This is a genomic window from Paenibacillus sp. P4_A7, assembly GCF_056402455.1.
This window is the reverse complement of the sequence record NZ_JBFUHJ010000019.1, coordinates 1-46,287: the sequence shown is the minus strand read 5'-3', so window position 1 is coordinate 46,287 and position 46,287 is coordinate 1. Positions and strand designations below refer to the sequence as shown.

Below are 46,287 nucleotides of genomic sequence, written 5' to 3'. Positions count from 1 at the left end.
CTTATATATTCAACGCCTGAAGCGAGCTTGTCCGCTGTGAAATCGGATTTCTTATGTCCTAGCAGGATGGAAAGCAATGATCGCTGCAGCTTAGTACGTGTGTAACGTTTTGTTTTTAGCGCATCAAGCAAGTCTTCAAATTGTGTGGAGGCGAGTTTGGGCAGAGAATTGCGAATGCGGTGCTCTAACCCTTCTGTAATTTCATGCAGACTAGCTAGGTCGTCTGTAGAACGAGTAATAATGGCATGCAGCAAAGGGCTTGTGTATTGATTCCAGCTTATTGGACTTCGATTAGCAGACCATTCCGCTTCTAGCGTACGATAGGTAGAATTTGGCATATAGGGACGAGCGGACTCGAGTGTATGCTGCTCTAGCAGCAGCTTGCGTATAGCAGTTGCGCTTGCAATTTGACTGTCTGAAATGGTGTCTTGATTGTATTGTGATTTTTCGCGTACAATTGTAAAAGGCTCCATGACACTGCCGATACGCTTCATCGCAAGTAAGTAGTGAAGAGCAAGCGTATGATTGGGTAAAGCAAACGGGAAACTTGATGCAGAAGAATGTCCTTGTTCCGCTAAATAGATGGATATGGCGCTGCTGTATGCGCTGGGGTAGCTCATTCCTGTCTGTAGAAGCTGCTTCAGATGGGCTTTGAAGGCAGGAGGCTCGTGAGCGACTAACTCTGCGGCATAGAGCAATGGATCAAGCTCGCCGCTTTCTGTGCCGAAGCATAATGAGTCTACAACACCTGTTGCCTCAAGTAAGGAGACAGCACCGAATGCAAACCATTCGGCAGCTTGAGTTGCATAGGCAACAGGCAGTTCAATTACAAGATCACAGCCGCCTTCAAGTGCGGTCTTCGCTCTCGACCATTTGTCGAGCAGAGCAGGCTCACCTCTCTGTAAGAAATGACCGCTCATTACAGCGACAACTGTGTCAGATTCCGTTATTTTACGCGATTGTTGTAAATGATAAAGATGACCGTTATGAAACGGGTTGTATTCGACGATGAGTCCAACGGTGCGCATTTTCCTTGTCCTCTCTTTGTTATAAGTTGGTTGTTTCACTATAGCACAGAGATGCGGTTCAATCACGAGCTGTGACAGACTACGGAATAACAGCGCGAAAATGTTGACAAAACAGTAGTCTGATAGATATAATAAACTTTGTTTGTTTGGGGTGATATAATGGAGTTTCATATTCAGGAAACGATGTCCAAAGGGTTAAAAACTACAGTTGACGAAGAGTTAGATGTTAGTTACCTTTTTAAAGGACGCCAAGATGTTTATCGTACAGGACCGCTCCAAGTATCGCTTCAGGTAACTGGACATGAAGGATTCATTGAGGTTGACGGCAAACTCACCGCTGATCTAGAATTAGCTTGTGTGCGTTGTCTGGACCCGGTTAAGGAGCATACGGTCATTCGCTTCTCAGAAGTATTCAAGCGTGCTTCGTCTGACGAGGTTCGTGATGAGGACTTAGAAGAAGAGGAAGACAGTGACTTCATTGAAGTAAATGCGGACAGATTGGATTTGAAGCCTTATGTGGAAGAAGCGCTTCAGTTATTTATTCCTTTTGCCCCGCTTTGCAGCCATGATTGTAAAGGTCTTTGTCAAACATGTGGAGAAAACTTAAATGAGCACAAATGCAGCTGCCCAACGGAGAAGACTGATTACCGTTTTGAAGCGCTAAAGGATCTATTTAAGGAATAAGCGATTTACCGATTGATTTTGTGAAGGAGGTGGGAAATATGGCAGTACCTCAACGTAGAACATCCAAGACTCGCCGTGATAAACGTCGTACACATTTCAAACTTGCAGTACCAGGCATGGTGAAATGTGAGCAATGCGGAGAGCTGAAATTGGCTCACCACGTATGCAAAGTTTGTGGATATTACAAGACAAAAGAAATCATTGCACAATAGTGGATTGATTTCAGTAATAGCACTTCATCATGTGGTGAGGTGCTATTTTTTTATGGTTTATTGCGCGATGGCGTATTTTTTTATATACTAAATTAGTACCAGGTGATAATATCTACTAACATACACATACTAATCATACTGATGGTTTCGAATAACGCAGGATGATTTATAAAATACATTAGTCACTATATATAGAAGGTGGTGCCGAACATCGAACGAATGCCCAAACGGCAGCGACATCAGCAGCTCGCGAGATTCATTGACGAAAATCCCTTTATTACCGATCGGGAGCTCACTCGTCTGCTAAAGGTAAGCATCCAGACGATTCGGCTAGACCGGATGGAGCTTGGCATCCCTGAGCTTAGAGAGYGATTGAAGTTGATGGCTGAACGGTCCTATGATTCTGTCCGATCACTGCCTCTACATGAAGTGATAGGTGATATTATTGATTTAGAATTAGATAAAAGCGGTATCTCAGTGTTTGAAATTCGTGAAGAACATGTCTTCTCGAGGACTGGGATTGCTCGCGGACACCATGTGTTCGCACAAGCGAATTCACTTGCAGTTGCTGTTATAGATGATGAAATTGCTCTTACCGTTACAGCAGATATAAGGTTTATTCGCCCGGTGAAGCTGGGTGAGAAATGTATTGCTAAAGCTTATGTTCGCTCCATTTCGGGAGAACGCAACAAAGCAAAGGTAGAGCTGTTTACGTATGTAGGCGATGAAATGGTGTTTCAGGGCAATTTTGTTATTTACCGTTCCGCAAGAGACACAGATGCTGGAGGAGGAGAAGAACATGCGGATCGCTATTGATGCAATGGGCGGTGACCATGCTCCGAACTTAATTGTGCAAGGTACAATAGATGCTGCGCTGCAGTGGCCGGATACAGAACTGCTGCTTGTTGGTGACACATCCACTATTGAGGCGCATATGAAGGGGCAAAAACCGGCTAATGTAACCATTTGTCATGCAGATGAGGTTATTGGTCCTGATGATGAACCTGTTAAGGCAGTACGTCGTAAAAAAAGCGCATCCATGGTTGTTGCGGGGCAATTGGTTCGCGAAAAACAAGCGGATGCGATGCTTTCCGCAGGTAATACAGGCGCTTTGATGGCCACTGGTTTACTAATTGTTGGACGGATGGACGGTATTGAAAGACCGGCGCTTGCGCCAATGATGCCAACGATTGATGATATCGGAATTCTTGCGCTCGATTTGGGTGCCAACATGGATGCAAAGCCGGAGCATTTGCTGCAATATGCGATTATGGGCAGTATTTATCGTGCAAAGGTGCATGGAATGAAAAACCCCCGCGTCGGATTGCTCAATGTTGGCACCGAAGTGAAAAAGGGAAATGAAATGACGAAAGCGGCTTATGAATTACTTCAGCAAGCTCCAATTAATTTTGTAGGCAATGTTGAAGCTAGGGACGTTTTGTCGCGTAATTGCGATGTCCTCATCTGTGACGGCTTTGCTGGTAATATTATGTTGAAGTCATTCGAAGGCGCTGCGGGAACTATTTTCTCCTCGCTTAAGGAATCCTTTAGTTCATCAATGATGACGAAGCTAGCTGCAGCAATTATGATGCCGAAGTTACGAATGCTAAAGAAAAAAATGGATTACAAGGAGCATGGCGGAGCGCCCCTGCTCGGACTAAACGGCCTCGTCGTGAAGTGTCACGGCTCTTCCGATGCACTCGCCGTTAAAAATGYGGTGCGTCAAGCACGTATTGCGATTCAGAGTCAATTAATTGAATCCATTGCAGCTGAAATCAACGGGAAGTGAGTGAGTAAAATGAGTTTACGTCCTGTAGGAATTATTGGAACAGGGAAATATGTTCCTGAACATATACTAACGAATTTAGAATTAGAAAAAATGGTGGAAACGAACGATGAATGGATCGTTACGCGTACTGGCATTAAGGAACGCCGGATTGCATCTTCATCTGAAGCGACATCTGATCTTGCGTATGAAGCATCAAGGAAAGCGATTGAGGCAGCGGGCCTGACAGCTGATGATATTGATCTCATTATTGTTGCTACGGTTACTCCAGACATGTATTTCCCATCGACTGCTTGCTTGTTACAGGATAAGCTTGGGGCAAAGAAGGCAGCGGCATTTGATTTATCGGCTGCTTGCTCAGGTTTTATTTATGGGTTGGCTACTGGTTCAAGCATGATCGCATCCGGCATGTATAAACATGTGCTTGTCGTTGGAGCAGAGACATTATCGCGTATTACAGATTATACCGACCGCAACACGTGCATTTTATTCGGAGACGGCGCTGGCGCTGTTGTACTTGGTCAAGTCGAAGAGGGCAGAGGATTCCGCTCGTTCGTGCTAGGTGCAGATGGCAGCGGCGGGGAACTCCTTAAAGTATCTGGAGGCGGGTCACGCGTTCCAGCAACAGCAGAAAGTATCTCAACGAAGCAGCACTTCATTCATATGGCAGGCAACGATGTATTCAAATTCGCGGTCCGTATTATGGGCGGTGCAGCTGAGGAAGCACTTGCGAAGGCGGGAATGACGAAGGAAGACATTGATTTGCTCGTACCACATCAAGCCAATATTCGCATTATTCAATCAGCTCTGAATAGATTGAATTTATCGGAAGATAAAGCAATGATTAACTTGGATAAGTACGGGAATATGTCAGCGGCGTCTATTCCAGTAGCGCTGGCTGAAGCGGTTGAGCAAGGACGTTTGAACAAAGGCGACACTCTAATGCTTGTTGGCTTTGGCGGCGGTCTAACATGGGGAGCATCAGCGATCGTATGGTAAGCATACTTCTGAAGTGAGTTTGCGTAAGCGAACTAGGATTATGCTTACGTAGTAAAATTTGCATTCGCAATTATGCTTACGAAGAAAAGTTTGCATTCGCAAACTAGGATTATGCTTACGAAGTAAAGTTTGCATTCGTAAATATGCTTACGAAGTGAGTTTGCATTCGCAAATATGCTTACGAAGTGAGTTTGCATTCGCAAACTCTTTGGAGAGGGGAATATCGTTGAGCAAAACGGCTTTTGTTTTTCCAGGGCAAGGCGCTCAGGTCGTAGGCATGGGCAAAGATATATATGAAGCATTTGAGAGTTCACACGCCATTTTTGATCAGGCGGATGAAGCCTTGCAATTTTCATTGAGCAGCCTCATATTTGAAGGCCCGGATGATAGCCTGAAACAAACGGCAAACACGCAGCCTGCGCTACTTACGGTTAGCGTTGCGATGCTTCAGGCGCTTGAGGGGCGAGGTCTGAAGCCTGATTATGTAGCAGGTCACAGTCTCGGTGAATATAGTGCTCTAGTTGCAGCAGGAGTAATCTCTTTCAAAGATGCGGTTCAAACCGTTCGCGCGCGCGGACAATTTATGGAGCATGCTGTTCCGAGCGGACAAGGTGCTATGGCAGCTGTACTTGGCGCAGAGCGCGATACGTTAGCTGCGCTATGTGCAGTAATTACAGCTGAAGGTTCAGTTGTTGAGCTTGCAAACGTGAACTGCCCTGGGCAAATTGTTGTTTCAGGTTCAGCTGCGGGTGTTCAAGCCGTTGTTGAACGCGGGAAAGAAGAGTCAGGTGCTAAACGTGTTATCCCACTTGAGGTTAGCGGACCTTTCCACTCATCACTTATGAAGTCTGCTGCTCAAAATCTTGAAGCAACACTTGCTGGAGTTACGATGCAAGATGCGGCTATACCGGTAGTTGCAAACGTAACAGCTCGTCCAGTAATAGCAGCAGGCGACATTCGCAGCTTACTTGTAGAGCAAGTGTATTCACCTGTATTATGGGAAGATAGCGTTCGCTATTTAATCGAGCAAGGTGTTGATACCTTTGTGGAAATTGGTTCAGGAACAGTACTCGCAGGGTTGATTAAGAAAATCGACAAAAGCGTTCGAGTGATTTCCATAAACAGTATTTCTGCGCTGGAATCGTTGCAGGTGAATTAGCCTATTTTGGAGGGGATATCATGTTCGCCAGCTTGGAAGGAAAGAAAGCGCTCGTAACCGGAGCCTCACGGGGTATTGGAAGAGCGATTGCAATTGCTTTGGCCGAGGCAGGTGCTGATGTTGCCATTAATTATTCAGGCAGCAAGGAGGCAGCGGCCGAAACGGCGCAAGCCGTAGAAGCTCTTGGAAGGCGCGCAATCATTATTCAAGCAAATGTCGGAAAAGTCATAGAATTTGAGACAATGGTGAAGGAAGTCATTGATCAATTCGGTGCGATTGACATTTTAGTGAATAATGCCGGCATTACAAGGGATAATCTTATCATGCGTATGAAGGAAGACGAGTTTGACCAAGTTATTGAAACGAACCTTAAAGGCGTTTTCAATGGCATTAAAGCGGTCACTCGTTCGATGATGAAGCAGCGTTCAGGCCGTATCATTAACATTTCATCCGTAGTTGGCGTGCTGGGTAATCCTGGACAAGCCAATTATGTGGCAGCGAAAGCGGGGGTTATCGGATTAACGAAAGCCAGCGCACGCGAGCTATCTTCACGAGGCATTACCGTGAACTGTGTTGCCCCAGGATTTATCCAGACTGAAATGACGGAGAAACTTCCGGAAGACATGCGTGAAGCATTGTCTGGTCAAATTCCGCTTGCCCGCCTCGGTGATCCGAGCGACATCGCGAATGCGGTTCGTTTTCTCGCATCTGATGCCGCTGCTTACATGACCGGTCAAACGATTCATGTAGACGGCGGGATGTATATGTAACTAAATTAATTCATCAACAATGAATTAAACGGTTACGTATGGCAATTTATCTTTAATTCTCGTATAATACCATGGAGGAGGTGAACCGGATGTCCGAAGTAGTAGATCGCGTAAAGCGTATCGTCATCGACCGACTAGGCGTTGACGAAGCGGAAGTTACAATTGAAGCTTCATTTAAAGATGACCTCGGCGCTGACTCTCTTGATGTCGTTGAATTGGTCATGGAGCTAGAAGACGAGTTTGATATGGAAATCTCTGATGAAGATGCAGAGACTATCACCACTGTGGGAGAAGTTGTTAAATACATACAATCTCATACGTAAGGAAGGACAAGTCCCGTTTTTTATAAACGGGACTTCTCTCCATGTCGATCGTTTTCAAAAATTTGGGTGGAGCTTAAGCGAAAGTGCTTTTATATAAATAAAAGATGATGCGGTATGGTCATCTACATTGCTGTATTAGAGGTGAATGGAATGAAACAAAGAGTTGTCGTTACCGGCATGGGAGTTATGACATCATTGGGCTCCGAGTTGGAGCAGTTTTGGAATAATTTGTTGGATGGGAAGTCTGGAGTCTCCGTAGCCGAGGCATTCGATTTCTCAGAATATCCAACACGAATTGCTGCAGAGATCAAAAATTTCAACCCTGAAGATTACAACCTGGATAGAAAAGAAGCTCGCAGAATGGATCGTTTCGTACAATTTGCAGCAGTTGCAAGCCAGATTGCGGTTAAAGATGCAGCTTTGCAAATCGGTGAAAATGCTGATGCTGAACGCGTCGGTGTTATGATCGGTTCGGGTATTGGCGGTCTTGGCACGTGGGAGGATCAGCATAATATCCTGCTTGAGAAGGGCCCCAAACGCGTAAGTCCTTTTTTTATTCCAATGATGATCGCGAATATGGCTTCTGGTCAAGTGTCTATCCTTACTGGTGCGAAGGGTCCTAATAGTACGGCGGTTACCGCTTGTGCGACTGGAACTCACTCCATCGGTGATTCGTTCAAATTGATTCAACGCGGCGAAGCTGATGTGATGATATGCGGCGGAGCAGAAGCAACAATTAGGCCGACAGGCATGGCTGGATTCTGTTCCATGCGGGCGATGTCCGTACGCAACGATGAGCCTGAGAAAGCAAGTCGTCCTTTTGACATCGGTCGTGACGGTTTCATTATGGGTGAAGGTGCTGGCGTACTAGTGCTTGAATCACTGGAGCACGCTCAAGCGCGCGGAGCTAAGATTTATGCGGAAGTCATTGGATATGGTATGAGTGGTGATGCTCATCATATGACCGAACCAGATCCTGATGGCGCTGCTCGTTGTATGACGAAGGCGATCAAGGATGCAGGCCTAGAGCCAACGGATATCGATTACATCAATGCACATGGTACTTCAACGCCAGTTGGTGACAGATCAGAAACATCTGCCATTAAGAAAGCGCTCGGAGACCACGCTTATAAAGTTGCGGTAAGCTCGACAAAGTCGATGACTGGGCATTTGTTAGGCGCAGCGGGCGGTGTAGAAGCGGTTATTATCGGGTTAACGCTCAAAAACGGTATTATCGCTCCGACTATTAATTTAGACAATCCAGACCCAGAATGCGATTTGGATTATGTACCTAATAAACCTCGTAAAGCGAACGTACAAGTTGCGATGTCCAATTCGTTTGGTTTTGGCGGTCATAACGCGACGATCGTGATGAAAGTATATGAAGCATGACCCCTTTCATGAGCTGCAGCAACGTCTGCAGCTCAGTTTCAAAAAGACAAAGCTGCTGAAGCAAGCTTTCACTCATACTTCCTATGTAAATGAACACAAACGTGGTTCAGCCCAAGATAATGAGCGCTTGGAATTTCTAGGAGATGCAGTGCTACAGCTGTTAGTGTCTGAATATTTGTTCTCTGTATACCCAACAAGGCCAGAGGGTGAGCTTACAAGGATGCGTGCATCTATTGTCTGTGAGCCTTCACTAGCGCAATTTGCTGAACGGCTGGATCTTGGATCACATGTACTTCTCGGACGCGGTGAGGAGCAGCTAGGCGGAAGACAACGTCAAGCTTTACTCGCGGATTTGTTCGAATCATTTGTCGGAGCCATTTTCTTGGACGCAGGCATTGAACGGACAAGAGCTTTCCTCGGTGAGCATATGTTCCCATTTGTCGAATCTAATGATTATGGCTTATTGGTAAAGGATTCGAAGTCCAGGCTGCAAGAACGGTCGCAGCATCATGGTCTCGGCATGGTTGAGTATCGTATTATTGAAGAACGTGGACCTGCACATGATCGCGAGTTCGTCGTTGAAGTATATCTCGGTGAAGAGCGCTTCGGCGTTGGTGCTGGGAGGACGAAGAAGGAAGCGGAGCAACGTGCAGCTGCTGAGGCATGGCTGACGTTGTCGCAGGAACCGGTTTGACCATAAGAGAGAGTGTTTCTGGAGGTCCAATAGACCTAAAGATCGCTCTCTTTTTTGTCGAATTGAGGGATCAAACTGGTTATCAGAGCTTGTGAGTTGTGGTACAATGAGGGGTGAGGTGAAAACCAAGTCATGTTTCTGAAACGGATTGAATTATCAGGCTTTAAATCTTTCGCCGACAAAACGGAAATGGAATTTGTAACCGGGATCACTGCGGTGGTCGGGCCAAATGGCAGCGGTAAAAGTAACATTTCTGACGGCATCCGCTGGGTTCTGGGTGAGCAAAGCGCCAAGAGTTTGCGCGGCGGCAAGATGGAAGATATTATTTTCGCCGGGAGTGACTCTCGGAAAGCGGTAAATTATAGTGAGGTTTCTTTAACGCTCGATAATTCTGACGGCGCCTTGCCGCTTGAATATAATGAGGTGACGGTAACTCGCCGTGTGCACCGAAGCGGAGATAGTGAGTATTTAATTAATAAACAGCCATGTAGACTGAAAGATATAACCGAGCTGTTCATGGATACGGGAATAGGCAAAGAGGCATATTCCATAATCGGACAAGGTCGGATCGAAGAAATTTTAAGTACGCGCTCGGAGGACCGGCGCGGTATTTTTGAGGAAGCGTCAGGAATTGTTAAATTTAAGTCACGTAAACGTGAAGCTCAAAGAAAGATGGATGAAACAGAGCAAAACCTGCTGCGGATTCACGATTTGGTGTCGGAGCTTGAGGATCAGGTTGAGCCTCTGCGTAAGCAATCCGAGAAGGCTATTTACTTTAAAGAACTCAAAGGACAACTGAAAACAAAAGAGATTTCGATGTATGTACATAACATTGAACAGGTTCACAGCACATGGTCGGAGGCAAATGCCAAGCTAGAGCGTTTGCAGAAAGAGCAGCTCCAGCTATCAAGTGTCGTCAGCAAGCATGATGCTCATTTGGAGAAGGATCGTATGCAGCTTCGAGAGCTTGAGCTTGCGCTGGATCAGTTGCATGAATCTATGCTTCAAATTAGTGAGGACTTTGAGAAAAGTGAAGGCTATGGAGAAGTACTCAAAGAGCGTAAGCGTAATCTCGATCAGAACAAGAAGCAGCTAGAAGAATCGATTGCCGCGCAGGATGCTCGTATTAGTATGCTTACAAAAGAAGAAGCTGAGTTCCGCAGCCGCGCGGCTGCACTTGAACTGCAGCTGGCTGATTTGCGATCTAAGCTTGCTGAAGAGGAATCGAATTTGCTTGGGGTAGCAGGCGGAACGGTCGTTGATGCGGAAGAGACATTAAAGGGTGAGCTGCTTGAAGTGCTGAGCTCGATGGCCCAGCACCGCAATGAGATTAGATACGCTTCTCAGCAACAGGAAACCCTACAGCGGCGTATGGAACGGATTAGCGAGGATGAAACAAAATGGTTGGAGCAGCAGACACGTCTAGATAATAGACGCTCCGAGCTAGCGCTAGCGCTTGAAGCAACATTGGCTCGTCTTGAAGAAGCGAGAAATCGCACATTAACGGAGTCAGAACTAACGAGAACGATTTCGCAAGGCCTTGATGAAGTAACTATGGCCATACGCAAGTGGGAGCAAAAGCTCGACAGCCACATATCAAGACGTGACACGATGAAGGAAATGCAGGATGCGCTTGATGGCTTCATGCAGGGGGTTAAGGAAGTATTAAAGGCGTCTAGGCGTGGAAATGGCGGCATAAGCGGCGTTCATGGTGCGGTAGCTGAGCTTATTCGAGTTCCGGAACGTATTGAAATGGCAGTTGAAACGGCGTTAGGCGGAGCATTGCAGCATATCGTAATGGAAGATGAGAAGTCTGCTCGAACGGCAATTGGATTTTTGAAGCAGCGCCAACTTGGTCGAGCTACTTTTTTACCGCTAGATGTTATTCGCAGCAGACAAGTACCTGAGCATGATAAGCGCACTGCTGAAGCCGTTGAAGGATTTGTTGGCGTGGCGGCAGATCTGGTCGGCTGCGATTCTCGCTATCAGGCTATAGTGAACAGTCTGCTTGGGAATGTGCTGCTTGCCGAAACTCTGGAACAAGCGAACCGAATAGCTTCAAAGTGTCAGTATAGATATCGCGTAGTTACACTAGAAGGCGATGTAGTTAATGCTGGTGGATCGATGACGGGAGGAAGCTTGCAGAAGAAGGGCGCGAGCTTACTAGGACGTCAACGTCAGATCGATGCGCTTGATACCGAAATTGCTGATGCGCGCAAAATGGTCGAACAGCTGCGTGACAAGCTCAGTGATTTACGGAAAGAGCAATCGATTCGTACGCATAATATTGAAGAGCTGAGATCGAAAGGCGAGCAAAGCCGTATCGAGGAGCAGCAAATTCGTGCGGAGCTTCAACAATTGCATAATGAGGCGAAGCATTTGGATGAGCAGCGTCAGTTGTACTCCGCTGATCGGAACACGCATCAATCCGAGCAGAAGGATGTGCAGGCGGCAGCAAGTGCAGCCGAGGTTCGGCTAGCACAGCTTGTATTGGATGAAGCGAGACTGCAAGAAGCCATCCGTCTTGCAGAGAATCGGCGCAAAGCAAGTGAATCTGCGAAGGAAGAGCTGCAGGTTCAACTGACGGATATAAAAATTGCTGCTGCGAAGACAGATCAAGAGAAGCTCTCATTCGAAGATCAGTCAGCCCGCGTACGTACGGACATTCAACGTGCTAAACAAGAAATTTCAGGGCTTCGCTCGATGGCAGCACAGCAAGAAGAAGAATTGACTCGTCACAATGAAGAGACGGTCAAGCAAATTGAACAGCTCAATCACTTGCGGTTAAAGAAACTGGAGTGCGCAGAGCAGACGGACCTGAAGCGTGCAGCGAGAGCGCAGCGCGTTCTAGAGCTGGATCAGGGCGAGAGCGAGACAAAGGAGCAACGAGCTCAGCTTAGATTAGTTGAGGAGCAAATGCGACAGACTGAAATCGCTGCGAATAGGTTTGATGTGGAGCTCGATAATATGCTTCGCAAGCTAAGTGAAGAATATGAACTCAGCTTCGAGCTGGCGAAGGAGAACTATCCGATTCCAGAGGATGTACTCGGGACTCAGAATGATGTTCGCGACTTGAAACGTAAAATTACCGCACTTGGCGATGTCAATTTAGGCGCTATCGATGAATATGATCGTGTTAAAGAACGATTCGAATTTTTATCAGCTCAGAAGGACGATCTCGTCGAGGCAAAAACGACACTATACCAGGTTATTCGTGAAATGGACGATGAGATGTCCAAGCGCTTCAAAACAACGTTCGAAGCGATACGCGGTCATTTTAGTATCGTATTCGCCAAGCTTTTCGGAGGCGGCCGTGCAGATCTTGTACTAGTGGAGCCAGATCGAGTGCTTGATACGGGAATCGATATTGTAGCGCAGCCGCCGGGCAAGAAGCTGCAAAATCTACAGCTGCTGTCGGGCGGAGAGCGTGCTCTAACGGCAATAGCGCTGCTTTTTGCAATTTTGCAGGTGAAGCCGGTTCCGTTCTGTGTGCTTGATGAGGTTGAGGCGGCTCTGGATGAAGCCAACGTCTCTCGTTTTGCACAATATTTGCGAGAGTTCTCAGAGCTTACGCAATTTATCGTCGTGACGCATCGCAAAGGCACGATGGAAGAGGCTGATGTACTCTATGGGGTTACGATGGAAGAAGGCGGCGTATCCAAGCTGGTATCCGTCCGATTAGAGGAAGAAGATTCGTTATCTGCTTAAATAGAGAAAGAGCTGTTAATGTGAGGATGGAGGAGTTGGAACGATGAGTTTTTTTAAAAGACTGAAGGAAAGCATCGCTACAAAGACAGAAGCGGTGACGAATATTTTCAAAGAAGGCTTATCGAAGACACGGACTGCGTTTGTAGAGAAAGTAGAAGAGCTTATTACGCGCCGCAAAAAAATCGACGAGCAGTTTTACGAAGAGCTTGAAGAAATACTGATAGGCGCGGATGTTGGTGTAAATACAGTTATGCAACTGATCGATGAGCTGCGTGTAGAGGTGAAAAAGCGTAAGATCGAGGATGCAGCTGACCTGCAGCCTGTTCTATCGGAGAAGCTTATTCAGCTGATGAAGGGTGATGATCACTCCGGTCTACGGATGGCTTCAAGCGGAATAACAGTTATTTTGTTTGTTGGCGTTAATGGTGTTGGTAAAACGACAACGATTGGTAAGCTTGCCCATAAGTTTAAAAGCGAGGGTAAAAGCGTACTAATGGCGGCAGGCGATACGTTCCGTGCAGGTGCGATCGAGCAGCTCGAGGTATGGGGCGAGCGTGTAGGTGTGGATGTGATCAAGCAGCAGTCAGGCTCTGATCCAGCGGCAGTAATGTTTGATGCCGTACAAGCTGCAAAGCAACGTGGCGTTGATGTGCTTCTTTGCGATACGGCTGGAAGACTACAAAACAAATCCAATCTGATGGAAGAATTGAACAAAATTTTTCGTGTTATTCAACGTGAACTTCCGGACGCACCTCATGAAGTATTGCTTGTCCTTGATGCAACGACGGGTCAAAATGCGCTTAGCCAAGCGAAACTGTTCGGTGAGAAAAGCGGCGTTACGGGTCTTGTGCTGACTAAGCTGGATGGCACAGCAAAGGGCGGTATTGTTATTGCGATTCGAAATGAATTGAGTTTACCTGTTAAGCTGGTTGGTCTCGGCGAAAAGATGGGCGACCTGCAGCAATTCGATTCTGAGCAATTCATACATGCGCTATTCGCTGGATTAATTCAGCGAGAAGAAGAAAAAGAAGAGACGGAATCGTCCACATAATAGGCGAACTACAGCGGCTTTTTGGGCTCGACCAAAAAATTGATTTAGGTGACAAGGTGAAAAGCTTGACAGCGGCCTATATTGTCCTGTATTATAAAAGACGTTGTCAGGTGTAAAGGCTTTTCCCTTGACGGGGTGAATACTTACAAGGTCAGATTTGCAGGAGGGGCGATGGGGATGAAAGCTAATGAACCAGATGCCTTATCTAAGACAACCCGGATCAATTTATTGTTCGACTTTTATGAGCCGTTGTTAACAGAAAAGCAGCGGACGTTCCTTAAATTATATTTTCACGATGATTTCTCACTAGGTGAGATTGCTGCTGAATTCACAATTAGCCGTCAAGCTGTATATGAACATATTAAGCGGGCTGAGCAAGTGCTTGAAGGCTATGAAAGCAAGCTAAGCTTACTGGTTAGACACGAGTCGCTGTTGCAGTTAACCGCTGAACTCGTAAACAATGTAAATGAGCTTCCAATAGCTGAGCAGGATAAGCAAGCGCTTATGAGTGTAATTACACAATTTAGAGCAGCAGACATAAATAATTAGAATGGAGGTGACGGTACATGGCAGCATTTGAAAGCTTATCAACGAGGCTTCAAAATGTATTCAGCAAGCTGAAGGGCAAAGGCAAGGTGTCCGAGGAAGATGTTGGTGAAGCAATGCGTGAGGTTCGACTGGCTCTGCTAGAGGCGGACGTTAACTTTAAAGTCGTCAAAGACTTTATCGCAAAGGTGAAGGAACGAGCAATCGGACTGGAAGTAACGAAGAGCTTTACGCCTGGCATGGTCGTCATCGATATCGTAAACAAAGAGCTTACCGAGCTCATGGGCGGTACACAGAGTAAACTAGCCAAGGCAAACAAGCCGCCAACCGTAATCATGATGGCTGGTTTGCAAGGTGCTGGTAAGACCACGACTTCCGGTAAGTTGGCAAAGCTTCTTCAAAAGGGTAATCACAAACCGCTGCTAATTGCATGTGATATCTATCGCCCGGCTGCAATCAAGCAGTTGCAAGTACTTGGTGAGCAAATCAATGCACCAGTATTCTCATTAGGTGATAAAACTTCACCAGTTGAGATTGCGCGAGCTGGAGTCCAGCATGCTAAGGACAACGGTAACGATTACGTCATCATCGATACAGCTGGTCGTCTACATATCGATGAAGAGCTGATGGAAGAGCTTAAGCAAATTCATAAGCTGACTAACCCTGATGAAGTATTGCTTGTAGTCGATGCAATGACGGGACAAGATGCGGTCAACGTTGCACAGAGTTTCCATGAGCAGCTTGAGCTTACAGGTGTTGTACTGACCAAACTCGACGGCGATACCCGCGGTGGCGCGGCGCTTTCGGTTAAAGCAGTAACCGGCTGTCCGATTAAGTTCGCAGCTATGGGTGAGAAAATTGACTCCTTGGAGGCTTTCCATCCAGAGCGTATGGCATCTCGAATTCTCGGAATGGGCGACATGCTTTCACTTATTGAGAAGGCGCAGTCGAACATTGATGCAGATAAAGCGGCTGAGATGGAACGTAAGATGCGTACTGCAGAATTTACATTTGATGACTTTCTTGACCAAATGGAGCAGGTTAAAAAGCTCGGTCCACTTGATCAGATTATGGATATGCTGCCCGGCATGAACAAGATGAAGGGCTTGAAGGATATGAAAGTTGATGAGAAGCAAATTGGACGCATTGAAGCGATCGTTCGTTCCATGACGAAAGCCGAGAAGGAAAAGCCTGAGCTTCTTAATCACAGTCGTCGCAAACGCGTTGCAGCCGGAAGCGGTACAACGATTGTTGAGGTCAATAGACTGATCAAGCAGTTCGACGATATGAAGAAAATGATGAAGCAATTTTCATCGATGATGGGGCCGAAAGGACCAAAAGGCGGCAAGAAGGGCCTTAAAGGTATGCTCGGAAAAAATATGAAATTCCCGTTTTAATAGCTGTTTACTCTTTGAAGGAGGTGAATTTTCATGGCAGTACGTATTCGTTTGAAAAGAATTGGTGCTCACAAAGCTCCTTTCTACCGTGTAGTTGTATCGGACTCCCGTTCACCACGTGACGGACGTTTTATCGAAGAAATCGGTACTTATAACCCGGTTGCACAACCGGCTCAAGTTAAGATTGACGAAGAGAAAGCGTTGAAATGGTTGCAAACAGGAGCACAAGCTTCTGATACCGTTCGTGACTTGCTTTCAAAAGCTGGTGTAATGAAGAAGTTCCATGAGCTTAAGCAACAGAAATAACTGTTGAACAGCGGAGGGCCTTGAGATGAAAGAATTGATTCTTGTCATAGCGAAGGCTTTGGTCGATCATCCCGATCAAGTGCAAATTAATGTAAAGGATGATGACCGAGGCACGATATACGAGCTTTCGGTTCACCCCGAGGATATCGGTAAAATCATCGGTAAACAGGGACGCATTGCGAAAGCGATGCGAACGGTTGTGACTTCTGCTTCCGTTAAATCGCAAAAGCGCGTTATCGTCGATATTATGTCGTGATACGTGCAACGAGAAAAGAGTTAGGATATATATCCTAACTCTTTTCTTGATATATAGGATTTTAAAAGTTTACACATTATAAATGTACTTACATACTGTGGCAAAACGAACGCTTTTTCCGTAGAAGACGGGAACATCCATTTACGCTTGTAAATCGGCTTCGTTCTCTAACGTGGAACGAAGCTGATTTTGCGGGTATAATACGGATATACACATACGAAGGGCTGGTTGCAATGAACGGAAAATGGTTTACGGTCGGGAAAGTCGTTAATACGCACGGTATCAAGGGAGAGCTTAAAATACTTTCGCAAACGGATTTCGCTGAGGTAAGGTTTGCTTCAGGTAAGAAACTCCTTATGTTAAATGAAGAAAATGGCACATCAATGGAAATTAAAATTATTAGCTCTCGTGCTCACAAAAATGTATATATACTTAAAATAGAAGGTTTTAATGATATTAATGTGGTCGAGAAATACAAAGGCTGGGTACTTAAAGTGTCAGAAGCGGAAATGGCCCCTCTAGATGATGGCGAATATTATTATCATGAAATTATTGGCTGCCGTGTGGTGACTGAGGAAGGCGAAGAGCTAGGCGTGATATCTGAAATTCTTAGTCCAGGCGCTAACGATGTATGGGTTGTTGATCGTCCAAAAAGCGCAGGCAAACAGCTGTTGCTGCCCGTAATTGATGAAGTCTTAATTAATGTGAACATTAATGAGAAAACCGTTACGGTGCGTTTGATGGAAGGATTGATCTAATCGATGAAAATAGATGTGCTGACGCTGTTTCCAGAAATGTTCGACGGTGTGTTTGGAGCGAGTATTCTCGGAAAAGCGAAGGAAAAAGGAATTGTAGACTTGCAGGCTATCAATTTCCGTGCGTATTCGAATAACAAGCATAATACAGTCGATGACTACCCCTACGGTGGCGGCGGCGGAATGGTGTTAAAGGCAGAACCGGTATTTGCAGCAGTTGATCAGTTGATGTCAGAAGCAGAGACACAACCCCGCGTTATATTGATGTGTCCGCAAGGAGCTCCGTTCACTCAGCAGAAGGCGGAGGAGCTTGCTAAGGAGCAGCATCTCGTGCTTATCTGTGGTCATTACGAAGGTTATGATGAACGGATTCGCGAGCATCTAGTAACGGACGAGCTGTCAATCGGCGATTATGTGCTTACTGGTGGAGAGATACCTGCTATGACTGTCATTGATAGTGTGGTTAGGCTGTTGCCTGGCGTACTTGGAAACGAAACGTCAGCAGTAACGGATTCTTACAGTACGGGGCTCTTGGAGCATCCGCATTATACGCGTCCAGCGGAATTTCGCGGTTGGGAAGTGCCTGATGTGCTCATATCCGGTCATCATGCGAATATTGAGGTATGGCGCCGTGAGCAATCCTTGCTGCGGACGCTACAGAGGCGTCCTGACATGCTTAAGCACGCGGAGCTGACAGATAAGGAACGGAAGTGGCTGGCTGGCATGGCGCGCAAACAGAGCGAGCAGAAGGCTAGCGAGGCAACAAAGTGAGCTCATACTCTTGAAGTAAAGAGAAGCTGTAAGCGATAAAACGTCGCCTGCAGCTTTTTTGTGGTAAAAAGTAAGTGGTAAAGGTAAAACCATTAAGGTTATGGCGAGTAAAAGTTTTGGGTATAATAGATTTTATAATCACCGCCAAAAGCTACGCCAGTTCCGATTCTTTCCAGCTTGCTATTGAGTAACGCTTCACGATGCCCATCATCGGAGTCCATCCAGCCGTAGTGAGCATAGATGCTATTCACGTAACCAGCTGCTATGTTTTCGGCTGACATTGTGTACTTAATTCCTTTGGCCTTCATACGGTCGAAGGGAGACAACCCATCGGTATTTTGATGGCTAAAATAGTTGTTAGACCGCATATCTGAACTGTGTGCGCGGGCGGATGCGGCTGCGAGCTTGTCCCATTTTAATAAGGGAATATTACGTTGAGCGCGCTCGGCGTTTGTTAAATCGAATAATTGCTGTTCAAAGGGCAATTGCTGCTTGCTTGTATATGTTGTCGGCATATTTTGGAGACTAGTTTGATTCATTTGGAGTATGCCAATAATTTTACTGCTGTCATGATTGTCTAGAAATAATGTAGTCTTCACATTTTCAGTTATATATGTGTAGTAGTCATCCTGTTGCTTCGATTTGCGGAGTGGGTCTACCAGCTTCATAGCATCAGAAAGTGTCTGACCTATATAGACGCCATTTATCATTTTCCAGTTGCTATCTTCGTTGGAGAAGAGTGCTACCACTCGGTCATTTAGAATGCCAAACATCATGAGCTCGCTATAGTTTTTGTTATATACATACCATGAGAAGACTTGCTCACTGGGATCGATCCGTGAAGGTTTGCCAAGCAGCAGCTCTACCTTTTGAACTGAATCATTCATAGCGATATGAGCTAATGCCGTGTTGGTTTGAGCTAATTTAATGGAAGATAGCGATTGTGAATGAAGCTTGAGATTATAAAAAAAAGTTAGTGCTTCGGCGCGCGTAAGTTTGCCGTTTGGTACAAATCCATTTACGGTGGCTGAGGAACGGCCATTGGAAATATGCTCATCAAGCAGCCATTGAATGGCGCTTTTCTCTGTGAATGTTCGTCCGTTTGCTGCAGAAGCCATAAGCAAGGCGGCTTGTCCACGTCGAAACGATTTTGCATCATTAACGTAAGTTAATGGCCAGTTTAGCTTATTTGCAAAAAGGTAATAATTTTTGTACCATGCATCCTCGTCTGAAGAAGTGGGAGGTACTAAGTTATAAACTCGCAGCAGCATTGCTAAAAACTCTGCTTCATTAATAAGGCGATTAGGTTGGAATGATCCGTCGCTATAGCCTTCCGTTAGATGTTCTTCGACGGCCCAAGCTATGTATGATTGTGCCCAATGTCCTGTTGTGTCAGTAAAAGTTAAAGGCTGAGCAGAGGCATGAATGGGAGCAATTGTAGAAAGAGAGAGAACAAGGATAATCATAGAATAACAGCTTTTCTTCACAAATTGCGTAATTCGTATGATTTGTTTCCATTTACACAAAGATTCACAACCTTTCTTGTCCATGTATGCTTTTTAAGTATACAGCAAAAGACATTTGAACAAACGTATTGTATTGTAGCGCCCAGTGTGGTAAAATTTCTAGTGTTGTTCGTATTAATCGGGCGGTCCGCTATTAGCGATGAACCAATTCACTGGAATTCGGTGAGCTATAAGAACGTCTATGGTGGAAGGAGTGAATCCAATGAATCTTTTGCAAACAATCGCGCAAGAAAACCTGCGCACAGATCTACCGAACTTTCGTCCTGGTGACACGCTTAAAGTTCACGTAAAAGTTATCGAGGGAACTCGTGAGCGGATCCAATTGTTCGAAGGCGTTGTAATTAAACGTCACGGCGGCGGAATCAGCGAAACATTTACAGTACGTAAAATTTCTTACGGTGTTGGAGTGGAAAGAACTTATCCTCTTAACTCGCCTAAGATCGAGAAACTAGAAGTTGCTCGTCGTGGTAAAGTTCGTCGTGCGAAATTGTACTACCTTCGCGAACTTCGCGGTAAAGCAGCAAGAATTAAAGAAATTCGTTAAGATCAGATTACAAGAGGGGCTTGCGCAAACAAGCTCCTTTTCGTATTTCTTAATATATAAGAACTTATAAGTTTTCACTTATAAACACGCTTATATATCCATGAAACGAACGCATAAGCCGCGAGGGACGGTGAAGCCGTTTACGCTTGGAAGAGATAAACGGTATGATTTCAACCATATGTACCGGCTTATCTTAGAGCTAAGGGTTATCTGCGCTTGATTGTCTTACATATTACAGCAATTGGGAAGAGGCGAGCAGAGTGGATTCACAACAGCGGAATGACGATCCAACCACTGATAATGGCAATGAAACGAAGCATACACAAGCGAATGTGGACAACCAGCAACCCATTTCGGAAGGAACTTTATCCCGTTCGTCTGGATCTAGAAAACAGGGCGGAGCGTACAAAGAAACCGTAGAATGGGTTAAAGCATTAGTTATTGCGGTTGTACTCGTTTTTCTCATTCGCACGTTTTTATTTTCCCCGTTTATTGTGGACGGAAGATCGATGCAGCCGAATTTTGAAAATGGCGAAAGACTCATTGTTAACAAAATTTTATATAACATCCGTGAGCCGAAATTCGGTGAGGTCGTTGTGTTCGATGTGCCGGAGCAGGACAGAAAGTTCATTAAGCGGGTTATTGGCTTGCCGGGTGATAAGATCAGAATCGAGGGTGACGATCTATTTATCAACGATCAGAAAATCGATGAGCCTTATATAAAGGAAGCCATTGAAGAAGCACATGCCAAAGGTGAACTATACAACGGTGTGGGTTCTCAATATAACTTCCCTAATGATGCTGTTCCGGAAATGACAGTGCCGGAAGGTACGATTTTTGCACTTGGAGATAATCGTAGTGACAGCTCTGATAGCCGTTATATTGGTTTTGTTAAGGATGAAGAATTAGTTGGACGAGCTGACATTATTTTTTGGCCATTGAACAAACTAGAGTTTATTAAGCATTGGAAGTAAATGAGGTGATGTAATGACCATTCAATGGTTCCCGGGTCATATGACTAGGGCAAGACGAGAAATACAAGAAAAATTGAAGCTTATAGACATCGCCATTGAATTATTGGATGCTCGGGTTCCACTTTCGAGCCGTAATCCGATGATCGAAGAGATTTTGAGTGGAAAACCACGTCTAATTGTATTGAATAAATCTGATTTGGCTGACTCAAAGACTACGGAGCAATGGATCGCTTATTTCCGCAATGAAGGACATGAGTGCATAGCTCTTGATTCAAATACAGGAACTAGAGTTGGCGATATTACAGTAAAATCTAAAGAAATTTTGCATGAGAAAATATCTCGTCAAATTTCAAAAGGAATCAATCCGCGTGCTATGCGTGGCATTATTGTCGGTATTCCTAACGTTGGGAAATCTACTCTAATTAACAGGCTGGCTGGACGTAACATTGCTTTAACTGGTGACCGGCCAGGTGTTACGAAAGGACAGCAATGGATTAAAATAGGCAGCGAAATGGAACTGCTAGATACTCCAGGTATTTTGTGGCCGAAGTTTGAAGATGCGCTTGTTGGCTTCCGTCTTGCTATGACTGGAGCAATCAGAGAGCAGATTTTAAATGTGGATGATATTGCTTTTTTCGCGATGCGCGAGCTGGTTGAACGTTATTGGCCGACGATTAAGGAACGTTATGAGCTTGATACACCACCAAAGTCTTTGGACGACAATGAAGAAATCGTACGTGTGATGGAAGAAATTGGACGTCGCAGAGGCTGCTTGATCAGTGGTGGACGAGTCGATTTGGAGAAAACGTCAGGTATTATTTTGCGTGATCTTCGTTCGGGCAAGCTCGGACGCATTACGTTGGAAGCACCTCCTTATATAGTCGGATAAGGAATAGGAATGGATTTATAGATCGGGGGAACGTAACGTGCTGCAGTATGAACAGTCGTTATGGACTGAAGGTTTTACGGCGATTGCAGGTGTCGATGAGGTTGGGCGAGGGTGCTTGTTCGGTGATGTTGTAGCCGGGGCCGTCGTTATGCCTCCACATGTTGTGATCGAAGGTGTAAATGATTCGAAAAAGCTGTCCGAGAAAAAGCGTGATCAGCTGTATGATATTATTTTGGAACAGTGCTTGGCTTGGTCAGTAGCCCGTGTTGATGCGGCGACGGTTGATCGTATAAATATCAAGCAAGCAGCAAGACTCGCTATGAAGCTTGCTGTAGAAGATTTACAAGTTAAGGCTGATTATTTGCTGGTTGATGCAGAAAAGGTAGATGTGCCGCAGCCTCAGCTTTCGATCATTAAAGGGGATGCCACGAGCCAGTCCATTGCGGCCGCATCGATTGTGGCCAAGGTGACTCGAGATCGACTTTGCGCTAATGAGTGGGAGCAGCAGTACCCGGACTATGGCATTGCTATACACAAAGGGTACGCTACTAAGCTGCACCGGGAGCAGTTGTTAGCAAAAGGGCCAAGCCCTCTGCACCGGAAAACATTTTTGGGTAATTTGTTTACGGCCGAGCAGTTGCAATTGATTTAAATGATTTAAAAGGTTTATTTTTATTAGGAGTAGGCATTTGACGCTCTTTGATTGTGTAAGGCATTAATTGCCTCGGACAATTAAGGGGCTTTTTTTTGTGGAGCTGAGATTAATTAGGGAGGAACCTCAAGGGAAGGCTCAGTTTAGCCGATATAAGGTTTATAGCTTTGAATGATTCAAGTGTAGGATCGGATTATAAAGCAATAGGCTTACATGTAGACACATGGGATACGGGCGCTGAGGCGACGGAGGCGAATATATAGATGAATGTTAGTCAAATGATGAGAAGCTTGCTAGGTGAAGCATCTGGCGGTGATTCACGGGCGATGGAGCTGAAAACGGGGCAAGTGGTGCGTGGCGTGGTCATGCAGGTGCTGGAAAATAATGAAGCTATCGTTCAGATTAATGGTGTACAGGTACGGGCTAAGCTGGAGGTGCCGCTACAAGCGGGCCAGTCAGCTATTTTGCAGGTGCAGCCGGATTCTAGTGGAGCTATTGTTATGTTGAAGGCGATTGAGCCGGGGGCTGCAGGGCTGCCGGAGGATACCTTCAAGGAATGGGCGAAGCAGCTGGTTCTGCCTGATAGGAAATGGGCGGTTGAGATCGTTAAGGATTTGCGAAAAGAAGGCGTAATCCTTAATCGCGAGGTTGCTCAGCAGTTTCAACTAGCGGCAGCTGCGATGCCAGCTGGCGCCGATGCTGAGCAATGGATGCAGGCGTCAGCGGCGGCGTTTAAGCGGGGATTGCCGCTGACGGGCGCGACTGTAGCTGCACTGCAGCAAGTGATGTTCGGGCGAAGTGCGCACGAACTGCTTGATTCGCTGCAGGGGCAGCTCGCGGCAACTGCTGGCGCCGCTGACGGCGATTCTGCGGCGTCAGAAGGCGGCAGTGAGGCAAAGCCGTTGCCGCCTGCGGCAGCGCGTGTACAAGCGCTGCTCGCGGAGGGTGCGGCATTGCTGCGCGGCGCAGCAGCAGCTGCCGGTGCTCCGTCGCGGGTGAGCGGAGCGGCGGCGGGTGGTGTTGGTGGTGCGAGCGCTGGGGCAATGCAAGCGTCGCTTGGTTCTGGAGCTGGGCAAGCGGTGCCAGCAGCGCTGCCTGGAGGCACGGAGGCGGCAGTGCAAGCCGCGCGGGCTGCTCTGTTAGCTGCTGCGGGAGGAACAGCTCAAGCTCAGGCAACAGCGCCGGAGGGAGTTAATGCTTCCGATACAGCTGCACCCCAAGCATCGAGAGTTGCAGGAAACTCACCAAACTGGATAGGTCAGATGATGAAGTGGCTTGGTGTGGACTATGAGCTGCAGCTTTCCAAAGCATTCCTTGCGGATTCACAGCCACAACAACAGACACAGCAGACGAATCAGGCTACGGGAGCTCAATCATCGCAAGCCTCACAAACAGATCCAGCCTTAGGTGTTCGAGCTAATCCTTCTGGATTAGCAACACCGTCAAGTGGTATTGCACCTACAGCTGATTTAGTAGATGGCCAAGCGGCGGCAGCTGGAAAAACGGAAACAACGCAAGCAGATAATCAGCAAACGAGCCGACTAGCGGACTCGCGTCAATTGACGGAGCGTGCTTTATCCGCGGTATTCACTCCTGGAGGGGCTGTGGCTGATAGCAGTGGGACTATAGATGTATCCAAGCAGATGCAGCAGCATGAATCGCTTAAAAGCGCGTTATTGTCTTTAGTAGCGTCAGATGATATTCCGCCAGCAATGAAAGAGACCGCTCAGCAGCTTGTTCAACAAATAACAGGTCAACAGTTACTACTGACACCTGAGAGGAATAGCTCTGTGCTTACACATGTGACAATGTTTATTCCGCTACATAACGAGGATGGAAGTCAAACTGCATCGGTTCATATTCAAACGAGACGTGGACGTAAGGGGGAGTTAGATGCTTCGAATTGCCGCTTATTGTTTAATTTGTCGATGAAAACGCTCGGCGATACGATGGTTGATGTTCATGTAATGGACAAAATTGTGAGCTTGAATTTATGGAATGACCATCCTGCCATTTCAACACTTGCCGAATCCTCGCGATTAGAGATAACGGAAAGCTTGCAGCAAGCGGGTTATCAGCTGTCTTCATTACGGACAACACCTTTGCCAAAAGCGAATGAGCAGCCTATGGAGACAACGAGCTCAACGAAGATTCCGCAGCCGCCTGATTTGTCTCAATTTTCGTCTACGCGCTACAAAGGAGTCGATTTCCGAATATGAGCAGTGAGACTTACAATAAACCTCAGCAAAGCCGTATGAAAAAAGCGGTAGCTTTAAAATACGAGCCCGGCGGTGAAAGAGTAGTCCCGGTAATAGTCGCAAAGGGCAAAGGGCATACCGCAGATTTAATATTAGAGAAAGCAATAGAAAATGGCATACCTGTACAGGAAGACTCATCGCTTGTTGAGGTTCTCTCGAAATTGGATATCGATCAGGAAATACCTGCTGAGCTGTATACATTAGTCGCCGAAATATTAAGCTTCGTATATCGCTCTGATCGCAAAGCGAGGGATTTGAATAGTGATTAATGGTGAGCAGTTTGGAAATGAAGAGGAAAGTAAGCTAAACATTTCAACGAAGAAGGATTCAAGGCAGCAAATAGGTAAGCTTGGCGAGGACGCAGCAAGTGACTTTTTACAGCAAGCTGGTTATTCTATTCGTAACCGCAATTGGAAATGCCGCAGCGGTGAGATCGACATTGTTGCGGAGCATGCAGGTAGAATTATTTTTGTGGAGGTACGTACTCGAAAGCATGAGGGCAGGTTTGGAACAGCAGCTGAATCTGTTGATCGTCGAAAGCAGCAGCAAGTGAGAGAAACCGCGCAGGTCTACTTGAAGAGTATGAAACTTTTCGACCATCTCATACGGTTTGATGTTATTGCTGTAATTGTGGAACAGAACGGCTTGAACCATACGTGTAAACATTATGAGAGTGCATTTTGAAGATGAACAGCTTATTAGAAAACTTACCGCTCACAAATCATAGTTGTCTTGAAAATTAGCGTACTGCAAATGGTATGCTTTTTTTTATTCAGCCATAACTAAATCCCATACATATGCGTCTAAACTAGGGGGAGGCGAATGTTTATTATTTTATGTAACTGAAGCGTCCGTCCGTGATACACACATGGATAAGGTTATCGAGGATATTAGAACCATCTCGAAATAGTATTGTAAGCTCCATTCAGGAAAAGAGGGAATAAATGAACGATATTATTTTAAAAAAGCTTAAGGAGATTGAACACGCGCATCATGTTAAAATACTCTTCGCAGTCGAATCAGGCAGCCGTGCATGGGGTTTTCAATCACAAGATAGTGATTATGATGTGCGCTTTGTATATATCAATCAACCTAATTGGTACTTATCCATTGATGAGAGAAGAGATGTTATAGAGTTTCCCATAGATGATATGCTGGATATCAACGGTTGGGACATTAGAAAGGCTTTGAAGCTATTCAGAAAATCGAACCCCCCGCTGCTCGAATGGTTAGTTTCAGAAATTATTTATTATGAGGCATACAGCTTTAGGGATGACATGTTAAAACTTAGACACCAAGTGTTTTCACCAAAAGCTTCACTGCATCACTATCTAAGTATGGCTAAGGGAAATTTTAGAGAGTACCTGCAAGGAGATCTAGTTAAAATCAAAAAATACTTTTACGTACTTCGTCCCATATTAGCTTGTAGATGGATTGAAAAACACAATACTAATCCACCCATTTCGTTTCATGAATTAGTATCTGATGGGGTTGATGATCCATATTTAAAAAAAGAAATTGAGCAATTGCTAAGAAGAAAAATGGCAGGAGAGGAATTAAATCTAGAGAATAGAGTGGATGTTATTAATGATTTTATTGATGGTGAATTACTACGCTTGACAGAGTATGCAAACTCTTGTGTCAGCGTATTAAAAGATCCTACAGATGCATTAAATGAAGCATTTAGACATTATTTAAAAAAGGTGTGGGACTGATTATTTATGAAGATTAACATGCAATCAAATATGAATGTCTCTCCGGAACTTCTATGGTCGAACTTGAAAAATACATCCACTTTTCTTAAGGTGGGAGCCCCACTAATGAAATTTAAATATTTTGATAAAAAAGCCTATTGGCGGCAGGGTGAAACTTATAAGCTTAGCATGTACCTATTTGGCATCATTCCGATGGGACGCCATGAAATTACCTTTGTAAAAATTGATGACTCTGTAAGAAGGATAGCTACGGATGAAAAGGGACAGATGATAAAGTCATGGCAGCATACAATGAAGGTGCTTGTTGGAATGGATGATCAAACTAGTGTTTTTCGAGATGAATTATCCTTTAAGAACGGTCTGTTAACTTTGCCCACTTACATGGGGGTATATCTGTTTTTTACATATAGGCATTTTAGAATCAAGCAGTTAATCAGAAAAGGTTTAATATTCTAAAAGCCGGACGGCTAATTTGTCAAAATAAAAGGCTGAATTTATTTGACCTATATTATCCTCCCAGTCTGCTATCCAAGAGGAAAGGCTTGCAAGGTATTCTTCTAAATCGATTTTATAATCAATAAACCACTGGTCGTAAATTATTGTCATGAAATTGTTTATTTGCAATTCTTCTAAAAGATTTTTGATTTCCTTATATTTTTCTTCGTTATTTACTGATAACATAACGATTTTTATTCGCTTTATAAATATATTAACGAGCGCTACTTTACAAAGATGAAAAAAAAGTTTAAACACAATTTTTTGGGTTCATACCTTCCAAATGAGGGCTGCCCCAATTCATTTTTGCTGCATAGTTAATTTGGATATGCTTCCTTGAATTTCACCCATTTATTCCTGACCGCGAGCGCTTTCTCCCTTTACAGTCGTATCATCCTTATATTGACGATTAAACAAACGAGACTTAACATGACAACCAACGGAACAAAACAGATACCGATGAGATATATAATTTGTAACAAGGCTAATTGTATTGATTCTGGTGTTCAATTCTGTTGCAACTTCTTATTTTGGTTTGAAGCTAACGAATGGTGAGTCAATTATAAAAAGTGTATCGCATTTATCGTTACACGATAGTTACAGAAAAAAAGGTTGGACAAGGAATATTCCTTGTCCAACCTTTTTGAGTTTCATTTTATTTAAAGAAGAGTTGTATCATGCGAGTTAATCGTGAGTGTGACCTACGTTGGTCATTTATTAAGGCATCTGATTATCTAATCTGCGATACTGAATAGCCTCAGCGACATGCTGGGCTTCTACGGCATCGCTTGTTTCAACATCTGCAATAGTACGAGCAAGCTTGAGAATACGATCATAAGCGCGCATGCTTATTCCGAGCGCATCAAAGGCATTTTCAAGCAAACGGATGGCATCTTGGTTAAGATTAACCGTTCTGCGCAGGGCAGATCCCGATAAATCGCCATTAGTTAAAATCCCGCTCGCTGCAATGCGCTCCCGTTGAAATTCTCTTGCTGTGAGAACCGTTTGTCGCATTTGAGCCGATGTAAGTGATGGACCCGCCTTGACATTGTCAAACGAAATCGGGCGGGGCACTTCAAGCTGAAGATCGATGCGGTCAAGCAACGGTCCCGATATTTTAGAACGATAACGGCTAATGTTCGATACGCTGCAGATACACCTTTTTTCTCCGTATTCATGCCCATAATAACCGCAGGGACAAGGGTTAAATGAAGCGGCCAGCATCAGGTTGGCAGGGAACTGAAATACTGCTTTGGAACGTGAAATAGTGACGATTCGATCCTCAAGCGGTTGTCTTAATACCTCTAGAACATGCCTTGGAAATTCAGGCAGTTCATCAAGGAACAGAACGCCTCTATGAGCAAGAGTAACTTCTCCCGGCTTTGGAATGGAGCCTCCACCGATAAGTCCGCCTGTAGAGATCGTATGGTGGGGGGCGCGAAATGGGGGATGAGTAATTAGACCTTGGTTGCCTTCCGACAGCTTACCAGCGACACTATAAATCTTTGTTACTTCTAAAGCCTCCTGCTCGTTTAATAAGGGTAAGATACCTGGCAAACGACGTATCATCATCGTCTTTCCCGTACCTGGAGGTCCGCTTAGCAAAATATTGAATTTCCCGGCCGCTGCTATTAGCATCGCGCGCTTTGCTTGATACTGTCCAATGACATCCCCGTAATCACCAAGCTCCTTATGAAACACATGAGCCGAGATGTTATGATCATTCATAAAATCAGTTGCACTATTATGACGTTCAAATCGAATATGATCCCAGTCGCTTTGATTTTGTTTTTGTAAATCTAGATCTTTCAAGTGTGTTAATGCAAATAGCTCCATATCGGAGATCCATGCTGCTTCAGCAACGTTTTCTATGGGAAGCAGTACGCGATTAATACCGGAGTGCTTCGCTTGCTCGATCATAGCTAACACTCCGGCTACGGGTCGAATACCGCCGTTTAGGGAGAGCTCGCCAATTAGCAGCGTTCGTTCAAATGGTACAGCGCTGATTTGCCCGCTCGCAGTTAGAATGCCAGCAGCAATTGCCAAATCAAACGCAGTGCCTTCTTTGCGAAGGTCAGCAGGTGCCAAATTTACAGTGATTCGATCCATCGGGAATGTAAATCCACTATTTTTAAGAGCTGCTCGAACGCGTTCCACAGACTCACGTACTGCCGGGTCGGGAAGACCAACGATATTAACTTGAGGTAAACCACTAGTAATGTCAACTTCTACAGAAATGCTCTTGCCATCGACTCCGTATACACTTGCGCTTTGAATTAGACTGAACATAACAAAAAAAGCACCCCCATCTTTCGAATGAAGGTGCTTCCTTACCATTCCGTTCCATTTTTTATGAAGTTGAAGATATCATAGTGTAATTTATATTAAATTGTCAATCTTAAAAAAAATCGAAAAAACCTGTGTATGACATGATATATAAGGTTATACTAACGGCGAGGTTTGTCTATTTTCGATTGATTAGACTTGTTTGATCTCAAATTGAGATGAAACCCATATCAAAAAGGACGAATTCTTTATTAGTGAAAATGAGGTAACCGCTGAAGAAAGATGCTATGATAATAGAGGTTTGTGTACATATGACTGATTTCAGTCTGTGAAATGGAGGATTTCAACAATGAATATCCATGAGTATCAAGGGAAAGCAGTCCTTAAACAGTATGGTGTAGTCGTACCTGAAGGTAAAGTAGCCTTCACTGTAGACGAAGCTGTTGAGGCGGCTAAATCGCTCGGAACACCAGTCGTTGTCGTGAAAGCACAAATTCACGCAGGCGGCCGGGGTAAAGCGGGCGGAGTTAAAGTAGCGAAAAGTATCGATGAGGTGCGCGCCTATGCAAGTGAAATTCTTGGCAAAGTGCTCGTTACACACCAAACAGGTCCTGAAGGTAAAGAAGTTAAACGTCTTCTTATTGAGCAGGGCTGCGATATTAAGAAAGAATATTATATCGGCGCTGTATTAGACCGCGGTACGGGTCGTGTCGTTATAATGGCTTCGGAAGAGGGCGGCACTGAGATTGAAGAAGTTGCTGAACACTCCCCGGAGAAAATTTTCAAAGAGATTGTTGATCCTGCTGTAGGTTTGCAAGCTTTCCAAGCTCGTAAATTGGCTTATGCGATTAACATTCCGAATGAGCTTGTGAACAAAACGGTTAAGTTTATGATTTCCCTCTATACAGCATTTGTAGAGAAGGATGCTTCGATTGCAGAAATCAATCCGTTAGTCATTACTGGCGATGGACAAGTTATTGCGCTTGATGCGAAACTAAACTTTGATTCCAATGCGCTTTATCGTCACAAAGATATCGTTGAGCTTCGTGATTTGGAAGAGGAAGATGCTAAGGAAATTGAGGCATCCAAATACGACCTTAGCTACATCGCGCTTGACGGCAACATCGGTTGCTTAGTTAACGGTGCTGGTCTAGCGATGGCGACAATGGATATTATCAAGTACTACGGCGGCGACCCTGCTAACTTCCTGGACGTAGGGGGCGGTGCAACAGCAGAGAAAGTTACTGAAGCGTTCAAAATCATTTTGTCTGATGAGAAGGTTAAAGGTATTTTCGTTAACATTTTCGGCGGCATCATGCGTTGTGACGTTATTGCTAACGGTGTTGTTGAAGCAGCGAAGCAAGTCGGTCTTGATCGTCCGCTAGTTGTGCGTCTAGAAGGTACAAACGTAGAGCTCGGCAAAAATATTTTAAAAGAATCGGGATTGAACATCGTGGCTGCAGATTCGATGGCGGACGGCGCTCAGAAGATTGTCGCTCTCGTGAAATAAGATAACTTGCTGTGCGGCTAAGTCCGCATACGAATTCATTCAGGGGATGTGAGTTAAGAGTGAGTATTTTGGTTAATAAAGATACAAAAGTAATTACACAAGGTATTACAGGCGCTACTGGCTTATTCCATACCAAAGGCGGATTGGAATACGGTACGCAAATGGTAGGCGGCGTAACACCTGGTAAAGGTGGAACGAACGTTGACATTACACTTGAAAACGGAACTCTCGTTTCCCTTCCTGTATTTAATACGGTTGCTCAAGCTGTAACTGCTACTGGTGCTAACGCGTCGGTTATCTATGTACCCCCGGCATTTGCTGCGGATGCAATCATGGAAGCTGTTGACGCTGAGCTTGATCTCGTTATTTGTATTACAGAAGGTATTCCAGTGCTTGATATGGTTAAAGTAAAACGTTATATGGACGGCAGTAAAACTGTTCTTATCGGACCAAACTGTCCGGGCGTTATTACACCAGAAGAGTGCAAAATCGGAATTATGCCTGGATACATTCATACCAAAGGTCATGTAGGCGTTATTTCTCGCTCAGGAACTTTGACGTATGAAGCGGTACATCAGCTGACAACTCGCGGAATTGGACAATCTTCTGCTGTAGGTATTGGCGGAGACCCTGTTAAAGGCTCTGAGTTCATCGACATCTTGAACCTATTCAATGAAGATCCGGATACTTATGCGGTCATCATGATTGGCGAAATCGGTGGGACAGCTGAAGAAGAAGCTGCAGAATGGATCAAAGCTAACATGAAGAAGCCGGTTGTTGGATTTATCGGTGGCGCTACAGCGCCTCCGGGCAAACGGATGGGACATGCTGGTGCGATCATTTCAGGCGGTAAAGGTACAGCAGCTGAGAAAATCGCTACGCTTGAAGCATGCGGCATTAAAGTAGCACCTACGCCTTCCGAAATGGGCTCAACACTAGTTAGCGTATTGGAAGAGCAAGGCTTGCTAGAAAAATGTATTACGCATAAAAAATAATATAAATATCTTTAAAGGTAAGCAACCTTTCAACGACCCGAAATCGGGAGTTGGAGGGTTGCTTTTTTTTGTTGATTTGTAAGCTTATATAATAGTATTCGCATATTGTTCTGCTTATATATCTTTGTGAAACGATTGTAATTGTACTGAAGCTCAGCGGTAGACGTTGACGCTTGTATGCCATTATTTTATCGGTTGACTTGCAATCTAGTGCTGTGTAACGCACAATAGATAAGAATGCAAGCCAGCCCTAATGAAGAAGGGGTTGGATATTATGTTCAATAATAAAGATGTTCGCAGACAAATGGTGATTGCTTTTCATGAAATTCCAGGCATAGGCTGGCACGCAATTCAGAAAGCCGTCCAACATCAATTTTGGAATAAACAATCATGGAGTATAGAAGATTTACTAGCAATCGGCTTAAAGCGTAATCAAGCTCTCGCAGCAGCTGAGCGCTACGAGCGTTGTCCATGGATACTAACAGAAGATCCTTCTCCCGCAATCGCTGAAGCGGGCGCTGTAGCGCTTACGCCGTTCGATTCAAGCTATCCTCCAATATTACGGGAGATTGCTCAGCCTCCATGGGTGTTATATGCGAGAGGGAGGATTGAGCTCCTGCAGCGTCCTGCAATTGCTGTGGTTGGAACAAGAGTGCCAACAGCGTATGGAAGACATTCTGCTTCTGCATTAGCTGAGGAGTTGTCGGCTGCAGGATTAACTGTTGTTAGCGGACTAGCGCGTGGAGTGGATAGCAAAGCTCATGAAGCTTCCTTGTATGGAGCGGGTGGTACGATAGCTGTACTTCCAACACCTATCGATCGATGCTACCCACCGGAGAATGAGTCGTTATTTCACAAAATAGCCGAACATGGCTTACTCGTTTCGGAGACACCTATCGGTACACCGCTTCACCCGGGTCAGTTCCCGCAGCGGAACCGAATAATTGCGGCATTATCAGTGGGCACCGTTGTCGTTGAGGGCGCTATTCGCAGCGGGTCGCTTATAACAGCGAAGCATGCCTCTGAGATGTCTCGAGAAATTTTTGCCATTCCTGGACCGATTTCTTCTCCGAAGAGCGAGGGTCCGAACGAGCTGATTAAACGCGGAGAAGCGAAGCTAATCAGCGGAGTTAGTGATATTATTGTTGAGCTTGAATGGTTGCCTGCAGCAATTGCTGTACATAGACAGGCAGAAGAAACACTGAGTGAAACAAGCAGCAACTCATCTACACCATTGTCGCGAGATGAGCTTAAATTAATTGCTTTTTTACAAGATCAACCGCTATCTATAAACGAATTACACGAGCTGTCAGCTATTCCGTTTGGACAATTGAGCGCACTTCTGCTAAATTTATGTATAAAACGGAAAATAGAACTGCAGCCCGGGTCCATATACATTGCATTGTAACTTGCAGTAAAGAGAGGAGGCGCCTCACATGGCAGATTCATTAGTAATCGTGGAATCACCCGCCAAGGCTAAAACGATAGGTAAATACTTAGGCAGCAAATATATCGTTAAAGCATCAAATGGACATATTCGCGATTTGCCCAAAAGCCAGATCGGCGTCGAGGTTGATAATGATTTCAATCCAAAATATATAACTATCCGAGGTAAGGGCAGCATTCTGAAGGAATTAAAGGATGCCAGCAAAAAAGTGAAACACGTCTATCTAGCAGCCGATCCGGATCGCGAAGGAGAAGCAATTGCTTGGCATTTGGCTCATTATTTGGAGCTGGATGAGACGGATTCCTGTAGAGTTGTATTTAATGAAATTACGAAGCAAGCGGTTAAGGATGCATTCAAAACACCGCGCAAAATTAATATGGATTTAGTGAATGCGCAGCAAGCTAGGCGTATACTGGATCGCTTAGTTGGTTACAAAATAAGTCCATTGCTTTGGAAAAAAGTGAAAAAGGGCTTATCTGCTGGCCGTGTGCAATCTGTGGCTGTAAAGCTGATCATAGACAGAGAAAACGAGATCGACGCATTTGAACCGGAAGAATATTGGTCGATAACAGCGAAGCTTAGCCATACCGGCATTCCTTTTGACGCGAAGTATTATTCAGTTAGCGGTGAGAAGCGCGAGCTTGGTAAGGAAGCGGATGTACAAGAAGTTCTACTCGCTATGAAGGGCAATCATTTCACGGTGTCTGAAGTAAGAGAGAAAGAGCGTTTACGGAATCCGTCTCCGCCGTTTATTACGAGTTCACTGCAGCAAGAGGCAGCGAGGAAGCTTGGCTTTCGCGCATCCAAGACAATGTCTGTTGCACAACAGCTTTATGAGGGTGTTGAGCTAGGTAAAGAGGGTACTGTCGGTTTAATTACCTATATGAGAACCGATTCTACGCGTATTTCGCCTATTGCCCAGGAAGAAGCAAAGGAATACATTACGGAAAAGTACGGAGCAGCTTTTGTTCCTGAACAGCCGAGAGTTTATACAAAGAAAAACAGTAATGCACAGGACGCGCATGAAGCAATTCGTCCAACTTCAATTATGCGTGATCCAGAATCAATGAAGCCGTTCACGAGTCGAGATCAATTGCGTTTGTATAAGCTCATATGGGAACGATTTATTTCTAGCCAAATGCAGTCAGCTGTACTTGATACGATGACTGTAGATATGCAGGCAGGAGATACGGTGTTTAGAGCGGTTGGATCTAAGGTGAAGTTTGCTGGATTCATGAAGGTCTATGTAGAAGGTAATGACGATGGAACGGTTGAAGAGCATAAGTTTTTGCCGCCGTTAACTGCAGGTGATGTCATTACATCTGAGTCGGTCGACCCTAAACAGCACTTTACACAGCCGCCACCGCGGTTTACGGAAGCGAGACTAGTGAAAACACTAGAGGAGCTCGGTATAGGACGTCCAAGTACGTATGCTCCAACACTGGAGACGATACAGAAACGTGGCTATATAGCTATGGAAGAGAAGAAATTCATTCCGACAGAACTGGGTGACCTTGTTATTCAGCTTATGGAAGAGTTTTTCCCTGAAATTTTGGATGCTGAGTTTACAGCCAATATGGAAGGAAACCTCGACCACGTGGAGGAGGGCACTGAAGATTGGGTAAAGGTGCTTGCGAATTTTTACGAAACATTTGAGAAACGGTTAGAAGTAGCCGAAGAAGAAATGAAGGAAATTGAAATTAAAGACGAAGTATCCGATGAGATCTGTGAGAAATGCGGAAATCATTTGGTTTACAAAATGGGTAGATTCGGAAAATTCCTAGCCTGCTCAGGATTTCCGGAGTGTCGCAATACGAAGCCAATCGTGAAGGATATCGGCGTTACATGTCCTAAATGTGCGCAAGGTAAAATCATTGAACGGCGTAGTAAAAAAGGTCGTTTTTTCTATGGATGCGATCAATATCCTGGTTGTGACTATGTATCATGGGACAAACCGACAGGAAAGCCTTGTCCAGTGTGCGACGCAATGCTAGTAGAGAAGCGCAACCGCAACGGTGCTAAGCTGAATTGTACAGCTTGTGATTATTCCATTGAGGTTCAAGAAGATGATGATCCAGACATAGAGAATGGATAAATACTTTCAAAAACCTACACTCGTCAAAATATAGGTAGAAAACTTCAACTGCAACAATCCGTCCTCCCTGACTAGGGAGGACACCGTTATTATACGAGCCTGTGAAATCATTTACTTAGATGACTCCAATACAAGCTCACAATCACCCTCCCGAATAAGGGAGGGTTTAAGTATCAAATGGACTGAACATTCAAACTAATTAGGGCATTAGCAATTAATCGGTTGGCATGTTTGGTGATTGAACCAAAGAGTTCCATTCAGGGTATCATAAGTCTCGAAAAAGGCAATTCATCAGCAGTCGGATTGTGTTTGTAAATTTAACTAGTTCAGAATGTGAAACTAATGGGACGAAGAATGGGAAAAGTGACAGATTAGTTTCAGAAGATAAAGCTAATCTGCCGAAATGGTGCTTATATCGAGCCAACCTAGTGATTTAGTTCATCCAATGACACTAATTCATATCTCAGGCCTTACCTCGCCCAATTAATTTCAATATGTGAAACTAATGAAGTTGATTCCCGATAAATCGTGCTTAGTGTTTATCCACTAAAAGGTTGAAAAAGCTGCTAATCCGCTATATGGAATGGACTTACTTTATACTGAACAGTTCTCGAATACAGAATAAGCTAATGAAAGTTAGAACACATATAGCAAAGCTAGAACGCTCGAAAATTAGTTATAACACACCAGATCGAAAGTAAGTTAGAACACATATAGCAAATCTAGAACGCTCGAAAGTAAGTTAGGACACACACATAGCAAAGTTGGAACGCTCGAAAGTAAGTTTTTACGAGTTGGTCATACCAAAGTAAAGCGTGTCCCGCAAGGGCAATAGCRATCCACCATAAAAGGTAACTCACAGCGAACTCCGTAACTCCCACGTTAGTCCAATTGCAGGTGTCCAGAGGGTGCAACCCTCGGGGCCCTCCCTTGGAAGGGAGGGTTTGGGTGGGTTCGAAACGCCTTTGAAGGTTTAGGTAGAAGCCTTTGAAGGTTTGGTAAGATCCTTTGAAGGTTTAGGTAGAAGCCTTTGAAGGTCGGGTAGAAACCTTTGAAGGTTTGGTAAAATCCTTTGAAGGTTCAGGTAGAAGCCTTTAAAGGTTTGGTAAAAGGCCCTATGCATGGTTTGGGTAGAACAACAACATAACATTATCGAAGGGATTGGCTAATTTGTCACAACCACAAAAAGTAACCGTCATTGGAGCAGGCCTAGCAGGAAGTGAGGCAGCATGGCAAATCGCATCGCAAGGAGTTCCTGTTGTATTATATGAAATGCGCCCAGTAACTAAAACGCCAGCTCATCATACGAATCAATTTGCGGAGCTTGTATGCAGCAACAGCTTGCGTGCAAACGGACTAGCTAACGCTGTTGGTGTATTAAAAGAAGAAATGCGTCAATTAGATTCACTTATTCTAAGCTGTGCCGACCAGCATGCTGTTCCGGCTGGAGGAGCTTTAGCTGTTGACCGAGACGGATTTTCGGGGGAAGTAACCCGCAGACTCCACGAGCACCCGCTTGTAGAGGTGCGTAACGAAGAAGTAACGGAAATTCCGACCGATGGTATTGTCGTCATCGCAACTGGACCTCTTACTGCACCAGGGTTGTCCTCACAAATTCGTGAACTGCTTGGAGAAGAATATTTTTATTTCTATGATGCAGCAGCACCTATCATAGATAAAGATTCTATCGATATGAATAAAGTATATCTTGCTTCACGTTATGATAAGGGAGAAGCCGCTTATTTGAACTGCCCAATGACGGAAGAGGAATATGATATTTTCCATGAAGCGCTCATCACGGCTGAAACAGCGGAGCTGAAGGAATTTGAGAAAGAGATTTATTTTGAAGGCTGTATGCCGATTGAAATAATGGCTAGCAGAGGTAAGCAAACCGCTTTGTTCGGTCCTATGAAGCCTGTTGGCTTAATGAATCCACATACCGGGGAACTGCCGCACGCTGTTATTCAATTGCGTCAAGATAATGCAGCAGGGACTTTATATAATATGGTTGGTTTTCAGACCCATCTCAAATGGGGTGAACAAAAACGAGTTTTCTCGCTAATTCCAGGTCTAGAAAATGCAGAATTTGTTCGGTTTGGTGTTATGCACCGCAATACATTTATTAACTCGCCTACGCTTTTGAAGTCGACTTACCAGCTCAAAAATCGTGAGACACTCTTCTTTGCTGGTCAAATGACAGGGGTTGAAGGTTATGTAGAATCAGCTGCTTCAGGCCTTATTGCCGGTATTAACGCTGCGAGGCTCGCTCTAAACCTTGAGCCAATCACATTGCCTGAACAAACGACACTAGGAAGCATGGCTCAATATATTACAACGGCGGACTTTAAGCATTTCCAACCGATGAATGCAAACTTTGGGTTATTCCCGCCGTTAGAGAAAAGAATGAAAAGTAAAAAAGAGAAAAATGAAGCAATTGCGAATCGCGCATTGGAAAGCATCGAGCAATTTAAAAAGGAACATTTGCTCCATTTGACCGTAGAGTAGGTAATCTTTTCGAAAAAATGTTGTTTATTGCTCACGATGGGGCAATCATCCCCATTTATCTAATAAAATAGAGGAGGCAAAGCGATGGAAATGCAATTTCATGCGACTACTATTTGTGCTGTAAGACATAACGGGAAGGGTGCGATAGCCGGTGACGGACAGGTGACCTTCGGAAATAGCATGGTTATGAAGCATACAGCAAAAAAAGTAAGAAGATTGTATCGTGGACAAGTGGTTTCAGGTTTTGCTGGTTCAGTTGCAGATGCGATTACATTGTTTGAGAAATTCGAGGCGAAACTTGAGGAACACCATGGTAATTTACAGCGTTCTGCTGTAGAGCTCGCTAAGGAATGGCGCTCGGACCGTGTGCTTCGTAGGYTTGAGGCGATGATGCTTGTATTGGACAAAAGCGGATTGCTCCTTATCTCAGGTAATGGTGAAATTATTGAACCGGATGACGGTCTATTGGCTATTGGTTCAGGTGGCAGCTTTGCCTTGTCGGCAGCTAGAGCTCTTAAGCGTCATGCTCCTGAAATGGAAGCTAAAGAAATGGCACGTGCTTCACTTGAGATTGCTTCAGAAATTTGTGTGTTTACGAACAATAATATTATCGTTGAAGAAATAGAATAAATCGATAACTACTTATTATGATTAGTATGCCGAGCTTTGAATAGCGTTATAAATGAGTAAATAGCGGAGGGGATTTTAAAATGGGAAATGATGCATTGACACCGCGTCAAATCGTGGCGGAGCTCGATAAGTATATTGTAGGTCAAAAACCAGCGAAACGGTCGGTTGCAATAGCGCTTCGCAATCGTTATCGGAGAAGCTTGCTTGATGAAACGATTCGTGATGAGATTGTTCCAAAAAATATTTTGATGATTGGCCCAACCGGTGTAGGTAAAACGGAAATAGCACGCCGTTTAGCCAAGCTCGTGAAAGCACCTTTCGTCAAGCTTGAAGCTACTAAGTTTACTGAAGTAGGTTATGTTGGCCGAGACGTTGAGTCTATGGTACGAGATCTGATCGAAACCGCCATTCGAATGGTAAAGACCGAGAAGACTGAGAAGGTAAAGGACAGAGCAGAAAAGCTGGCTAACGAACGAATTGTTACGCTTCTCGTTCCGACGGCGGTGAAGGCGAAGTCTCAAAAGAATCCTTTTGAAATGTTGTTTGGTAACCAACAACAAGAGAGTGATGATAATGATGAACCTGAGGTAGATAACTCAATTCATCAAAGGCGTTCGCAAATCAAGGAGCAGCTAGCAGCAGGCAAACTTGAGAATGAAGTTATTGAAATTGAGGTGGAGGACTCTTCACCAAATATGATGGATATGCTTGCGGGTCAAGGACCTGAAGGTATGGGAATGAATATGCAGGAGCTTTTTGGCCAACTGATGCCGAAGAAGCATAAGAAGCGTAAGCTGCCAATTAAAGAAGCACGCAAAGTATTGATACAAGAAGAAGCAAACAAACTAATTGATATGGATGATGTCATTTCTGAGTCCATTATTCGTGCGGAGCAATCCGGCATAATTTTCATAGATGAAATCGATAAAATCGCTAGTCCTTCACGTGGATCAGGTCCAGATGTATCGCGAGAAGGCGTACAACGAGACATTTTGCCTATTGTAGAAGGATCAACGGTCATGACAAAGTACGGCCCTGTTAAAACGGACTATGTTTTGTTTATTGCAGCAGGTGCTTTCCACATGGCTAAGCCTTCCGATTTAATTCCAGAACTACAAGGACGTTTCCCGATTCGTGTAGAGCTTACCAGCCTGAGCTTGGATGATTTCGTTAGCATTCTAAAAGAACCTAAAAACGCGCTTACGAAGCAATACGCTGCACTTTTGAGTACAGAAGGCATCCAAATTGAATTTTCAGATGAAGCCATTCATGAACTTGCATCGATCGCGGCAGATGTAAATCGAAATACAGAAAATATTGGTGCACGTAGACTGCATACAATTTTAGAAAAGCTATTGGAGGATTTATCCTTTGAAGCACCTGAGCTCTCCTTGGAAAAAATGATCATTACACCTGAGTATGTTCGAGAGAAGCTAGGTAGTATTGCGAAAAATAAAGATTTAAGTCAATATATACTGTAGTGTTATGAGTTTTGGGAGGCATTAGAATGACTTTACTTACAAAAACAAGAACGTTGAATCGTTTGCTGCAACGCGCCGCAGGCAAAGCACTTAGCTTCAGGGAAATGGCCGAAGTGCTATGCACGACTATTCAAACCAATGTATTCGTCGTCAGCCGCAAAGGGAAAATACTTGGTTGTGCAGCTGTCGATGTTTATGATCATGATTTTATTCGTACACTATCGGTTGATGAGCTCCGATTTACACAAAAAATAAATGCTCGTTTTCTAGATATGCAAGAATCAATGACGAATGTGAAGCCAGATGTAGGTGTTTACGAGACGTTTCCAAGATTGGGCGACCAAGATATAATGACTGTTGTACCAATTATTGGAGGAGGAGATCGTTTAGGAACATTAGTTCTAACACGTATGTCTGGAGTCTTTGATGATGATGATCTAGTACTTGCGGAGTACGGATCAACAATAGTTGGAATGGAAATCTTGCGAGAGAGAACGGAAGAGATTGAGCAAGAAGTTCGAAGCCGGGCTGTCGTTGCAGTGGCTGTAGGTTCACTTTCTTTTAGTGAATTAGAAGCGGTTGAGCATATTTTTGAAGAACTAAGCGGTAAGGAAGGCTTGCTTGTAGCATCGAAAATCGCTGATAGAGTAGGTATTACACGTTCTGTAATCGTAAATGCACTGAGGAAGCTAGAGAGTGCTGGTGTCATTGAAACGAGGTCTTTAGGAATGAAGGGCACCTACATTCGAATATTAAATCACCAGCTTCTTCAAGAGCTCGAAAAGGTTAAATTGAAAACATAGGTCTTAAAGATCACTTCAACCCTATCTTTTTTTAAAGATAGGGCTTTTTTCTCATTGTAATAAATTAGGTAAATGATGACTATTATTAAGTCAGCATAAATCGACATGTTTGTCTCATTTTTTTAATATTTAATGTCGAACAAAGCAGGAATGAGTGATATTCTGTTGAATAACTAGATATGTAATCATCTAAGTGAAAGTGGTGAAACTGCGTGGATTTGTTGGGTGGCGCTGCATTTGGGAGAATGGAAAGAGCAGTTCAAGCAGCCGAGTTGCGGCAACGCGTCATTTCAAACAATGTGGCTAACGGAGATACGCCGCATTTTAAGCGATCTGAAGTGTTATTTGAGGAATTGTTGGAACAAACAATGGGTGGTAATCAGCAGGGACAGCTAATAGGGAAAAGAACTAACCAAAAGCATATCCCAATTGGTGCAGGAGCATCTACAACACCAATGGCTCAAGTAATTACAGACGAGACAACTTCGATGAACAACAACGAGAACAATGTCGATATTGATCGTGAAATGTCGTTGCTAGCCAAGAATCAATTAAGCTATAACTTCTATATCCAACAAATCAATCATGAAGTAAGAATGCTTCGCACAGGAATTGAAGGGAGAGGCTAATAGGTGAAATTGTCAACTGGATTTGATATTAGCGCTTCTGCTTTATCTGCCCAACGTTTGAGGATGGATGTAATTTCATCTAACATCGCGAATGCGGAAACTACACGTGCTAGTTATGTAAATGGCCAATTTCAACCCTATAAGCGAAAAATGGTCGTAATGGAACCGATGCAGCAATCATTCTCCAATGTGCTTTCTCAACAACTTGGAAGCAATAAGGCATCACTAGGAGTAAAAGTGACTAGAATTACAGAAGACCAGACACCTAATAAACTTGTTTATAATCCAACGCATTCAGATGCAGATGCCAATGGATATGTGCATATGCCGAATGTAGACATAGCAAAGGAAATGGTGGATATGATTGCGGCCACTCGTTCATATGAAGCGAATGTAACTGCAATCAATGCATCAAAATCGATGTTTGTCAAAGCGTTGGAAATAGGTAAGTAATTGATAAATAAGGGGGGATATTGATGATACAACCGATTTCACTCGGTCAGCTTGCAACGAAAGCAATTGAAGCAAAACCTGTTCAACAAGCTACTCCTGCTGAGATGACACAAAATTTTGGTCAATTTTTGCAAAATGCGATTGAAAGTGTTAGTGCACAAGAAAAAAACGTACATAAAATGAACGACAAATATTTAATTGGCGAGGTCGATGTAACACAAGTGTTGATCGCTTCAGAGAAAGCACAGCTGAGCTTGCAACTTACCTCACAAGTCCGCAATAAAGTGGTCGAAGCATACCAAGAAATAATGCGGATGCAGATCTAAACATACTTTTTTTTAAATAAGCATAGCATCTGGGTGAGGTGAAATTGTGAACGAGAGAATCGCCCAATATCGAGCAAGGCTTACGCAATTCTGGGGCCAGATGGGCAGAAGACAAAAAATATGGTTGGGGGCTTCGATTGTCGGATTGCTGTTAACAATTGTATTGTTAACAATCGTATTTACGAGAACCGATTACGAGATTGCTTTTCAAAACCTTGATTCAACGGATGCAGCTGCCATTATGCAACATTTAGACAGCAGTGGGGTTCCTTACCAGCTAAGCCAAAATGGCAAAAGCATATCTGTACCAAGTACAGAAGCATCACGAGTTAAAGTTGATGTAGGTTCACAAGGGCTTGTTCAAAATGGTTCGATCGGATTTGAGTCATTTATTACAAATTCATCAGCCTTCGGTACAACTGAAAATGAATTTAATGTTAAGTATTTAAATGCATTAAACGGTGAGATTCAGCAGTTGTTGAATGGCATGCAAGGTGTGGAAAGTTCTAACGTACTAGTGAATTTGCCAGAAGAGAGTGTATTCCTGACTGTTGAAGACGCAAAACGTGCATCTGCATCCATCATGTTGAATTTCGCAGTAGGCTATCGACCGAGTCAGAAAGAAATTGATGGCTATTATAACTTAGTTAAAACAGCAGTCCCTAACTTAGCTGTTGCTGACATTACCATTTCAAGTCCGCAAGGAGAGCTTTTATCATCAGATACTGGTGGAGCTGCTGTAGGAAATTCAGATGCGATAGATGCTCAATTTCAAATTCAACGTAAGTATGAAACAGAATTGAAAAAGAACATCCAGCAATTTCTTGGGCCTATAGTAGGCTCGAATAACCTTGTAATCAGCGTAGCTAGCAGCTTGAACTTTGATAAGAAGCAATCAGAGGAAATGCTCGTAACACCACTGCCAAACAATAATAATAACGGAATTATCATTAGTGAAGACATTAAAAGCAGTACATCAACAGGTCAATCTGGACAAGCTGGCGGTGTGGCAGGTACTGGTGAGACTGATGTACCAGGATATGAAGCAGCTTCAACGGGTGAGAATTCCGCTGAAACAAACTCACAAATACGGAATTATGACGTCAATCGCATTAATAATAAAATTGAGTCAGGACCGTTTGCAATTAAGGATCTCTCAATCAGTATCGGTGTTGAGCAAGATAAACTAAATGAAGATCAAAGCAAAGCTGTTAAATCATACTTGATTGCTCTCGTAAGGGCACAGCTTGCCGAGTCAGGCCAAGATGTGAATGACGATGTATTAATCGAGAAGAAAGTATCGATTATTGCGCAAGCCTTTGCGGAAGGCAGTGCGGCTAAAGAAACAAACAGTATATCAATGCCATGGGTTATAGGTATAGGAATTGCAGCACTTGCGCTTATCGCCGGACTTATCTTCATGCTCGCTCGTAGACGTAAGAAAGCAGACGAAGTGGAAATGGAATTAGCAGCACCTGCAGTAGTCGAATATCCAACGCTTGATCTGGAAAGTGTCAATAATGACAGTCAAGTACGCAAAAATCTTGAAACACTTGCCAAACGTAAGCCGGATGAGTTCGTAAACCTTCTCCGTACTTGGCTCGTGGATGAATAGAGGTGTTCCATTGTCGAAATTATTGCAAGGGATAAGTGGTCGTCAGAAGGCTGCCATTTTACTTATTACTCTTGGTCCTGAAGTATCAGCTCAAATATTCAAACATTTGCGTGAAGAAGAAATTGAACAACTGACTTTAGAGATTGCTAATGTACGTAAGGTTGATAGCACAGATCGAGAAACGATATTAAGCGAGTTTCACCAAATTTGTTTAGCTCAGGAATATATCACGCAAGGCGGTATATCTTACGCGAAAGATATTTTGGAGAAAGCGCTTGGAGAACAGAAAGCTTTGGAAGTGATTAACCGTTTAACGGCTACTTTACAAGTACGACCTTTCGATTTTGCTAGAAAGGCAGAGCCGACTCAAATTTTGAATTTTATTCAAAATGAGAATTCACAGACGATTGCACTAGTTCTTTCTTACTTGCAATCTGAGCAATCATCACAAATTTTGTCTTCTCTGCCGCAGGAAAAGCAGGCTGACGTTGCAAGAAGAATTGCATTAATGGATAGCACATCCCCTGAAGTGATATCACAGGTTGAGCGTGTGCTTGAACAAAAGCTTTCAGCTACAGTTACACAGGATTATACGAATGCAGGTGGTATCGATTCTATCGTTCATATTTTGAATGGTGTCGACAGAGGTACGGAACGTACCATTCTAGATGCACTCGAAATTCAAGATCCAGAGCTTGCAGAAGAAATAAAGAAACGGATGTTTGTTTTCGAAGATATTGTCAATATCGACAATCGTTCCATTCAACGAATTATTCGCGATATCGAAAATTCAGATCTTCAGCTTGCACTTAAAGTGGCAAGTGAAGAGGTACGTGAAGCGATCTTCCGCAATATGTCGAAACGGATGGCGGAATCATTTAAAGAAGAAATGGAATTCATGGGACCTGTACGATTACGTGATGTAGAAGAAGCACAAACACGTATTGTTGCTACCATTCGCAGGCTAGAAGAGTCAGGTGAAATCATCATCGCACGCGGTGGAGGAGACGATATCATTGTCTAATTTGATAAAATCTTCGAGTGTTATTTCAGTCGAACAGTTAAAGCAATTAGTAATCTTACAGCATCGTAATGACCAAGTAGATTCTACTGTCGAAGTGCAAATTGATGATGAAGATAACTTGCCTGACGAAGAAACCATTTCATTACGAGATCAAATCTTGAGTGATGCTCAGTCGTTTGCTGAAGAGGTATTACGTGAAGCATCGCAGTCAAGTGAACAGAAACTTCTTGATACTGAGCAACAGATTGAAGTCTGGTGGCTGCAAAAGCGTGCCGATGATGAAGCTGCTTCTGAAGCATCGAGACTAGCAGGCTATGAGCTCGGTTATAACGAAGGCGCTGTACAATCAGAAATTCAATTAAATGAACAATGGGAACAAAAGCTTACTGAAGCATCAGTCGTATTGAAATCCGCCTATGAGATGCGTGAACAAATTATCCAAGAAGCGGAACCTTTTCTTGTGGAGCTAAGTTGTGCGATTGCTGAGAAAATAATTGGTCAACAGCTAACTTTAGCACCGGAGATGGCTATTGAACTCATTCGTAAATCATTATCCAGACGAAGAGAACAAGGTGTCATTACACTGTGTGTCGCTCCAGGACAACTAACGTTTGTCCAAGCTGCAAGAGAAGAACTGCATTCTGCAATTGATTCACAAGCAGAGCTGCAAATCCTTCCAGATTCTACGGTAAAGGATAACGGCTGCGTTATTCGTTCTGCATATGGCAGTATTGATGCACGTATTGACACTCAGCTATCCGAGATTAAACGTGAGTTAATCAACTTGGCTCATCATAGTGACGAAGAGCGAGGTCATACGGATGAAAGTGAGTAAGCTTGATTCGCAGAAATATATCGAACATTTGCATCCATTAGATCCTGTAAGAATTAACGGGAAAGTAACACAGGTTATCGGTCTTACAGTCGAATCCGAAGGTCCAGACGCCAGTATTGGAGATGTATGTCACATCTATCCATCGAATGGTGTAAAGCCCTTGAAAGCTGAAGTTGTCGGATTTCGAGAAAATAAAGTTATTTTAATGCCTTTAGGTGATCTTCATTCCATCAGCCCAGGCTGTGATGTTGTAGGAACAGGTAAACCACTTACGGTACAAGTTGGCTCTGAACTGCTTGGCAAGGTGCTGGATGGTCTTGGAAATCCGCTTGATGGATCTTTTTTACCAAGCCGAATGCCGCATTACTCTACCCACAATGAACCGAGTAATCCACTAAAGCGACCTCGTGTAGTCGAACCGCTTGGCATAGGTGTGCGTGCGATTGATGGCCTGCTTACAGTTGGACAAGGTCAAAGGGTTGGTATTTTCGCCGGCTCCGGTGTTGGAAAGAGTACATTGTTAGGTATGATTGCTCGAAATACAACAGCAGATGTAAATGTTATCGCACTTATCGGTGAACGCGGCAGAGAAGTTCTCGAATTTATCGAGAAGGATCTTGGCCCAGAAGGCTTAGCGCGTTCAGTTGTAATCGTAGCTACATCTGACCAGCCTGCATTAATTCGGATGAAGGGTACTTTGATTGCTACAACGATTGCAGAATATTTTCGAGACCGCGGGCTAAACGTTATGCTGATGATGGAT

Annotated in this window: 45 protein-coding genes and 1 pseudogene; 42 read left to right on the top strand and 4 right to left on the bottom strand. The window is 44.2% G+C overall.

Annotation, left to right across the window (positions count from 1 at the left end; all coding sequences use genetic code 11):
* On the bottom strand, window positions 1–1,028 hold a 1,028-nt coding region (locus AC1DWN_RS05270; RefSeq protein WP_477557884.1), incomplete at its 3' end, for a nucleotidyltransferase.
* Window positions 1,029–1,187: 159 nt separating this feature from the next.
* Between AC1DWN_RS05270 and AC1DWN_RS05265 the strand changes: the two genes are divergently transcribed.
* The 18 genes from AC1DWN_RS05265 to trmD all read left to right on the top strand — a co-directional run bounded on the left by AC1DWN_RS05265 (window position 1,188) and on the right by trmD (window position 17,837).
* Window positions 1,188–1,712 carry a YceD family protein gene (locus tag AC1DWN_RS05265; protein WP_477557883.1) on the top strand — a complete coding sequence of 175 codons (525 nt, stop codon included), beginning with the start codon at window positions 1,188–1,190 and terminating at the stop codon, window positions 1,710–1,712.
* A gap of 38 nt (window positions 1,713–1,750) precedes the next feature.
* Window positions 1,751–1,924 carry a 50S ribosomal protein L32 gene (gene rpmF, locus AC1DWN_RS05260; protein ID WP_042160385.1) on the top strand — a complete coding sequence of 58 codons (174 nt, stop codon included), beginning with the start codon at window positions 1,751–1,753 and terminating at the stop codon, window positions 1,922–1,924.
* A 219-nt stretch (window positions 1,925–2,143) separates the two neighbouring features.
* On the top strand, window positions 2,144–2,740 hold the full coding sequence (gene fapR / locus AC1DWN_RS05255) for a transcription factor FapR (protein WP_477557885.1): 597 nt from the start codon (window positions 2,144–2,146) through the stop codon (window positions 2,738–2,740).
* Window positions 2,724–3,713, top strand: a complete 990-nt coding sequence (plsX, locus tag AC1DWN_RS05250; RefSeq protein WP_477557882.1) for a phosphate acyltransferase PlsX — start codon at window positions 2,724–2,726, stop codon at window positions 3,711–3,713. The genes fapR and plsX overlap by 17 nt, the downstream gene beginning before the upstream one ends.
* Window positions 3,714–3,722: 9 nt before the next feature.
* Complete coding sequence (locus AC1DWN_RS05245; RefSeq protein WP_477557881.1) at window positions 3,723–4,709, top strand: beta-ketoacyl-ACP synthase III; 987 nt, start codon at window positions 3,723–3,725, stop codon at window positions 4,707–4,709.
* Window positions 4,710–4,935: 226 nt separating this feature from the next.
* Window positions 4,936–5,868: an ACP S-malonyltransferase gene (fabD, locus tag AC1DWN_RS05240; protein ID WP_477557880.1), complete on the top strand. Its 933-nt coding sequence runs from the start codon at window positions 4,936–4,938 to the stop codon at window positions 5,866–5,868.
* Between the two features lie 20 nt (window positions 5,869–5,888).
* Complete coding sequence (fabG, locus tag AC1DWN_RS05235) at window positions 5,889–6,638, top strand: 3-oxoacyl-[acyl-carrier-protein] reductase (protein WP_477557879.1); 750 nt, start codon at window positions 5,889–5,891, stop codon at window positions 6,636–6,638.
* Between the two features lie 89 nt (window positions 6,639–6,727).
* Complete coding sequence (locus tag AC1DWN_RS05230) at window positions 6,728–6,961, top strand: acyl carrier protein (RefSeq protein WP_102712222.1); 234 nt, start codon at window positions 6,728–6,730, stop codon at window positions 6,959–6,961.
* A gap of 150 nt (window positions 6,962–7,111) precedes the next feature.
* Window positions 7,112–8,353 (top strand): beta-ketoacyl-ACP synthase II, encoded by a 1,242-nt coding sequence (gene fabF / locus AC1DWN_RS05225; protein ID WP_477557878.1) that lies wholly within the window; start codon window positions 7,112–7,114, stop codon window positions 8,351–8,353.
* Window positions 8,343–9,047, top strand: a complete 705-nt coding sequence (rnc, locus tag AC1DWN_RS05220; protein WP_477557877.1) for a ribonuclease III — start codon at window positions 8,343–8,345, stop codon at window positions 9,045–9,047. Before fabF ends, rnc begins: the two co-directional genes overlap by 11 nt.
* Window positions 9,048–9,179: 132 nt before the next feature.
* Window positions 9,180–12,755, top strand: a complete 3,576-nt coding sequence (smc, locus tag AC1DWN_RS05215) for a chromosome segregation protein SMC (RefSeq protein WP_477557876.1) — start codon at window positions 9,180–9,182, stop codon at window positions 12,753–12,755.
* Window positions 12,756–12,798: 43 nt separating this feature from the next.
* A complete protein-coding gene (gene ftsY, locus AC1DWN_RS05210; protein WP_477557875.1) occupies window positions 12,799–13,806 on the top strand; it encodes a signal recognition particle-docking protein FtsY in 1,008 nt (335 codons plus the stop codon).
* 177 nt (window positions 13,807–13,983) lie between these two features.
* A complete protein-coding gene (gene ylxM / locus AC1DWN_RS05205; RefSeq protein ID WP_477557874.1) occupies window positions 13,984–14,355 on the top strand; it encodes a YlxM family DNA-binding protein in 372 nt (123 codons plus the stop codon).
* Window positions 14,356–14,372: 17 nt separating this feature from the next.
* Window positions 14,373–15,749 carry a signal recognition particle protein gene (gene ffh / locus AC1DWN_RS05200; protein WP_477557873.1) on the top strand — a complete coding sequence of 459 codons (1,377 nt, stop codon included), beginning with the start codon at window positions 14,373–14,375 and terminating at the stop codon, window positions 15,747–15,749.
* 33 nt (window positions 15,750–15,782) lie between these two features.
* Window positions 15,783–16,055 (top strand): 30S ribosomal protein S16, encoded by a 273-nt coding sequence (rpsP, locus tag AC1DWN_RS05195; protein ID WP_102712208.1) that lies wholly within the window; start codon window positions 15,783–15,785, stop codon window positions 16,053–16,055.
* Window positions 16,056–16,080: 25 nt separating this feature from the next.
* Window positions 16,081–16,311 carry a KH domain-containing protein gene (locus tag AC1DWN_RS05190; protein WP_053375695.1) on the top strand — a complete coding sequence of 77 codons (231 nt, stop codon included), beginning with the start codon at window positions 16,081–16,083 and terminating at the stop codon, window positions 16,309–16,311.
* 233 nt (window positions 16,312–16,544) lie between these two features.
* Window positions 16,545–17,069 carry a ribosome maturation factor RimM gene (rimM, locus tag AC1DWN_RS05185; RefSeq protein WP_477557872.1) on the top strand — a complete coding sequence of 175 codons (525 nt, stop codon included), beginning with the start codon at window positions 16,545–16,547 and terminating at the stop codon, window positions 17,067–17,069.
* A gap of 3 nt (window positions 17,070–17,072) precedes the next feature.
* Entirely contained in the window at window positions 17,073–17,837 is a 765-nt protein-coding gene (gene trmD, locus AC1DWN_RS05180; protein ID WP_477557871.1) for a tRNA (guanosine(37)-N1)-methyltransferase TrmD, read from the top strand.
* A 98-nt stretch (window positions 17,838–17,935) separates the two neighbouring features.
* On the opposite strand, the gene AC1DWN_RS05175 is transcribed toward trmD, so the two are convergent.
* Entirely contained in the window at window positions 17,936–19,363 is a 1,428-nt protein-coding gene (locus tag AC1DWN_RS05175) for a CAP domain-containing protein (protein WP_477557870.1), read from the bottom strand.
* Between the two features lie 202 nt (window positions 19,364–19,565).
* On the opposite strand from AC1DWN_RS05175, the gene rplS reads away from it, so the two are divergent.
* The 9 genes from rplS (at window position 19,566) to AC1DWN_RS05130 (ending at window position 26,851) form a co-directional block, all read left to right on the top strand.
* Window positions 19,566–19,907 carry a 50S ribosomal protein L19 gene (gene rplS / locus AC1DWN_RS05170; RefSeq protein WP_475808515.1) on the top strand — a complete coding sequence of 114 codons (342 nt, stop codon included), beginning with the start codon at window positions 19,566–19,568 and terminating at the stop codon, window positions 19,905–19,907.
* A gap of 260 nt (window positions 19,908–20,167) precedes the next feature.
* Window positions 20,168–20,881, top strand: coding sequence for a signal peptidase I (lepB, locus tag AC1DWN_RS05165; protein WP_477557869.1), 714 nt, complete (start codon window positions 20,168–20,170; stop codon window positions 20,879–20,881).
* A 13-nt stretch (window positions 20,882–20,894) separates the two neighbouring features.
* On the top strand, window positions 20,895–21,770 hold the full coding sequence (ylqF, locus tag AC1DWN_RS05160) for a ribosome biogenesis GTPase YlqF (RefSeq protein WP_477557868.1): 876 nt from the start codon (window positions 20,895–20,897) through the stop codon (window positions 21,768–21,770).
* A 37-nt stretch (window positions 21,771–21,807) separates the two neighbouring features.
* A complete protein-coding gene (locus AC1DWN_RS05155) occupies window positions 21,808–22,422 on the top strand; it encodes a ribonuclease HII (RefSeq protein ID WP_477557867.1) in 615 nt (204 codons plus the stop codon).
* 263 nt (window positions 22,423–22,685) lie between these two features.
* Window positions 22,686–24,641: a hypothetical protein gene (locus tag AC1DWN_RS05150; protein ID WP_477557866.1), complete on the top strand. Its 1,956-nt coding sequence runs from the start codon at window positions 22,686–22,688 to the stop codon at window positions 24,639–24,641.
* Window positions 24,638–24,949 carry an EscU/YscU/HrcU family type III secretion system export apparatus switch protein gene (locus AC1DWN_RS05145; protein ID WP_477557865.1) on the top strand — a complete coding sequence of 104 codons (312 nt, stop codon included), beginning with the start codon at window positions 24,638–24,640 and terminating at the stop codon, window positions 24,947–24,949. The genes AC1DWN_RS05150 and AC1DWN_RS05145 overlap by 4 nt, the downstream gene beginning before the upstream one ends.
* Entirely contained in the window at window positions 24,942–25,364 is a 423-nt protein-coding gene (locus AC1DWN_RS05140) for a YraN family protein (protein WP_477557864.1), read from the top strand. Before AC1DWN_RS05145 ends, AC1DWN_RS05140 begins: the two co-directional genes overlap by 8 nt.
* 260 nt (window positions 25,365–25,624) lie before the next feature.
* Complete coding sequence (locus AC1DWN_RS05135; protein WP_477557863.1) at window positions 25,625–26,395, top strand: nucleotidyltransferase domain-containing protein; 771 nt, start codon at window positions 25,625–25,627, stop codon at window positions 26,393–26,395.
* Between the two features lie 105 nt (window positions 26,396–26,500).
* Window positions 26,501–26,851 (top strand): hypothetical protein, encoded by a 351-nt coding sequence (locus AC1DWN_RS05130; RefSeq protein WP_477557862.1) that lies wholly within the window; start codon window positions 26,501–26,503, stop codon window positions 26,849–26,851.
* On the opposite strand, the gene AC1DWN_RS05125 is transcribed toward AC1DWN_RS05130, so the two are convergent.
* Both AC1DWN_RS05125 and AC1DWN_RS05120 read right to left on the bottom strand, forming a co-directional pair.
* A complete protein-coding gene (locus tag AC1DWN_RS05125; protein ID WP_477557861.1) occupies window positions 26,840–27,076 on the bottom strand; it encodes a hypothetical protein in 237 nt (78 codons plus the stop codon). The genes AC1DWN_RS05130 and AC1DWN_RS05125 overlap by 12 nt on opposite strands.
* A gap of 531 nt (window positions 27,077–27,607) precedes the next feature.
* Window positions 27,608–29,179 carry a YifB family Mg chelatase-like AAA ATPase gene (locus tag AC1DWN_RS05120; RefSeq protein ID WP_477557860.1) on the bottom strand — a complete coding sequence of 524 codons (1,572 nt, stop codon included), beginning with the start codon at window positions 29,177–29,179 and terminating at the stop codon, window positions 27,608–27,610.
* Between the two features lie 346 nt (window positions 29,180–29,525).
* Here AC1DWN_RS05120 and sucC point away from each other — a divergent pair, with 346 nt between their 5' ends.
* From sucC to fliI, 15 genes and pseudogenes are all read left to right on the top strand, one after another.
* Window positions 29,526–30,686: an ADP-forming succinate--CoA ligase subunit beta gene (gene sucC, locus AC1DWN_RS05115; protein WP_477557859.1), complete on the top strand. Its 1,161-nt coding sequence runs from the start codon at window positions 29,526–29,528 to the stop codon at window positions 30,684–30,686.
* Between the two features lie 59 nt (window positions 30,687–30,745).
* Entirely contained in the window at window positions 30,746–31,681 is a 936-nt protein-coding gene (sucD, locus tag AC1DWN_RS05110) for a succinate--CoA ligase subunit alpha (protein WP_477557858.1), read from the top strand.
* Window positions 31,682–31,955: 274 nt separating this feature from the next.
* The gene (gene dprA, locus AC1DWN_RS05105) at window positions 31,956–33,089 is read left to right on the top strand and encodes a DNA-processing protein DprA (protein WP_477557857.1); all 1,134 of its coding nucleotides are present in this window, start codon (window positions 31,956–31,958) and stop codon (window positions 33,087–33,089) included.
* 28 nt (window positions 33,090–33,117) lie between these two features.
* Complete coding sequence (topA, locus tag AC1DWN_RS05100) at window positions 33,118–35,223, top strand: type I DNA topoisomerase (RefSeq protein ID WP_477557856.1); 2,106 nt, start codon at window positions 33,118–33,120, stop codon at window positions 35,221–35,223.
* A gap of 1,170 nt (window positions 35,224–36,393) precedes the next feature.
* Window positions 36,394–37,728 carry an FADH(2)-oxidizing methylenetetrahydrofolate--tRNA-(uracil(54)-C(5))-methyltransferase TrmFO gene (trmFO, locus tag AC1DWN_RS05095; RefSeq protein ID WP_477557855.1) on the top strand — a complete coding sequence of 445 codons (1,335 nt, stop codon included), beginning with the start codon at window positions 36,394–36,396 and terminating at the stop codon, window positions 37,726–37,728.
* Between the two features lie 84 nt (window positions 37,729–37,812).
* Window positions 37,813–38,358, top strand: coding sequence for an ATP-dependent protease subunit HslV (hslV, locus tag AC1DWN_RS05090; RefSeq protein WP_477557854.1), 546 nt, complete (start codon window positions 37,813–37,815; stop codon window positions 38,356–38,358).
* An 80-nt stretch (window positions 38,359–38,438) separates the two neighbouring features.
* Window positions 38,439–39,839 carry an ATP-dependent protease ATPase subunit HslU gene (gene hslU, locus AC1DWN_RS05085; protein WP_477557853.1) on the top strand — a complete coding sequence of 467 codons (1,401 nt, stop codon included), beginning with the start codon at window positions 38,439–38,441 and terminating at the stop codon, window positions 39,837–39,839.
* A 26-nt stretch (window positions 39,840–39,865) separates the two neighbouring features.
* On the top strand, window positions 39,866–40,642 hold the full coding sequence (gene codY, locus AC1DWN_RS05080) for a GTP-sensing pleiotropic transcriptional regulator CodY (protein ID WP_477557852.1): 777 nt from the start codon (window positions 39,866–39,868) through the stop codon (window positions 40,640–40,642).
* 212 nt (window positions 40,643–40,854) lie between these two features.
* A complete protein-coding gene (gene flgB / locus AC1DWN_RS05075; protein ID WP_477557851.1) occupies window positions 40,855–41,271 on the top strand; it encodes a flagellar basal body rod protein FlgB in 417 nt (138 codons plus the stop codon).
* 3 nt (window positions 41,272–41,274) lie between these two features.
* Window positions 41,275–41,724, top strand: coding sequence for a flagellar basal body rod protein FlgC (gene flgC, locus AC1DWN_RS05070; RefSeq protein ID WP_477557850.1), 450 nt, complete (start codon window positions 41,275–41,277; stop codon window positions 41,722–41,724).
* 23 nt (window positions 41,725–41,747) lie between these two features.
* Window positions 41,748–42,050 carry a flagellar hook-basal body complex protein FliE gene (gene fliE, locus AC1DWN_RS05065; protein ID WP_477557849.1) on the top strand — a complete coding sequence of 101 codons (303 nt, stop codon included), beginning with the start codon at window positions 41,748–41,750 and terminating at the stop codon, window positions 42,048–42,050.
* Window positions 42,051–42,096: 46 nt separating this feature from the next.
* Window positions 42,097–43,665, top strand: coding sequence for a flagellar basal-body MS-ring/collar protein FliF (gene fliF / locus AC1DWN_RS05060; RefSeq protein WP_477557848.1), 1,569 nt, complete (start codon window positions 42,097–42,099; stop codon window positions 43,663–43,665).
* Between the two features lie 10 nt (window positions 43,666–43,675).
* Entirely contained in the window at window positions 43,676–44,689 is a 1,014-nt protein-coding gene (gene fliG / locus AC1DWN_RS05055; RefSeq protein WP_477557847.1) for a flagellar motor switch protein FliG, read from the top strand.
* Entirely contained in the window at window positions 44,682–45,524 is an 843-nt protein-coding gene (locus AC1DWN_RS05050) for a FliH/SctL family protein (protein ID WP_477557846.1), read from the top strand. Before fliG ends, AC1DWN_RS05050 begins: the two co-directional genes overlap by 8 nt.
* A pseudogene (gene fliI / locus AC1DWN_RS05045) lies at window positions 45,511–46,287 on the top strand (flagellum-specific ATP synthase FliI); the annotation flags it as partial. The gene AC1DWN_RS05050 and the pseudogene fliI, both read left to right, overlap by 14 nt.

Excerpts from the sequence above, each read along its gene's own strand:
- AC1DWN_RS05265 (WP_477557883.1), top strand. The coding sequence starts at position 1,188 with ATGGAGTTTCATATTCAGGAAACGATGTCCAAAGGGTTAAAAACTACA.
- rpmF (WP_042160385.1), top strand. The coding sequence starts at position 1,751 with ATGGCAGTACCTCAACGTAGAACATCCAAGACTCGCCGTGATAAACGT.
- AC1DWN_RS05245 (WP_477557881.1), top strand. The coding sequence starts at position 3,723 with ATGAGTTTACGTCCTGTAGGAATTATTGGAACAGGGAAATATGTTCCT.
- fabG (WP_477557879.1), top strand. The coding sequence starts at position 5,889 with ATGTTCGCCAGCTTGGAAGGAAAGAAAGCGCTCGTAACCGGAGCCTCA.
- AC1DWN_RS05230 (WP_102712222.1), top strand. The coding sequence starts at position 6,728 with ATGTCCGAAGTAGTAGATCGCGTAAAGCGTATCGTCATCGACCGACTA.
- fabF (WP_477557878.1), top strand. The coding sequence starts at position 7,112 with ATGAAACAAAGAGTTGTCGTTACCGGCATGGGAGTTATGACATCATTG.
- rnc (WP_477557877.1), top strand. The coding sequence starts at position 8,343 with ATGAAGCATGACCCCTTTCATGAGCTGCAGCAACGTCTGCAGCTCAGT.
- smc (WP_477557876.1), top strand. The coding sequence starts at position 9,180 with ATGTTTCTGAAACGGATTGAATTATCAGGCTTTAAATCTTTCGCCGAC.
- ftsY (WP_477557875.1), top strand. The coding sequence starts at position 12,799 with ATGAGTTTTTTTAAAAGACTGAAGGAAAGCATCGCTACAAAGACAGAA.
- ylxM (WP_477557874.1), top strand. The coding sequence starts at position 13,984 with ATGAAAGCTAATGAACCAGATGCCTTATCTAAGACAACCCGGATCAAT.
- ffh (WP_477557873.1), top strand. The coding sequence starts at position 14,373 with ATGGCAGCATTTGAAAGCTTATCAACGAGGCTTCAAAATGTATTCAGC.
- rpsP (WP_102712208.1), top strand. The coding sequence starts at position 15,783 with ATGGCAGTACGTATTCGTTTGAAAAGAATTGGTGCTCACAAAGCTCCT.
- AC1DWN_RS05190 (WP_053375695.1), top strand. The coding sequence starts at position 16,081 with ATGAAAGAATTGATTCTTGTCATAGCGAAGGCTTTGGTCGATCATCCC.
- rimM (WP_477557872.1), top strand. The coding sequence starts at position 16,545 with ATGAACGGAAAATGGTTTACGGTCGGGAAAGTCGTTAATACGCACGGT.
- trmD (WP_477557871.1), top strand. The coding sequence starts at position 17,073 with ATGAAAATAGATGTGCTGACGCTGTTTCCAGAAATGTTCGACGGTGTG.
- rplS (WP_475808515.1), top strand. The coding sequence starts at position 19,566 with ATGAATCTTTTGCAAACAATCGCGCAAGAAAACCTGCGCACAGATCTA.
- ylqF (WP_477557868.1), top strand. The coding sequence starts at position 20,895 with ATGACCATTCAATGGTTCCCGGGTCATATGACTAGGGCAAGACGAGAA.
- AC1DWN_RS05150 (WP_477557866.1), top strand. The coding sequence starts at position 22,686 with ATGAATGTTAGTCAAATGATGAGAAGCTTGCTAGGTGAAGCATCTGGC.
- AC1DWN_RS05145 (WP_477557865.1), top strand. The coding sequence starts at position 24,638 with ATGAGCAGTGAGACTTACAATAAACCTCAGCAAAGCCGTATGAAAAAA.
- AC1DWN_RS05135 (WP_477557863.1), top strand. The coding sequence starts at position 25,625 with ATGAACGATATTATTTTAAAAAAGCTTAAGGAGATTGAACACGCGCAT.
- AC1DWN_RS05130 (WP_477557862.1), top strand. The coding sequence starts at position 26,501 with ATGAAATTTAAATATTTTGATAAAAAAGCCTATTGGCGGCAGGGTGAA.
- AC1DWN_RS05125 (WP_477557861.1), bottom strand. The coding sequence starts at position 27,076 with ATGTTATCAGTAAATAACGAAGAAAAATATAAGGAAATCAAAAATCTT.
- AC1DWN_RS05120 (WP_477557860.1), bottom strand. The coding sequence starts at position 29,179 with ATGTTCAGTCTAATTCAAAGCGCAAGTGTATACGGAGTCGATGGCAAG.
- sucC (WP_477557859.1), top strand. The coding sequence starts at position 29,526 with ATGAATATCCATGAGTATCAAGGGAAAGCAGTCCTTAAACAGTATGGT.
- dprA (WP_477557857.1), top strand. The coding sequence starts at position 31,956 with ATGTTCAATAATAAAGATGTTCGCAGACAAATGGTGATTGCTTTTCAT.
- topA (WP_477557856.1), top strand. The coding sequence starts at position 33,118 with ATGGCAGATTCATTAGTAATCGTGGAATCACCCGCCAAGGCTAAAACG.
- hslU (WP_477557853.1), top strand. The coding sequence starts at position 38,439 with ATGGGAAATGATGCATTGACACCGCGTCAAATCGTGGCGGAGCTCGAT.
- codY (WP_477557852.1), top strand. The coding sequence starts at position 39,866 with ATGACTTTACTTACAAAAACAAGAACGTTGAATCGTTTGCTGCAACGC.
- fliE (WP_477557849.1), top strand. The coding sequence starts at position 41,748 with ATGATACAACCGATTTCACTCGGTCAGCTTGCAACGAAAGCAATTGAA.